This is a genomic window from Pseudorhodoplanes sp. (genome assembly GCA_032027085.1).
In the GTDB taxonomy this organism is placed as follows: Bacteria; Pseudomonadota; Alphaproteobacteria; order Rhizobiales; family Xanthobacteraceae; genus Pseudorhodoplanes.
In genome coordinates, this window is the sequence record JAVSMS010000001.1 from 2,007,711 (window position 1) to 2,065,381 (window position 57,671).

A 57,671-nucleotide genomic window follows, 5' to 3' on the forward strand; every position below is an offset into this window, starting at 1 on the left:
TGATTCTGGGGCGGTTATTTACTCGGCTGTTCGAGCGCGGCGTCGTAGTGGTGGCGACATCGAATGTGGCGCCGCAGGATTTGTACAAGAACGGGCTGAACCGTTCTCTGTTTCTGCCTTTCATCGCGGGGCTTGAGGCGCATATGGACGTGTTGGCCCTCGATGCGCGCACGGATTACCGGCTGGAAAAGCTGGTGCGCGGCAAAGTCTGGCACGTGCCGGCTGACAAGGAGGCCGATGCCGCGCTCGACGCCGCCTGGTCGCGGATCACGCTGGGCCATGACGGCGCGCCGCTCGATCTGACAGTGAAGGGACACAGGGTCCATATTCCGCGTGCCGCGCACGGCGCCGCACGCTTCTCGTTTCAGGAACTATGCGGGCAGCCGCTTGGTGCGGCGGATTATCTGCGGATCGCCCATGAATTTCATACGCTGGTCATCGACCATGTCCCGATCATGGATTTCGCCCGGCGCAACGAGGCCAAGCGTTTCATCACGCTGATCGATACGCTCTACGACAACGCGGTGAAGCTGATCGCCTCAGCGAAGGCGCCGCCGCACAAGCTTTACATCGCCGACGAAGGGGTGGAGGCGATGGAATTCGAGCGCACCGCTTCGCGCCTGATCGAGATGGGCTCGCAAAGTTATCTTGCGCTCCCGCACGGCAAGCTCGACGGCGAGGAAGCGGCCGCCCGCATCGTCCAGACGTAAGTTTTTTGAGGGGGCCTGGCGAACAGCAGCCGGATGCACCCACCAGTTCTCGTCCGTCAAAATTGTCTTCGCTCTCGGCAAAAGGGTCTTGGCAAGAAGCGAGGGCGCTGGAATAATGTATTCCAAGGGAGCGAGAACGCGGCCGCAGAAATCAGCCAAAGGCCTTCTTGTCGATAGCCGCGCGAAGGGCTAACCACCGCGCGGCCGCGATTTTGCGGCAGTTCCATTCGAGGGTTTCTTCCACATGGCGCGTCCCAAGATTGCATTGATCGGCTCCGGCCAGATCGGCGGCACGCTCGCTCATCTCATCGGACTGAAAGAACTCGGCGACGTCGTCATGTTCGACATTGCCGAAGGCATCCCGCAGGGCAAATCGCTCGATCTGGCGCAGTCGTCGCCGGTCGACGGCTTCGATTCCCGGCTGTCCGGCACGAATTCCTATGACGCCATCGAGGGGGCCTCGGTCTGCATCGTCACCGCCGGCGTACCGCGCAAGCCGGGGATGAGCCGGGACGACCTTCTGGGCATCAATCTCAAGGTGATGGAGCAGGTTGGCGCCGGCATCAAGAAATACGCCCCCAACGCCTTCGTGATCTGCATCACCAACCCGCTCGACGCCATGGTCTGGGCGCTGCAGAAATATTGCGGGCTGCCCAAGAACATGGTCGTGGGCATGGCCGGCGTGCTCGATTCCGCGCGCTTCCGCTATTTCCTCGCCGACGAATTCAACGTCTCGGTCGAGGATGTCACCGCTTTCGTGCTCGGCGGCCACGGCGACACTATGGTGCCGCTGGTGCGCTACTCGACCGTTGCCGGCATTCCGCTGCCGGACCTCGTGAAAATGGGCTGGACCACCGAGAAGCGCCTTGACGAGATCGTCACGCGCACCCGCAATGGCGGCGCCGAGATCGTCAACCTGCTGAAGACCGGTTCGGCTTTCTACGCGCCAGCGACCTCGGCGATCGCGATGGCGGAAAGCTATCTCAAGGACAAGAAGCGCGTGCTGCCTTGCGCGGCCTATATCAACGGCGATTACGGCGTGAAGGATCTGTATGTCGGCGTACCGGTGGTGATTGGCGCCAAGGGCGTAGAGCGTGTGGTCGAGATCGAACTGACCTCGTCCGAGCGCGACATGTTCAACAAGTCGGCGGAATCGGTGCAGACGCTGGTCGAGGCCTGCAAGAAAATCGCGCCGGATCTCGGAAAGTAGACGAAGCGTGTGTGTGACGCGGCCGGCTACCGCCGGCCGCCGGAGGGGACGGAATGAATATTCACGAGTATCAAGCCAAGACAGTCTTGCGGGATTTCGGCGTGCCGGTCCCGCGCGGAATTCCGGCCTTTTCGGTCGATGAGGCGGTGAAAGCCGCGCAGGAAATGGGCGGCCCGGTCTGGGTGGTGAAGGCCCAGATTCACGCCGGCGGCCGCGGCAAGGCGGGCGGCGTCAAAGTGGTGAAATCCATCGATGACGTGAAGAAGGAATCCCAGCGCATCCTCGGCTCGACGCTGGTGACGCACCAGACCGGCCCGCAGGGCAAGCAGGTCAACCGCCTCTACATCGAGGAAGGTTCGGCCATCGATAAGGAATTCTACCTGTCGATGCTGGTCGATCGTGAATCCTCGCGCGTCGCGATCGTGGTCTCCACTGAAGGCGGCATGAATATCGAAGAAGTCGCGCACGACACGCCGGAAAAGATTACGACCATCACCGTCGATCCGGTCACCGGCATCATGCCGCACCACGTCCGTGCGGTGTCGCAGGCGCTGAAGCTCGACGCCGAGCTGCAGAAGCAGATGAGCCCGCTTCTGACCAACCTTTGCAAGGCTTTTGTCGACACCGACATGAGCCTCCTGGAGATCAATCCGCTGGTCGTCACCAAGGACAAGAAGCTGATCTGCCTCGACGCCAAGGTTGGCTTCGACAGCAACGCGCTGTTCCGCCACCCCAAGATCGCAGAGTTGCGCGACGAGACGGAGGAAGACGAGAAGGAGATCGAGGCCTCCAAGTTCGATCTCAATTACATCGCGCTCGACGGCTCGATCGGCTGCATGGTGAACGGCGCCGGCCTCGCCATGGCGACCATGGACATCATCAAGCTCTATGGCGCCTCGCCCGCCAACTTTCTCGACGTCGGCGGCGGCGCCTCCAAGGAGAAGGTGGCAGCCGCGTTCAAGATCATCACCTCCGATCCCAAGGTAAAAGGCATCCTGGTCAACATTTTCGGCGGCATCATGCGCTGCGACGTGATCGCGGAAGGCGTAGTAGCGGCGGTGAAGGAAGTCGGTCTGAAGGTGCCGCTGGTCGTGCGACTTGAAGGCACCAATGTCGATCTCGGCAAGAAGATCATCAGGGAATCGGGCCTGAACGTTCTCCCCGCCGATGATCTCGACGATGCCGCGCAAAAAGTGGTCAAGGCCGTGAAGGAAGCCGCGTAATGTCCATCCTCATCGACAAGAACACCAAGGTCATCTGCCAGGGCTTCACCGGCAAGAACGGCACCTTCCATTCCGAACAGGCGATTGCCTATGGCACCAAGATGGTCGGCGGCACCTCGCCCGGCAAAGGCGGCACCACGCATCTCAACCTGCCGGTGTTCGATACCGTGCGCGAAGCTCGCGAAAAGACCGGCGCCGATGCTTCCGTGATCTATGTTCCGCCGGCGGGAGCCGCCGACGCGATCTGTGAAGCGATCGACGCGGAAGTGCCGCTCATCGTCTGTATCACCGAAGGCATTCCGGTCGCGGACATGATCAAGGTGAAGCGTTCGCTGTGCGGATCGAAGTCGCGCCTGATCGGGCCGAATTGTCCGGGCGTGATGACGGCGGGCGAATGCAAGATCGGCATCATGCCCGGCAACATCTTCAAGCCGGGCAAGGTCGGCATCGTGTCGCGCTCGGGCACGCTGACCTATGAGGCGGTGTTCCAGACCACGGCGGAAGGCCTCGGCCAGACCACGGCGGTGGGCATCGGCGGCGACCCGGTCAAAGGCACGGAATTCATCGACACGCTGGAAATGTTCCTGGCCGACCCGAAGACCGAAGCCATCATCATGATCGGTGAAATCGGCGGCTCGGCGGAAGAAGACGCGGCGCAATTCCTCAAGGACGAGGCTAAGCGTGGGCGCAAGAAGCCGATGGCAGGCTTCATTGCTGGCCGCACCGCGCCTCCGGGACGCCGCATGGGCCATGCCGGCGCGATCATTTCCGGCGGAAAAGGCGATGCGGAATCGAAAATTGCGGCGATGGAATCGGCCGGGATCAAGGTGTCGCCCTCACCCGCGCGGATCGGCAAAACGTTGGTGGACGTCCTGAAGGGATAAGCTTTTGACGTTGCAGCAGAAGCTGCAATGTTTCACGTGAAAAAATTCCTAGCGCGTATCTGCGACGGCAAAGCCCGCTTTTCGAAAAAACCCCGGAAAGCGGGCTTTGTCATGCTCATAGAAACCCAGTTCCTCGGACACGAGCACGCGTTGATCATGCGTGAGGACGCGTTCCTCGGGCGTTCCTCGCTGAGAGCAATGAAGCCCCCAACCGGGGACACGGGCACGCGGTAAATCATGCGCGAGGACCGCTCCTCGGGCATTGCTCGCTGAGCAATGGAAGCCCTCCTCCAGGGACACGAGCAGGCGCCTGGTCATGCGCGAGGCCCCGTTCTTTGGGGGGCCCCCGCTGAGCGATGGACGCCCTCATCCGGGGCCACGAGCACACGCTCATGCGTAAGCTGCCGGTCCTCATTCGCTGAGCAGTGGAAGAACTCAGCCGGCGGCTCCCGAAAGTCGGGCGCCCCTCTTGGATTTCGTGCCGGTGAAGTTGAAGGGTGATCCCGTGCTGTTGGACGGCTGTGAGCTCGTGTTGTTGGAGGGGTGTGTCCCCTGCCGTTGGAGGCTGCCGTTGGAGGGCCAGGATTCTCGTTCTGTTGGAGGGCTGGATCTGCCGTTGGAAGGGTGTGATTCCGTGTCGGAGGGCTGTGATCTCGTACTTTTGGAGGGTTGGGATCTTGTGCCGTTGGAGGACCGTGCATTTGCAGCCAAAAGCAGGCCAAGAAACGAATATCAATTCATTCCTTCGTCATCTAACGATAGCCCTATTAACCTCTTATCTGTAGAAGAGCCCAGCTAGGGATGATTTTGGGCCGCAAATGAGCCCATTTGCCGCCGCCGGGCGGCAAACAGACCATGATTCAGGACGCCAGATGTCACGCCAGGACGCGAACGCCGCCTTCGCTCTCACCTCGTTTCTTTACGGCGGAAACGCCGCCTATATCGAAGACCTCTACGGCCGCTATGAAAAGGACCCCTCCTCGGTCGATGCCGAATGGCAGAGCTTTTTCCAGAGCCTGAAGGACGACCCCGCCAGCGTTGCCAAAAATGCCCGCGGCGCCTCCTGGAAAAAGCCGAACTGGCCGTTGCGCGCCAACGGCGATCTGGTCGCCGCGCTGGACGGCAACTGGGCGGACACCGAAAAGGCGCTCGGCGACAAGATCAAGGCTAAGGCGCAGGTGCGCGGCGTCGATCTCTCCACCGCCGATGTGCAGCAGGCAACGCGCGATTCCATCCACGCGCTCATGCTGATCCGCGCCTACCGCGCGCGCGGCCATTTCCACGCCAAGCTCGATCCGCTCGGCCTCGAGCCGGAGAAGAACGAGGAAGAACTCGATCCGCGCACCTACGGCTTCGAGGAAGCCGACATGGATCGCAAGATCTTCCTCGACAAGGTGCTCGGCCTCGAATTCGCGACCATGCGCGAGATCATCGCCATCGTCCGCCGCACCTATTGCCAGACGCTCGGCGTCGAATTCATGCACATCTCCGATCCAGCGCAGAAGGCCTGGATCCAGGAGCGCATTGAAGGCAAGGACAAGGAGATCACTTTCACGCGCGAAGGCAAGCGCGCGATCCTGAACAAGCTCGTCGAGGCGGAAGGCTTCGAGAAATTCATCGATGTCAAATATACCGGCACCAAGCGCTTCGGCCTCGACGGCGGCGAATCGCTCATCCCGGCGCTGGAACAGATCATCAAGCGCGGCGGCCAGCTCGGCGTCAAAGACATCGTGTTCGGCATGGCGCATCGCGGCCGCCTGAACACGCTGACGCAGGTGATGGGCAAGCCGCACCGCGTGCTGTTCCATGAATTCAAGGGCGGCTCGGCGACGCCGGACGAAGTCGAAGGCTCCGGCGACGTGAAGTATCACCTTGGCGCGTCGTCCGACCGCGAGTTCGACGGCAACAAGGTGCATCTGTCGCTGGCGCCGAACCCCTCGCATCTCGAAATCGTCGATCCCGTCGTGCTCGGAAAGGTGCGCGCGAAACAGGATCAGCTTGGCGCCACGCCGGAAGACCGTTCAATGGCGCTGCCGCTGCTCATCCATGGCGATGCGGCGTTTGCGGGCCAGGGCGTTGTCGCCGAGTGCTTCGGTCTCTCCGAGCTGAAGGGCTATCGCACCGGCGGCTCGCTGCATTTCATCGTCAACAACCAGATCGGCTTTACGACGTATCCGCGCTATTCGCGCTCCTCGCCTTATCCTTCGGATGTGGCGAAGATGATCGAGGCGCCGATTTTGCATGTGAACGGCGATGATCCGGAAGCGGTGGTGTTCGCAGCCAAAGTCGCGATTGAATACCGGCAGAAATTCGCCAAGCCCGTCGTCATCGACATGTTCTGCTATCGCCGCTTTGGTCACAACGAAGGCGACGAGCCGGCTTTCACCCAACCGTTAATGTACAAGAAGATCAGGTCGCATCCTTCGACTCTTGATCTCTATGCCAGGAAGCTGATCGGAGAAGGCGTCGTCACCGAAGGCGAAGTCGACAAGATGAAGGCCGACTGGCGTGCGCGGCTGGAAGCCGAGCACGAAGCCGGCCAGGGCTACAAGCCGAACAAGGCCGACTGGCTTGACGGCCGCTGGGCCGGATTGAAGGCGGGCGGCGAGATCGACGAGCCGCGCCGCGGCAATACCGGCGTCGAGATCGATGCGCTGAAGGAGATCGGCCGCAAGATCACCGCGCTCCCGAAGGATTTCCACGCACACCGCACCATCCAGCGTTTTCTCGACAATCGCCGCAAGACGATCGAGAGCGGCGAGGGCATCGACTGGGCCACCGCGGAAGCGCTCGCCTTCTGCACCCTGCTGGAAGAAGGTCATCCGGTGCGCCTCTCGGGACAGGATTGCGAACGCGGCACGTTCTCGCAACGGCATTCGGTCTTGTTCGACCAGGAAACCGAGGCGCGCTACACGCCGTTCAATCATCTGAGCGACAAGCAGGCGCGCTACGAAGTGCTCAATTCCATGCTCTCGGAAGAAGCCGTGCTTGGTTACGAATATGGCTATTCGACCACCGAGCCGAATGCTTTGACCTTGTGGGAAGCGCAGTTCGGCGACTTCGCCAACGGCGCGCAGGTGGTGTTCGACCAGTTCATCTCCTCCGCCGAGCGCAAATGGCTGCGCATGTCCGGCCTCGTCTGCCTGTTGCCGCATGGCTATGAAGGGCAGGGGCCGGAACATTCCTCGGCGCGACTCGAGCGCTTCCTGCAGATGTGCGCGGAAGACAACATGCAGGTGGCCAACTGCACGACGCCGGCCAACTACTTCCACATCCTGCGCCGACAATTGAAGCGTGAAATCCGCAAGCCCTTGATCCTGATGACGCCGAAGTCGTTGCTGCGCCACAAGCGCGCCACCTCGCGGCTTGAGGAAATGGGCGCCGGGGCCACCTTCCACCGGGTGCTGTTCGACGACGCGGAAATTCTCAAGGGCGAGACCATCAAGCTCGCCGCCGACAGCAAGATCCGCCGCGTGGTTCTGTGCTCCGGCAAGGTCTATTACGATCTCTACGAGGAGCGCGAGAAGCGCGGCATCGACGACGTCTATCTGATGCGCGTCGAGCAGCTTTATCCGTTCCCGACCAAGGCGCTGGTGCATGATCTGGCGCGCTTCAAGCACGCCGAAATCGTCTGGTGCCAGGAAGAGCCGCGCAACATGGGATCGTGGTTCTTCGTCGACACCTTCCTGCGCTGGGTGCTGGAGCAGATCGGCGCCAAGCACAAGACGGTGCGCTATGCCGGCCGCCCGGCTGCGGCGGCGACGGCGACTGGTTTGATGTCAAAGCACCTGGCACAGCTCAAGCAATTGCTCGACGAGGCGCTGGGGTAATCCTTCATCCGTCATCCTGAGGCGGCCGCGAAGCGGCCCTCGAAGGATGACGGCCACCGACCGGGCCGTTCATCCTTCGAGGCTCGCCCCTTCGGGCTCGCACCTCACGATCGCGGTTCAAGAGAACAGGCAGACTGAGACACAGGCAGACTGACACAATGACCGACATCCGCGTTCCCACTCTCGGCGAATCCGTCACCGAGGCCACCATCGGCAAATGGTTCAAGAAGGCCGGCGACGCCGTCGCGGTTGACGAGCCGCTGGTCGAGCTCGAGACGGACAAGGTGACCATCGAGGTGCCGGCGCCTGCCGCCGGCGTACTCGCAGAGATCGCGGTGAAGGACGGCGAGACCGTCGCGGTCGGCGCGCTGCTCGGCTCGATCAAGGAAGGCGCGGGCGCGGCGCCGAGCAAGACGACGCCGGCGCCGACCGGCCAGCCTGAGCAGAAGACCGCGACCACGGCGCCGATCGGCGCCGGCGCCGAGCAGACCAAGCCGCGCGCGGATGCCAAGCCTGCGGACGCGACGCTGGCGCCGTCGGTGCGGCGGCTGGAGGCGGAAAGCGGCGTCGATGCCTCAACCGTGCCGGGCTCCGGCAAGGATGGCCGCGTGACCAAGGGCGATATGCTGGCCGCGATCGAACGCGCCGCTTCCGCGCCGATGCCGGTCGGCCAGCCGGCGGCGAGCGTGCAGGTGCGCGCGCCCTCCATCCCCGACGACGCTGCGCGCGAAGAACGCGTGAAGATGACGCGGCTGCGCCAGACCATCGCGCGCCGCCTGAAGGATGCGCAGAACACCGCAGCCATGCTGACGACCTTCAACGAGGTCGACATGAAGCCGGTGATGGATCTGCGCGCGCAATACAAGGAGCTGTTCGAGAAGAAGCACGGCGTGAAGCTCGGCTTCATGGGTTTCTTCGTGCGCGCCTGCGTGCAGGCGCTGAAGGAGATCCCGGCGGTGAATGCCGAGATCGACGGCGCCGACATCATCTACAAGAATTATTATCACATCGGAATCGCGGTCGGCACCGAGAAGGGTCTCGTCGTGCCGGTGGTGCGCGACTGCGATCACAAGTCGCTGGCCGAGATCGAGAAGAGCATCAGCGATTTCGGCCGACGCGCGCGCGACGGCAATCTCAAGATCGAGGAGATGCAGGGCGGCACCTTCACCATCACCAATGGCGGCATCTATGGCTCGCTGATGTCGACGCCAATCCTGAATGCGCCGCAATCCGGCATCCTGGGCATGCACAAGATCCAGGAGCGGCCGGTGGCGATCGGCGGCAAGATCGAAGTGCGGCCGATGATGTATCTCGCGCTCTCCTACGACCATCGCATCGTCGACGGCCGCGAGGCGGTGACGTTCCTGGTGCGGGTGAAGGAGAATCTGGAAGACCCGGCAAGGATTGTGCTGGATCTGTAATCTGTTGTTCGTCATTGCCGGGCCGCCGCGCAGCGGCGTGACCCGGCAATCCATCTTTTGAAGGATGGATGCCCGGGTCAAGCCCGGGCATGACAGAGAAACGAAGGCGTCATTTCATGTCCTACGATCTCATCGTCATCGGCACCGGCCCCGGCGGCTATGTCTGCGCCATTCGCGCGGCGCAGCTCGGGATGAAAGTCGCCGTGGTGGAGAAGCGCGCGACGCATGGCGGCACCTGCCTGAATGTCGGCTGCATTCCCTCCAAGGCTTTGCTGCATGCCTCGGAATTGTTTGAGGAAGCAGGCCACGCTTTCGCGAAAATGGGCATTGGTGTGAGCAAGCCCAAACTCGACCTGAAGCAGATGCTGACTTTCAAGGACGAGGCGGTCGACGGCAACGTCAAGGGCGTGGAATTCCTGCTGAAGAAGAACAAGATCGACGCCTTCCATGGCGCGGGCCGCATCGCAGCGCCGGGCAAGGTTGAGGTAAAGGGCAGCGACGGCAAGACGCAGGCGCTGGAGACCAAGAACATCGTGATCGCCACCGGCTCCGACGTGGCGCAGCTCAAGGGAATGACGATCGACGAGAAGCGCATCGTGTCGTCGACCGGCGCGCTCGCGCTGGAAAAGGTGCCGGAGAAGATGCTGGTGATCGGCGCCGGCGTGATCGGACTGGAGCTCGGCTCGGTGTGGCGGCGGTTGGGCTCGGAGGTGGTCATTGTTGAATTCCTCGACGTCGTGCTGCCGGGCATGGATTCGGAAGTGCGCAAGCAGGCACAGCGCCTGTTCGAAAAGCAGGGCATGACGTTCAAGCTCAATTCCAAGGTCACGGCCGTCGACAGTTCCGGCAAGAAGCTGAAGGCGACGGTCGAGCCGGCGAAGGGCGGCGCGGCAGAGACGATCGAAGCCGATGTAGTACTCGTGTCGATCGGCCGCGTGCCTTACACCGAAGGGCTCGGCCTGAAGGAGGCGGGCGTCGCGCTGGACGAGCGCGGGCGGGTGAAGACGGACGCGCATTTCGCGACCAATGTGAAGGGCATCTACGCCATCGGTGACGTGATCACCGGGCCAATGCTGGCGCACAAGGCGGAAGACGAAGGCATTGCCGTCGCCGAACTGATCGCCGGCAAGGCGGGGCACGTGAATTACGACGTGATCCCGAACGTGGTCTATACCTATCCGGAGATCGCGACCGTCGGAAAATCGGAAGACGAATTGAAAGCGGCGGGCACTGCCTACAATGCCGGAAAGTTTCCGTTCACCGCGAATGGCCGCGCCAAGGCGAACCAGAAGACCGAAGGCTTTGTGAAAATTCTGGCGGATGCCAAGACCGACCGCGTGCTCGGCGTGCATATCGTCGGCGCCGATGCCGGCAATATGATCGCGGAAGCGGCGGTGGCGATGGAGTTCGGCGCCTCATCCGAAGACATCGCGCGCACTTGCCACGCGCATCCGACGCTGCCCGAGGCAGTCAAGGAAGCCGCGCTCGCGGTGGAGAAGCGGGCGATCCATATGTGATTGATCCCTCTCCCCGCAAGCGGGGAGAAGTGAAAGCTAGGCGCGCGGATGCGCCGCTTTATACGCATCCAGCAGCCGCTCGGTATCCACCGCCGTGTAAATCTGTGTCGTCGACAGCGACGCGTGGCCCAAAAGTTCCTGGATTGCGCGCAGGTCGCCGCCGCGCGACAACAGATGCGTTGCGAAGGAGTGCCGCAACGCGTGCGGGGTTGCGGAGTCGGGCAGCCCGAGCGCGCCGCGCAGACGCTCCATTGTCAGTTGAATAATGCGCGGGGACAGCGGCCCGCCCTTGGCGCCGACGAAGAGCGGCGCGTCGTCAGGCAGATCGTAGGGGCATTGCGCAATATAGTCGGCGATGAGTTGCAGCACGGGACGCAGCACCGGCACCATGCGCGTCTTGTTGCCCTTGCCGGTGACGGTGATGACATCGCCGGCACCCGGCGCGGGCACGTCCTTGCGCGCGAGGCCGAGAGCTTCGGCGATGCGCAGGCCGGAGCCATAGAGCAATGCGAGCACCGCGGCGTCGCGGGTGAAGATCCAGGGCTCGCGCTCTTCGCCGGCGCGCAGGTCAGTGTCAGAGATGCGTTTTGCCGACGGAACGGTGAGCGGCTTCGGCAAGGTTTTCGGCACCTTCGGCGCGCGCACCGCATTGAGCGCGGCGACCTTGCCCTTGCCGTCGCGCTCCAGAAAGCGGGCGAAAGAGCGCGCGCCGGCCAGTTCGCGCATGAGAGAGCGAGCACTGAGGCCGTCGCCGCGGCGCGCTGCCATGAAGGCGCGTATGTCCTGCGGAGCGAGCGCGGCGAGATCTTTCAGGCGCGGTGCTTGCCCGAGATGTTCGGCCAGGAAGGAGATGAACCGGCCGATGTCGCGGGAATACGCCTCAAGTGTTTTCGGCGACATACGTCGCTCGGCCGACAGATGCTGCAGCCAGCGTCTGATCTCGGTGGCGGTGTCGGAGGACGCGGGCCATTTGTTTGGGGCAGCAGTCATAAGCGCCTACATAATCCCGGTTATTCCGGGCAAGCGGCCGCAGGCCGCGAGACCCGAAACCCATAACCACCGGCTTTTCCGAATCCCGAAGACAGTGGTTATGGGTCCCCGCTTTCGCGGGGACGACAATGAGAGGTTTTTCTTCACCCTTCCTTAAATCCCCGGAATCGGGCGAGTGTCACTGCATGGCGGCCAAGATCGTCGATGTTCTGGTGCCGATCGCGCTCGATCAGGCCTATTCCTACCGCGTGCCGGCGGGCCTGACGCTTGCGGCCGGCGACGTGGTGGCCGTGCCGTTCGGCGCCAGGGATTATGCCGGCGTGGTGTGGGGCGAGGGCCATCCGCGGCCGGGCCTGCACAACAAGCTGAAGGAGGTCACCGACAAGCTCGACGTGCCGCCGCTGAAGCCGGAATTGCGCAGTTTCATCGACTGGGTCGCAGGCTATACGCTCGGCGCGCGCGGCATGGTGCTGCGCATGGCTTTGCGCATGGGCGAGAATCTCAGCCCCGCGCGCGAGAAGGTCGGGGTGCGGCTCGCGGGCCCCGCACCGCAACACATGACCAAGGCGCGGGCGCGGGTGATGCAAACACTCAGCGACGGCCTGTTGCGGGGGAAGAGCGAAGCCGCGCAGGAGGCCGGCGTCTCGGTCGGCGTGATCGACGGGCTGATTGACGAAGGCACGCTGGAGACGCTGGTGCTGCCGCCGGAGCCGGTGGCGCAGGCGCCCGATGCGGATTTCCTGCAGCCGGAATTGACGCAGGCGCAGGCCGCAGCCGCCGACACCTTGCGCGAGATGGTGGCGCGGGGCGGCTTTGCCGCGAGCCTGATCGATGGCGTCACCGGCTCGGGCAAGACCGAAGTCTATTTCGAGGCGGTGGCGGAGAACATCCGGCGCGGCAAACAGACGCTGATCCTGATGCCGGAGATCGCGCTGACCACGCAATTCCTCGACCGCTTTTCCGTGCGTTTCGGCGTGCGCCCGGCGGAATGGCATTCGCAGCTTGGCGCGCGCAAGCGCGCGCGCACCTGGGCGGCGGTGTCGGAGGGTGAAGTCAGCGTGATCGTCGGCGCGCGCTCGGCATTGTTCCTGCCCTATGCCGATCTCGGGCTGATCATCGTCGATGAGGAGCACGACCAGGCCTACAAGCAGGAAGACGGCATTCATTATCACGCGCGCGACATGGCGGTGGTGCGCGCGCACGAGGCGCAGATTCCCGTCATCCTCTCGTCGGCGACGCCGGCGGTGGAGACCGAAGTAAACGCGCGCCGCGGGCGCTACATACGACTCTCCTTGCCGCAGCGTTTCGGCGGGCAACACATGCCGCATATCGAAGCCATCGACATGACGCGCGAAGGCCCGCCGCGCGGGCGCTTCATCGCGCCGCGGCTGGTCGAGGCGGTGAAGATCGCGATGGAACGCGGTGAACAGGCGCTGCTATTCCTCAACCGGCGTGGCTATGCGCCGCTCACGCTGTGCCGCTCATGCGGGCACCGGCTCGATTGCCCGAATTGCGATGCGTGGCTCGTAGACCATCGATTCAAGCGGCGGCTGGTCTGCCATCATTGTGGCTTCTCCAAGCCGTTGCCGCAGACGTGTCCGAAATGCGAGGCGACGGAATCGTTTGCGCCGATCGGGCCAGGCGTGGAGCGCCTGCAGGAGGAAGTGGCGACGCTGTTTCCGCAGGCGCGCACCATCATTCTTTCCAGCGATCTCGTGGAATCGGTCGAGCGCCTGCGGCAGGAGCTCGACGACGTGGCTGAAGGCCGTTTCGACATCATCATCGGCACGCAGCTTGTGGCGAAGGGGCATCATTTTCCCAAGCTCAATCTCGTCGGCATTGTCGACGCCGATCTTGGGCTTGCGAACGGCGATCCGCGCGCGGCCGAGCGCTCGTTCCAGTTGCTGCATCAGGTGGTGGGCCGCGCCGGGCGCGAGGCCGGGCAGGGCGTTGGATATTTGCAGACGCATCAGCCGGAACATCCGGTGATGCGCGCGCTGATCGCGGCGGACCGCGACGCCTTCTACGACACCGAAATCGCAGCGCGCGAGAAGACCGCTTATCCACCGTTCGGGCGGCTGGCCAGTCTTATCGTATCAGGCGGCGACAAGTACGAGACGGAAGCCTTTGCGCGCAAGATCGCAAGCAGCGCACCGCTCGACGAAAGCGTGCGTGTGCTGGGCCCGGCGGAAGCGCCGCTCGCGGTGGTGCGCGGCCGGCATCGCCAGCGGCTCTTGATCAAATCGCCGAAGGCGTTCGACCTCTCCGGCTACATGCGCGGCTGGCTCAGCCACGCGCCGAAGACGCGCGGCACGCTGAAGCTGGAAGTCGATATCGATCCGCAGAGTTTTTATTAGACATGCGAGACTGAGAAGGTAATCGCTTGCCGTAGCAGTCGTGATAAGCAAATATCCTTATTGAGGGCGGACACCCAGCTTGCATCGGGTTGCCGGCTGACGAGCAGGGGGGCAACATGCGCGGGTTCATTGCTTACGCCAAAGCCGTACCTTTACTCAGAATCTTCGGCCTGATTGCGTGCACCGCTGTCCTAACTCAAGGATCGTTCGCATTCGCCGACGGCTCATCTCTTCCCTATGGCGGCGGCGGCCGCATCAAGCCTGGAGAGATTATCAAAAAATATAACCAGTCGGGCGAGCTGTTCCGCATAGAAGGCAGTTGCCAATCATCGTGCACTATGCTGCTCGCAATCAAGAATGTCTGCGTCGATCCCAACGCCAGACTTCTATTCCATGCGGCGCTCTTTCCGAACGAGAAAGGTCAGAAGCCGCCGCCGGCAAGGCAGGCAGCCATGCTGAATTCGTACAATGCGAAGCTGCGCAACTATCTCGTTGCGAACCATTATGTCGATACGTTCGAATTCCACGCCATCTCGGGTCGCGACATCATTCAGAAATTCGGCTATCGGGCGTGTCCGGGCAAATAGAAGCGCGGATGCCTTGGTGAAGTTGCCGAAACAAACAGCGCGCCCGACAGATGCGGCGAGGTGCCGACGCCCGGGCTGCCATAAGTGACCTGATCGCGCGTCTTCGCCCACGCGATAAAGTCCTGCGGCGTTTTTGAGGGCACGTGCTGGCTCGCCACCAGCGCGACATTCGGCAATTCGTAAGTCAGCGAAGCGGGAACGATGTCGCGCTCCGGGTCGAACGGCATCTTGGCATAGAGGAACTGGTTGATCGCAAAATGCCCGATGGTCGCCGCACCCAGCTATAGCCATCCGGCGCCATCTTCGCCACCGCGTCGATGCCGGTATTGCCGCCCGCGCCCGGGCGGTTCTCGATGACGAAGGGCCGGCCGAACCGGCTCTGCAACTGCTCCGCATAGAGGCGGGCGAGCACGTCGGCCAATCCTCCGGCCGGATACGGCACGATGATACGTACCGGTTCTGTTCGGCCAGGTGCCGGCATCAGCGTTTTGCGCGAAGGTCGGTGTCGCCGCGAGAGCAGCCAAGGCATTGCCGAGCAGGGCGCGGCGCGTGATCGACCGGCGCAGGGTCATGGGCGTTTTCCCCGGCAGGAAGACAAGGCAATCCTGTGCAAACGCGTGCAGGCCATCAGATCATGTTCGGGGCCACTTATCTTGTCGCCCTGATAGCGGCGGTCTGCTTCGGCGACCGGTATCGCCTCACCACTGAACGCAATCGTCGCGCCGATCGCCGTGCACTAGTGCTGCGCGGGGGTCTGCGCCGGTTCCCCGTTCGATGCGCTTGCCCGCAATGCCCGTTCCACGCTGGCGACGTAATGAACGGCGCGGCCGCGCAGGCCCGGCAACCCGAAGGAGCGCCGCACATGCGGACGCACGCCGGCGAAATAGACCTTGCTGCCGGCCTTATGCAGGCGGTGCACGAAACGCTCCAGCGCCGCGGCGGCGGTGATGTCGATGAAGGGCACGTCGGAGAAATCCAGGATGAAGACGCGTGGTGGCTTCACCACACGATCGAGAATGAGGTTCACGCGTGCGGTCGCGCCGAAGAAGAAGGCGCCGCTGATGCGATAGGTCATCACGTTGCCATTGCGCAGTCCCTGATAGGGCGGGCGGCCATCGGCGCGGTCGGAGGTGTCTTCACGCACGAATTGCGGATCGCCTTCCACCTCGATGGTCTCGGCCATGCGATGCAGGAACAGGAAGGAGCCGAGCACGACGCCGACACCGATACCGGTGAGCAGATCGTAGAAAATCGTCAGCAGGAAAGTGGCCAGCAAAATCAGCGCGTCGGCGCGCGAGGAGCGCAGCAGGACCGCGAACTCGGCTTTGTCCGCCATCGACCATGCGACCACGACAAGCACGCCGGCGAGCGCGGCGAGCGGGATATAGGCGACCAGCGGCATCGCAAACAGAACGAAGAGCAGCAGATACAGCGAATGAAACATGCCGGCGACGGGCCCGCGCGCGCCGGCGCGGATATTGGTCGCGGTGCGGGCGATGGTGCCGGTGACGGGGACGCCGCCGCAGGCCGCGGCTGCGAAATTGCCGACGCCCTGCGCCACCAATTCGCAGTTGGAGCGATGCCGGCGCCCGGTCATGCCGTCAGCCACCACGGCTGACAACAGGGATTCGATGGCGCCGAGCAATGCGATGGCAACGGCGTCAGGAAAAACGGCGCGCAGCTTTTCAACGCTGAAAGTCGGGATGGACGGCGCCGGCAGGCCCGAGGCGATGGCGCCGAAGCGGGTGCCGATGGTTTCGACGTTGAGCTGCAATCCGGCCGTCATGATCGCGGCGAGCACGACCGCGATCAGCAGCGACGGCCAGTTCGGCCGGTAACGCCGCACAAGCAGGATCGTTGCGATGGAGAAGACCGACAGCGCAACCGTGACCGGGCTGATGGTGCCGATCGCGTTCCATAACGCCGCGACTTTCGGCAAAAATTCCGCCGGCTCTTTGTCCAGATTCAGACCGAGAAGGTCGCGCAATTGCGTGACCATGATGATGGTGGCGATGCCGGCGGTGAAGCCGACCGTCACCGGATAGGGGATGTATTTGACGTAGGTGCCGAGCTGCAGAAAGCCGATCACGAGCAGGATCAGGCCGGCGATCATGGTGGCCAGAACCAGGCCGTCATAGCCGTGCCGCGACACCACCAGCGCGACCAGACTGATGAAGGCCGCCGCCGGGCCGCCGATCTGGAAACGGCTGCCGCCGATAAGCGAAATCAAGAAACCGCCGACGATGGCGGTGTAGAGGCCGCGCTCCGGACTGACGCCGGCGCCGATGGCGATGGCCATGGAGAGCGGCAGCGCGACAATGGCGACGGTCAGACCGGCAAGGGCGTCGGCGCGCAGGCCGGCCACACCGTAGCCTTCCCGCAATATTGTGACCAGCTTGGGGGTGAAGAGATCGGCAAAAGCCGGTTCACGGCGGCCATGTGCCGCCGGCAAAGGAGCGTGCATTCCTGATCCTCAAGGAAGGGCAGGCGAGGGGGAACACGTCCCTTAGCGCATTTCCCGGTGATTTGGTGGCTCGGGCGAAATTTATTTCTGTTTTGAGGAGCTTCGCACTCAGGTGACGAGCTTCAAACCAATGATGCCCCCCAAGATCAGGCCCACGCAGCCGAGCCGCAGGACGGTGGCCGGCTCGGCGAACAGCACGATGCCGAGAATCACAGTGCCGACGGCGCCGATCCCGGTCCAGACCGCATAGGCGGTGCCGACCGGCAGGGTTTTCAGGGCCAGGCCGAGGAAGGCGAGGCTCAGGATCATGGCCAGAATGGTGCCGACGGACGGCCAGAGGCGCGAGAAGCCGTCAGTGTATTTGAGGCCGATGGCCCAGCCGATCTCGAACAGGCCGGCGATCACCAGATAGGTCCATGCCATGACGAAGCTCCTTCGTGAGCGCGCCGGCGCGGCGCGCTGGCAGGGCCGTCCCTACCGGTGCCGGGGAACTTTGCGAGGCCGCCCTCGCCGCTCGAAGATAGAGCCGGCAGGCCGCCTTTCAATCGGCGGCGCGGGCATGTGCGACCTGCAACCAGAGACACACAAGCTGCTCAAATCCCGCCATTCCGGCCCTTCACATTGTTGCACCGCATGGCGTGGCGTGTTAGCACCGCCTCGATTTTGCAGGGACTCCGGGGCGTTCCGTGATGTCCAGCAAACATCGGAATTCCCTCTTGGATTCCAATGGTTTACGCCGCCGCTCCGGCGACGGCGTCAGGCCTGCGGATTGACCATTTCAGACGAGTTGCAATGGCAGGCGAACAACCGATCGTATCCGGCATGGCAGGCCGCTACGCGACCGCCCTATTTGAGTTGGCGCTGGAGGAAAAGGCGCTCGACAAGGTCCGCAAGGATCTCGACAGCTTCAATGCGCTGCTCGGCGAAAGTCCCGATCTGACGCGCCTGGTGCGCAGCCCGGTCTTCGGCGCCGACGAACAGGCCAAGGCACTGGCCGAAATCCTTAAGAGAGCGAAAGTCGAAGGCCTCGCGGCGAATTTCCTGAACGTGGTAGCGAAGAACCGCCGCCTGTTCGCGGTGCCGCAGATGATCGCCGCCTTCCGCAAGCTGGTCGCCCAGCATAACGGCGAAGTCTCCGCCGACGTCACGGTCGCCGAGCCGCTTAGCGATACGCATCTCACCGCGCTGAAGGGCGCGCTCAATTCCATGACCGGCAAGGATGTCGATCTGAACGTGAAGGTCGATCCCGCCATTATCGGCGGCCTTGTGGTCAAGCTCGGCAGCCGCATGGTCGACAGCTCGCTGCGCACCAAACTCAATTCGATCAAATACGCGATGAAAGAGGCACGCTGATGGATATCCGCGCCGCAGAAATCTCCGCGATCCTGAAGGATCAGATCAAGAATTTCGGTCAGGAGGCGGAAGTCTCCGAAGTCGGCCAAGTGCTGTCGGTCGGCGACGGTATCGCCCGCGTCTACGGCCTCGACAATGTGCAGGCCGGCGAGATGGTCGAGTTCGAAAGCGGCGTGCGCGGCATGGCGCTGAACCTCGAAAGCGACAATGTCGGTATCGTTATTTTCGGCTCCGACCGCGAGATCAAGGAAGGCCAGACCGTCAAGCGCACGCGCTCGATCGTGGACGTGCCGGTCGGCAAGGGCCTGCTCGGTCGCGTGGTCGACGCACTCGGCAATCCGATCGACGGCAAGGGCCCGATCAAGGCCGACAAGCGCGAACGCGTGGACGTGAAGGCGCCCGGCATCATTCCGAGAAAGTCGGTGCATGAGCCGATGGCGACCGGCCTCAAGGCCGTGGACGCGCTGATCCCGATCGGCCGCGGCCAGCGCGAGCTGATCATCGGCGACCGCCAGACCGGCAAGACCGCGATCGCGCTCGACACCATCCTGAACCAGAAGCCGCTCAACGCCACCGGCGACGAGAAGATCAAGCTGTATTGCGTCTACGTCGCGGTCGGCCAGAAGCGTTCGACCGTCGCGCAATTCGTGAAGGTGCTGGAAGAGCAGGGCGCGCTCGAATACTCCATCATCGTCGCCGCCACCGCCTCCGACCCGGCGCCGATGCAGTTCCTGGCGCCGTTCGCCGGCTGCACCATGGGCGAGTATTTCCGCGACAACGGCATGCACGCCGTGATCATCTATGACGACCTGTCCAAGCAGGCCGTCGCCTACCGCCAGATGTCGCTTCTGCTGCGGCGTCCGCCCGGCCGCGAAGCCTATCCGGGCGACGTGTTCTATCTGCACTCGCGCCTGCTCGAGCGCGCGGCGAAGATGAACGACGACAACGGCGCCGGCTCTCTGACGGCGCTGCCGGTCATCGAGACGCAGGCGAACGACGTGTCGGCCTACATCCCGACCAACGTGATCTCGATCACCGACGGCCAGATCTTCCTGGAGACCGATCTGTTCTATCAGGGCATCCGTCCGGCGGTGAACGTCGGCCTCTCAGTGTCGCGCGTGGGTTCGTCGGCACAGACCAAGGCGATGAAGAAGGTCGCCGGCAAGATCAAGGGTGAGCTCGCGCAATACCGCGAAATGGCGGCCTTTGCGCAGTTCGGCTCCGACCTCGACGCCACCACCCAGCGCCTGCTCAACCGCGGCGCCCGCCTGACCGAGCTTCTGAAACAGCCGCAATTCTCGCCGCTGAAGATGGAAGAGCAGGTCTGCGTGATCTGGGCCGGCACCAACGGCTATCTCGACCCGCTGCCGGTCAACAAGGTGCGCGATTTCGAGACCGGTCTGCTGACGCTTCTGCGCACCAAGCACAACGACATCCTGGAGGCGATCCGGACCTCGCGCGATCTCGATGACGCGACCGCCGGCAAGCTGAAGGCTGCCGTCGACGGCTACGCGAAGACGTTTGCGTGATGAACGGCATGTGGGCCAACGCCTCTTTCACCCTCCCCCTTGCGGGGAGGGTCGGCGCGCGTAAGCGCGCCGGGGTGGGGGTCTACGCGATGTTCACCGCAGTTACCCCCCTCCCCAGCCCTCCCCCACAGGGGGGGAGGGAGCGGGCTGGAGCAAGTGGATAAGACATGGCTTCTCTCAAGGACATGCGTGTCCGCATCGCCGCGACCAAGGCGACGCAGAAGATCACCAAGGCGATGCAGATGGTCGCAGCGTCCAAACTGCGGCGCGCGCAGGCGGCGGCGGAAGCCGCGCGACCTTTCGCCCAGCGCATGGACCGGGTTCTGGGCAACATCGCCGCGACCGTCACGGACTTCGAATCGGCGCCGAAACTGCTCGGCGGCACCGGCAGCGACCGCGTGCATCTCCTGATTGTCTGCACCGGCGAACGCGGACTGTGCGGCGCCTTCAATTCGGCGATTGGGCGTCTGGCCCGCGAGAAAGCGAATGCGCTGCTGAGCGAAGGCAAAGAGGTCAAGATCTTTTGCGTTGGCCGCAAGGGCTACGAGCTTCTTCGCCGCTCTTTCGAAAAGAACATCATCGACCATATCGACCTGCGCAGCGTGCGCAATCTGCAATTCGAGCATGCCAACGGCATCGCCGAAAAGATCATCGCGCTCTATGAGCAAGGCGGTTTTGACGTCGCGACCCTGTTCTACTCGCAGTTCAAATCCGTGATCGCGCAGATCCCAACTGCCCAGCAGGTCATTCCGCCGGTGTTTCCGGAGGCGGAAAACGGCGCGGCGAAGGGTCCGGACGTGTCCTATGAATACGAGCCGGATGAACTCGACATTCTCGGCGAACTCTTGCCGCGCAATCTCGCCGTGCAGATTTTCCGTGCGCTGCTTGAGAACAACGCCTCCTTCTATGGCGCGCAGATGACCGCGATGGACAACGCCACGCGCAACGCCGGCGACATGATCCGCAAGCAGACCATCACCTATAACCGCACCCGCCAAGCCATGATCACGAAGGAACTGATCGAGATCATCTCCGGCGCGGAAGCGCTCTAAAGACACGATTTGTAGCGAGGACGAGCAATGGCCAAAGCCGCAGCCGCAGGCAAACCCAACAAGACCGGACGCATCACCCAAGTGATCGGCGCCGTGGTCGACGTGCAGTTCGACGATCATCTGCCGGCAATTTTGAACGCACTGGAGACCGATAACGGCGGCAACCGCCTGGTGCTCGAGGTTGCGCAGCATCTCGGCGAAAACACCGTGCGCACCGTCGCAATGGACGTGTCCGAAGGTCTCGTCCGCGGACAGGAAGTGGCGGATACTGGCCAACCGATCTCTGTGCCGGTCGGTGAAGGCACGCTCGGCCGCATCATGAACGTCGTCGGCGAGCCGGTGGACGAAGCCGGCCCGATCAAGGCGGAAGCCAAGCGCGCCATCCACCAGGACGCGCCGGCCTACACCGATCAGTCGACGGAAGCTGAAATCCTTGTCACCGGCATCAAGGTCGTGGACCTGCTTGCGCCATATGCGAAAGGCGGCAAGATCGGCCTGTTCGGCGGCGCCGGCGTCGGCAAGACCGTGCTGATTCAGGAACTGATCAACAATGTCGCGAAAGCCCACGGTGGTTATTCGGTGTTCGCCGGCGTCGGCGAGCGCACCCGCGAAGGCAACGACCTCTATCACGAGTTCATCGAATCCGGCGTGAACAAGAAGGGCGGCGGCCAGGGCTCCAAATGCGCCCTGGTGTACGGCCAGATGAACGAGCCGCCCGGCGCCCGCGCCCGCGTCGGCCTCACCGGCCTCACGGTCGCGGAGCACTTCCGCGATCAGGGCCAGGACGTGCTGTTCTTCGTCGACAACATCTTCCGCTTCACGCAGGCGGGTTCGGAAGTGTCGGCGCTGCTCGGCCGTATTCCTTCGGCGGTGGGTTATCAGCCCACCCTCGCGACCGACATGGGCGCGCTGCAGGAACGCATCACCACGACGCAAAAGGGTTCGGTCACCTCGGTGCAGGCGATTTACGTGCCGGCCGACGACTTGACCGACCCGGCGCCTGCAACGTCGTTCGCGCACCTGGACGCGACCACCGTGCTGTCGCGCTCGATCGCTGAAAAGGGCATCTATCCGGCGGTGGACCCGCTCGACTCGACCTCGCGCATGCTGTCGCCGCTGGTTGTCGGTGAGGAGCATTACGCCGTGTCGCGTCAGGTGCAGCAGATCCTGCAGCGTTACAAGGCGCTGCAGGACATCATCGCCATTCTCGGCATGGACGAGCTGTCAGAAGAGGACAAGCTGACGGTGGCGCGCGCCCGCAAGATCGAGCGCTTCCTGTCGCAGCCGTTCCACGTCGCAGAAGTGTTTACCGGCTCGCCCGGCAAGTTCGTCGAGCTCGCCGACACCATCAAGGGCTTCAAGGGACTGTGCGAAGGCAAGTACGACTATCTGCCGGAAGCGGCCTTCTACATGGTCGGCACGATCGAAGAAGCCGTCGAGAAGGGCAAGAAGCTCGCGGCGGAAGCAGCGTAACTACTCCAATGTCGTCCCCGCGAAAGCGGGGACCCATGGCCACCGGGTCCCAATTGAATTCAGTGGCTATGGATTCCGGCTCTCGCGCTGCGCGCTCGGCCGGAACGACGAAAATCGAGGTTTGTCATGGCCACCTTCCACTTCGATCTCGTTTCGCCGGAGCGTCTGCTGTTCTCGGGTGAAGTCGAGCAGGTCGATGTTCCCGGTTCCGAAGGCGATTTCGGAGTGCTCGCCGATCATGCGCCGATGGTTACCATTGTGCGGCCGGGCATCCTGACGATCTACAGCAACGGCAAAGAAGAGAAAGTCGTGGTACTCGGCGGATTCGCTGAAGTCGGTCCTACCGGCCTGACTGTACTCGCCGACGTGGCCGACACTGTCGAGGACATGGATCGTGCCGTGATCGCCAAGCAGATCAAGGAAACCGAGAAGCGCATGGCGGAGCTGGAGCAGGGGACGCCACTCGACAAGGAAGTCGCGCGGCTCGATCACCTCAAGGCGCTGGATTATCACCTGCACGGCACCGCGATGCATTGAGCGGCGAGAGCCGGAGACCTGAGAAAAGGCCGGGCGATGCCCGGCTTTTTTTTTTACGTTGCGCGCTTCATTTGTCATGCCCGGCCTTGTGCCGGTCATCCGTGTCTTAAGACATGACAGCCAGGAAAGACGTGGATGGCCGGGACAAGCCCGGCCGTAACGAGATGGTTACCCCGCAAAAGCCGGCGTTGTTGAAGGAGTCGTCGCGCCCTCGACGGTTGCATGCAGATGCTTCACCAGCGCGTCGTCAAGATTGAGCCGCGCCGCCAGAAGACCGAGATAGGCGCGCTCCGACGCGTTATCGACATCGATCGCCAGCAGCGAGGCGGCGTAGATGCTGGCCGCCTCCTCCGGCGTTGCCGCCGCGCGCGCCACCGCGTCCACATCGAGCGGCTTGCGCAACTCATCCATCACAAAGGCCTTGTCGTCGGTGGACAAAGGCAGCTTGTCCATCTCGGCGAAGATCGCGGCCTGTTCCTTGGCGTCGATATGGCCGTCAGATTTCGCCGCGGAGATCATCGCGCGCAGCAAATGGCGGCTCAGCGACTGCTGCTGCTCGGCCTGTACCGGCGCGAAAGGCGTATCCTTCGGTGGCGGCAACAGTCCGGCCGGGGCGCTCTCGACGGTCGATTGCGCGACCGTCTTGCCCGATTGCCAGTTCTGATAGGCCTTGTAGGCAAGCGCCCCGACCACGGCCATGCCGCCGAGCTGCAAGGCTGTGGCAGACATCTTGCGGCCCTGCTTGGAACCGAGCAGCAGGGCGACGAGACCGCCGGCGACTGCGCCGCCGCCAATGCCGCCCAGATTGTTGCCGACGGCATTTCCCAGACCGCCAGCGACGCCGCCAAGGCTGCTGCGAGGCTGCAGGTTGGGCTGATTGTTGGCCGGCGTTCCGAGAAATTGATCGAGCAGGTTCTTGGCATCGAACATCGTGGTGGGACCTCCCGTAAATGACAGCTTCACCTAGGGAGTGCCGTCGGCCGCTTCACGGCAGGCGCATGCGGCCAAACGTCTCGGGTGTATTCCCGCTCAGACAAGGTGCGCGAAGCTTTGCGCGACCTGGTCGTAAACCGGCCGCTTGAAGGGAATGATCAGGCCGGGAAGATTCTCAAGTTTCTCCCAGCGCCAGTCGATGAATTCAGGTTTGTGCGCGCCGCCAGCCGGGTGCGCGATGTCGATCTCGCTCTCGTCGCCGGTGAAGCGCAGGGCATACCATTTCTGTTTCTGGCCGCGATATTTGCCCTTCCAGGCCTGGCCGACGATCTCGCGTGGGATGTCGTAGAACAGCCAGTCCGCGATCTCGCCGATTTTTTCGACTGAGCGGATATTGGTTTCCTCATAGAGTTCGCGGAGCGCCGCGGGCCACGGGTCTTCGCCATCGTCGATGCCGCCCTGCGGCATTTGCCAGGCGTGGGTCTCGTCGACATGCTCCGGGCCTTCGCTGCGGCGGCCGATGAACACAAGCCCATCGCGGTTCAGAACGGCGACCCCGACGCAGGGGCGATAGGGAAGATCTTCGAAGCGGGGCATTGCAATGTCACCTGTCGTCCCGGCCAAGCGAGTGCAAGCCTGACTTGCACTTTGGTGCGTTAAATCCGCCTCGTCCTGAGGGTGCAGCGGAGCTGCGCGTCTCGAAGGTTGGGGCCAATTGAGGCTTCGCGGTTCTATTGCAGTTGGAAGGTTACGTCGACGATTTCGTCTTCACCGCCGCTGCGCTGACCGGCGCGAGAATGATGCCCCGGCCCTGCGCTGCCTTGGCCCAGGCCACGAAACGCTCGATCGTGACGGGCAACGCGCTTCCGTAACCCACCGCAATGCCACGGTCGCGCGCCAGGGCTTCGAGCCGCGCCAAAGCCTTGTCGATCTCCGCAGGCGAAGACACCGAATCGATGACCACATCAGCCTTTGCGAAAGGAAGATTGTTGGCGCCGGCAATCTGGTTCGCCACACTGCGCGGCGAGGAACCGTCGTCGACATAGATCAGGCCGCGCCTCGCCACCTCGCGCAGCACGGGCGCCATCGCCTGTTCCGATGCGGTGAAACGCGCGCCCATGTAATTGGTGACGCCGACATAACCCTGAAAGCGACTGAACAGCCAGTGCAGGCGGTCGACATTCTGTTCGCCCGCGAGCGTGCTAAGCAATGTCTGCGGACCGGGATCGTTGTCGGGATAATCGAACGGCTCCATCGGTACCTGCAGCAGCACCTCGTGATTATCGCTGCGCGCGCGCGCGACGAATTTGTCGATGTCGTTGCCATAAGGCGTGAAAGCCAGCGTGACCTGCGCCGGCAATTTGGTGATCGCGTCCAGGGTGTTGCCGACGCCGATGCCAAGCCCGCCGATCACGAGCACAACGCGCGGTCCCTCGGGCATCCCGCCATGTGCGGTCTTGAGCGGGCGGGCATAGCTGTCGGCGGGGCGCGTTCCGTCCTGCGCGACTCTCGGGATGGGTCCGTGGCGCGAGGTCTCCAGAAGCTTTGGCTCGACCGGCGCGCGCTTGGCGTCGGCGGGTCCGGGAATGATCACGTCCTGCCGCTTGCCGCTGGTGCCGTCGATGATGGTGACGGTGCGTGTGCCGGAGGCCGATGGTGCGGGCGCGGGCGGGACCGGCTCCGCATCCGCGGCGGCGCCGGGGGCGGGGCCGTCATAGCGGTTCGGACCGACCTGGCCAGCTTCGCCGCCCTGCCCGGCGGCCTTCTTGCCGTCCGGCAGGTTGATCGCCATGGTCGTGATCGGCTCGCCGCCCATGGGATCATGCGCAATCGCGGCCCAGAGAATGAAAACCAGGATGAACAGGCCAAGCGCGCCGGCCAGCGCCTGCGGCAGCATGGCGGTCGCCGCAAGCGGCTTTTTCTTTTTTGGCTGCATGCCGAGAGGCGCGGTGAGGTCGTCTTCCGGCAGCTTCGAACCGTCGCGAATCATGCGCAAGTTTACCACGAGGGTCGACTGGCCCTCTCCCGCTTCGGGATTGGGCGACGCATATGGATCCGCGGTGCGGCACGCCGCTTACCTCCCCTTCAGGGGATAAGCAGTACTCGTGGCGAGGGTTGCCAAAACGAACGGGGCGGCCCAAAGGCCGCCCCGTGCAAGTTCCGTCTGCCGGTGTCCTTACTGCGGCAATGCGGCCCGCTTGCCGCTCGGCGGGAAGGCCGAGTTGGTGACCGTGCCGCGCAGCAGATCGGTCGCCATCTTCAGCGCCTTGTCGTTCTTCGGATCCGGCGGGATGTAGGACTGCGAGCCGGTCTGCTCTTCGCCGTCGGCCTTGAGATGGCCGCGCAGCGAGGATTCGCCCTTGGAATCCGCACGCGCCTTCAGCTCTTCCGGCACATCCTGCAGCACCTCGATGTCGGGCGAGATGCCCTTGGCCTGGATCGACTTGCCGGACGGCGTGTAATAGCGCGCCGTGGTCAGCCGCAGCGCGCCGTTGCCGGCGCCGAGCGGAATGATGGTCTGCACCGAGCCCTTGCCGAAGGAGCGGCTGCCGAGCACAGTCGCCCGCTTGTGGTCCTGCAACGCGCCGGCCACGATTTCCGAAGCCGAAGCCGAGCCGCCATTGATCAGCACGATGACCGGCTTGCCCTTGGTCAGATCGCCGGCGCGGGCGTTGAAGCGCTGGGTCTCTTCCGCATTGCGGCCGCGGGTCGAGACGATCTCGCCTTTCTCAAGGAACACGTCCGATACCGATATCGCCTGATCGAGCAGGCCGCCCGGATTGTTGCGCATGTCGACGATGTAGCCCTTCAGCTTGTTCGCCGGAATTTGCGCCTCGAAATCGGCAATCGCCTTTTTCAGATTGTCGGTGGTCTGTTCGTTGAACTGGGTAACACGGATATAGCCGACGTCGTCGCCTTCGGTGCGCGCACGCACCGCACGCACGCGGATGATGTCGCGGGTGATCGTGACTTCAATCGGCTTGTCCGCGCCCTTGCGCATGATCTTGAGGCGGATCTTGGTGTTGACCGGTCCGCGCATCTTCTCGACCGCCTGGTTCAGCGTGAGTCCTTGAACCGGTTCGTCCTCGAGATGGGTGATGATGTCATTGGCCATGATGCCGGCTTTCGCCGCAGGCGTGTCGTCGATCGGCGCCACGACCTTGACAAGGCCGTCTTCCATCGTGACCTCGATGCCGAGGCCTCCGAACTCGCCGCGAGTCTGCACCTGCATGTCGCGGAAGCTCTTGGCGTCCATGAAGCTGGAATGCGGGTCGAGTCCCGCCAGCATGCCGTTGATCGCCGTCTCGACGAGCTTCGCATCGTCCGGCTTCTCGACATAGTCGGCGCGCACGCGCTCGAACACATCGCCGAACAAATTGAGGTTGCGGTAGGTGTCCGACGAGGAGGCCGCATTTGCGCTCATGCCGGTGAATATGACGCGCGGCTGAACCGCGAACAGCGTGAGCGCCGCGCCCGCTGCCGCACCGAGGAGTACCAGGAGAGTTTTGCGCATCATCCGCGAACCTTCTCACTTTCGCTTTTGGCCCACCATGGGCCGGGATCGACGGGAGTCCCGTCTTTGCGGAATTCAACATAGAGAACCGGTTGGCTGGTTCCGACGGGAACCGCCGCCGCCACCTGCGCCGCCCCACTGCCCATGACGGCCACCGGCTCGCCGGTCAGGACAAACTGGCCGATATCGACGGAAATCCGTTCCATTCCCGCAAGAACGATATGATACCCGCCGCCGGCATTCAGGATCAAGAGTTGGCCATAGGAGCGGAACGGGCCGGCATAGACGACCCAGCCGTCGCCGGGAGACGTTACCTGGGCACCGGCCCGGGTGGCGATCGAAATGCCCCGTTCGGTGGAACCGAAACGGTCGGTGGCGCCGAAATTACGTATTTTCACGCCGTTCACCGGCATTGGCAGCATGCCGCGCGCTGACGCGAAAGCAATCGCCGGAGTCAGACGGCCGGGATCCTTGAGCGCGACGAAATCAGGCCGGCTCTCGCCTTTTTGATCTTCGGTCGCCTTCTCGGCGGCGCGCGCGGCGCGATTCGCGCTTTCCACGCCCTGTTCCAGCCGCGCAACCAAGTCTTTGAGATTGTCGATCTGGCGCGCCATGTCGATCGCAGTCTGGCGTTCCTGCACCAATGATTTTTCGGCCTCGGCCTGCGATTTCTGGCGCTCGTCAACCAGCGCGGCCATGCGCTGGCGCTCGGCAGCCATTGCGGCAACCTCTGCCGTCAGGCGCTTTCTTTCGTTGGCGATGTTCGTGCGCAGCCGCGCGAGCTCGGACAATTCGCCGGCGAGCTGTTCCGCCCTGTCGCGCATCTCCGGCAGGATCGCGCCGAGCACAATGGCGCTGCGTACAGACTTCACGGCGTCTTCCGGGCTGACCAGAATCGCGGGCGGCGGTCGACGCCCGGCGCGCTGCAAGGCGGCGAGCACTTCGGCGATCTCGTCGCGCCGGTTGGCGAGAGACTGACGCAGATCGCGTTCGCGTGTCTCCAACGGCTCGATGCGGCCTTCCATCGTGCTCAGCCGGTTTTCGGCGTCGCGAATCTTGGCCGCGGTCTCGATCAGCGCCGCGCTCAGCTTGCGGCGGTCGGCGCCGAGCGCCTCGATTTCCAGGCGCAGCTTTTTCTCGGCTTCGGCGGCGCGCTGCTGCTCGGCGCGCGCCCGCTCGAGCTCACTCGCGCGTGCCTTGAGAATGTTCTCTTCCGTGGTCGAGCCGCGCAGTTGCGGTATCGCCGGCTGCTCCTGAGCGGCGCCAGATCCGGGCCAGGCCGCCAAAGGCCACGCAACTGCCAGCGCTGCAATCGCGGCGCGGGGTGAGGCGAGAAGATGGCAGGAACGATGCATCCGGCTCCAATTTGCCCGGCAATCGCGGCCAATCTTATTCCTCGCGGTGGCGGGATTAAGACTTAGCCCCGGAAACAAGCATTAAGTCTCTGTAACGCACGTGGTCGGCAACCGGGAGTTCCATCTTGCCAACCCCGCTAAGCCCGATGATATGGGTGCCCTGCAAGGATTGTGACAGCCCTGTAAATCTGTTCCAGAAGCATGATCCGCACGAGTTGATGCGGCCAGGTCGCGGCCCCGAAAGCCACCGTCATCTTCGCCTGGTCCCGCAGGGTTCTTGCCAGTCCGTCCGGACCTCCGATCATAAACACCAGAGCAGGCCGCCCTTCGTCGCGCCAGAGCCGGATTTTTTCCGCCAGTCCGGCGCTGCCCAGATTTTCGCCGGTTTCCGACAGCAGCACGACGACAGCACCCTCGGGAACGACATTGGCAAGCGCGATGGCTTCCTCGATCTGGCGTTTTTCGGCGTTGTCGGCGCGGCTCTCGCGAATCTCGACAAGCTCAATGTCACGGAACCCGAGCTGACGGCCGGCCTGCGCCGCGCGCTTGCGATAGCGCTCGCAGAGTTCCGTCTCCGGACCCGCCTTCAGACGGCCGATCGCGAGCACGATCACCCGCATCGCCGCCTCCTGTTCAAACCTCAGCTTGCGCGTTTGCTCGAGCGATGGTCGCCCGACCACATCTTCTCGATGTTGTAGAACTCGCGCACCTCCGGACGGAAGACATGCACGATGACGTCGCCGGCATCGAGCAGCACCCAGTCGCAATGCGGCTGGCCCTCGGTCCGGATGTCTTTCAATCCGGCCTTGTGCAGGGCTTCAACGACATTGTCCGCAATGGAGCCGACATGGCGGTTGGAGCGGCCGGAGGCCACCACCATGCTGTCAGCGATTGCGGTTTTGCCGGTGAGGTCGATGGTGACGATGTCCTCGGCTTTCATCTCATCGAGGTGCTCAAGGACGATGCGCAAGGTCTCCGCAGCGTCAGGACGCGATCTGGAGACTGAGCGGGGCGCCGTAGCGCTGGTCCGCTGAAGTGTCTGGGTTCTCAGTGTCCCTTTCCTTTCAGTTGCGACCGGCATTTCCGCCGGGACTCAACACAACAAATGTAAGCCTGCTTCCTTAACGGTTTCAATATCAAAGCTGTTCCTTTTTGGCGGCACGCAAGGCCGTGGACGACAGCGTCGATTTGATCCCGTGCAGATAAACCCAGGCCGGCGGCTCCCGATCCGCCAAAGTCATGGCCTGGTTTTCGGGAATGCGGGCGCGGGCGAAATGAATGGCGGCCGGCCCCGATGTGGCCTGCAGGCTGATGCCGCCGCGATCCACGATCGCGATCGGAATCATGCCGAATATTCCGCGCCAGTTCTTCCAGCGGTGAAACCCTTTCAGGTTATCGGCACCCATGATCCAGACAAAGCGCACGCCCGGACATTCTTTCAAAAGATAGGTGATGGTATCGCAGGAATATTTCAAGCCGATGACGGATTCAAAACCGGTTGCCTCGATGCGCGGATGATCGGCGAGCTTCTGCGCCGCGGCCACGCGCTCCTCGACCGGTGGCAGGCCTTTGGTGTCCTTCAAGGGATTGCCCGGCGTCACCAGCCACCACAGCCGGTCCAGACCAAGGCGTTTCATCGCCAAAAGGCTGACCTCGCGATGCGCTGCATGCGGCGGATTGAAGGAGCCGCCGAACAAACCGATGCGAAGGCCAGGCGCGTGGCTGGGGAGCGTGACGCGGGGCTTGGTGATGCTTTTTACGAGCGTGCGCATTCGCTCACCGGTCGTCCCCGCGAAAGCGGGGACCCATAAACACAAACAGAGCAATTCGGAGAAGGGAGTGGCTATGGGTCCCGGCTCGCGCTCGCTTCGCTCGCTTGGCCGGGACGACGAAGAAATTTGTCACGGTCGCGTCTGTCCGCTGCCGCGCACACGATATTTGAACGAGGTGAGCTGCTCGACGCCGACCGGACCACGCGCATGCATGCGGCCGGTGGCGATGCCGATCTCGGCGCCGAAGCCGAACTCGCCGCCGTCGGCGAATTGCGTCGAGGCATTGTGCAGCACGATCGCTGAATCTACCTCCTTGAGAAATTTCTCCGCGGCGGCCTTGTCGGCGGTGACGATCGCGTCGGTGTGGTGCGAGCCATAAGTCTCGATGTGATCGATGGCGCCGTCGACTCCATTCACCAGTTTTGCGGCGATGATGGCGTCGAGATATTCCGTGCTCCAGTCCTGCTCGCTCGCCGCCTTCGCGCGCTTGTCCGCCTTCTGCACCGCGCCGTCGCCGCGCACTTCGCAGCCCGCGTCGATCAGCATCCCGACCAGCGGCTTCAGCAATGTGTCGGCGCCGGCCTTGTCGACCAGCAATGTTTCCGCCGCACCGCAGACGCCGGTGCGCCGCATCTTGGCGTTCAGCACGATCTTCTTCGCCATCTCCAGATCGGCGGCCTTGTCGATATAAACATGATTGACGCCTTCCAGATGCGCGAAGACCGGCACCCGCGCTTCCTCCTGCACGCGCGCGACAAGGCTCTTGCCGCCGCGCGGCACGATCACGTCGATGCAGCCATTCAGCCCGCGCAACATGGCGCCGACCGCGGCGCGATCGCGCGTGGGCACGAGCTGGATCGAATCTTCCGGCAGTCCCGCTTCGCGCAAGCCGGCGGCGAGGGCGGCATGAATGGCGCGCGAAGAGCGGTGCGAATCCGAGCCGCCGCGCAGGATCGCGGCATTGCCCGCCTTCAGGCAGAGCGCGCCGGCATCCGCGGTGACATTCGGGCGGCTTTCATAGATCACGCCGATGACGCCGAGCGGCGTGCGCACCCGTTCGATGGTCATGCGGTTGGGGCGCTTCCAGCTCTTCAGCACCACGCCGACCGGATCGGCGATGCTGCGGATCACATCGAGGCCGTCGGCCATGGCGATGATGCGATTCTCATTCAGCTCCAGCCGGTCGAGGAAGGAGCCGGTGACGCCGGCTTTCCTCGCGTCCGCCAGGTCGTCACGGTTGGCGGCGAGGATTTCGGCCTTGGCGATCCGGAGCGCCTGCGCCTGCGCCTTCAGCGCGGCATTCTTTTGCTCGGTCGAAGCCAAAGCCAGCTTGCGCGCGGCCGCCCGCGCGGCACGGCCGATCTCCCCCATCAGGGCATCGAGATCATCGGGTGTGGATATCGGCTTCAGCGGCGCGGTCATGGTCGATACGGGCTCAAAGTCGTTGCTGGCTTCTAGCATGTCGGGCGAGACGGGGCGAGTTGCCCGGAAAGCCGGTTCTTTTCCCGGCATCGAGAGGCAATTTTATGCTTCCCCGATCTGCGGGCCGGTATAACGGACACGCGCCGGATGCGTGCCCCGGGGGGAGGCCAAATCCATGCTTCGTATCAGCCGCCTCGGTATCGCCGCCCTGATCGCGGCCTCCATGCCCGCGCAGGCCATGTCCCCGCATCCCGCTTTCGTCGACGTCTCAGGTGTCGTTCCCGGGCTTGTCGTCGACCTGCGCTATCTCGGCACCAACAATTTCGTCGGTGTCAGAATCGATGGCTACGAGAAGCCGGTCTGTTACCTGACCCGGCCGGCGGCCGAGGCGCTTGCCAATGTGCAGCGAGATCTGGCTGCGAAGGGACTGGGCCTGAAGGTGTTCGATTGCTACCGGCCGGCGCGCGCGGTTGCGCATTTTGCGCGCTGGGCGAGAGCGATCAATGACGTGACGATGAAGCCGCGATTTTATCCCGGCGAGGACAAGCGGCATCTGTTCAGCCGCGGCTATCTCGCCTCACGCTCGGGCCATTCGCGCGGCTCGACCGTTGATCTCACGCTGGTCACGCTTGCCGACAGGACCGAGCTTGATATGGGCACGCCCTTTGATTTCTTTTCGGTGCGGTCCTCGCCGGGCGACAGAAGCGTCAGTGTCGACGCGCAGCGCAATCGCAGGATGCTGGGCGACGCCATGCGCCTGCGTGGCTTTCTTCCGCACAGCAAGGAATGGTGGCACTTCACGCTGCGGCGCGAGCCGTTCCCCGATACCTATTTTGATTTTGCGGTGCGGTGATCGCGTCATCCTGAGGTGCGAGCGAAACGAGCCTCGAAGGAATGACTTGCAACATCGGCCGTCGCCCTTCGAGGCCGGCGGAGTTTGCCATCGGGCCGCGCTTGCGCGGACCCGTTGGCCGGGCGCCTCGGGGCGACGGTGACAGGCAGGGGTTACGCCGCCTGATCCTCGTGCCGCTCGGCTTCCGCCGGAAACACCACCAGCGTTTCGAATTCGTAGCTGCAAGACGAGCACTGCCACAGATGCCGGACCTGGCGGTCGCCGAGATATTCCGACCATTCCGGTCCGAACAGCATCGTGCCGCATTGCGCGCAGGGCGCGGCAGGGCGCGAACGAATATAGTTTGCGTATTTGAGGGATCGCACCTGCATGACATCCTCCTCATTGCTGTCCGCTGCTTCCGGTGCGCGGACATGCAAGCTTGCGTGATGTGCGTATGTAGGGAGGAAGGTTACCGGTTGACTTTGTCGGGACGATGACAGTGGCTGAGGGGCTGCCTGCCGGCGTCCCGGCAAACAGCCTTTGCGATTTTCGTCAAATTTGTGATTGGCTCAGGGCTCGATGACCCGCACCACGCGGCGGGTGCTGGGCTCCACGAAGACGACGCGGTTGCCGTGGATCACGTAACGATATTGCCGTGCCGGAGCATAGGTGACCCCCGCCGGCACCTCGTACAGGTCGATTTCCGCGGGTATGACCGCGCCGACGCTGACGTCATATTCCCGCACCGGCGCCGCGCCGACCGTGCCGCGATCCCTGTAGATGGTGGTGTAGACGCTGCGCTCTTGCTCGGGCGTGATTTCCCAAGTGACGACCTGGGCTTGCGCGACGCCCGCCACCGTCAGCGCCGCAATGCCGAAGGCGCTGCCCAAAACTACCTTTCGCATGGAACTCTCCTGTTTGTCCCTCGCACCGGGGTCAAGCCGCGACGGGCGAGGAGCGTTCCTTGGAGTGTTCCCTGATAGCCTTCCCAGAAGGCGGCGGTGGCGTACCGGACAAGAGATCAACACGCGCCAGCGTTGGACTTGCAGGACGAGACCGAGAGGGAATTCGGTGGCCCGCGCGCAATGTCCGATTGTCCGCCTTACAACTACGCAACACTTACTCCGGTCGGTGGGCGACCGGCATTCCAACGACCCCCATACGCCACCCCACCGCCGGCAAGCATACGCAGACGGTCGGCGGGATGGCGGTATCATGGAATCCTACGTCAATTGTTTTTGCTCGCGGCGATTTCAAAACGCCGCGGAATTGCCACATTGCATTTGACCGCTTGGCGACATCGCGAAACCTGCTGCAATTGGCGTGTTGATAATGAGCTGTGCGCGATGAGATGTGGCGACTTTGTGGCTATCCACCGCCCATCACCAGATCGTCCCTGTGGACAATTTCGGCGCGACCTTCGAAGCCGAGAATGTTTTTCACATCCGCCGTCGAGAGGCCGATGACCTTGGCGGCATCGACGGCGTCATACGCGACCAGGCCGCGGCCGATCTCGCCGCCGTCGAGATCGCGGATGATCACGGCGTCGCCGCGATCGAAGGTACCGTCGACGCGCTTGACGCCGGCCGGCAGGAGACTGGCGCCGCGCCGGAGCGCCGCGACGGCGCCGGCATCGATATGCAGTGTGCCCTTGGGCTCGAGCGACCCCGCGATCCATTTCTTGCGTGCGGTGACCGGATTGGCGGGCGTGAGAAACCACGTGCAACGTCCGCCCTCGATGATCGCGCGCAGGGGATGCTCGGCCTTGCCCGACGCGATTACCATATGCGTGCCGGCAGTGGTCGCGATCTTGCCCGCCTCGATCTTGGTCTGCATGCCGCCGCGCGACAATTCGGAGCCCGAACTGCCGGCGACCGCTTCAATCTGCGGCGTGATGCGCTCGACCAGCGGAATAAGGTTGACCTTTCGTCCCTCGCCGGGCGGCGCGTCATAAAGGCCGTCGATGTCTGAGAGCAGCACCAGGAGATCGGCGCTCATCATGGTGGCGACGCGGGCGCCGAGACGGTCATTGTCGCCGTAACGGATTTCGGTGGTGGCGACGGTGTCGTTTTCGTTGATCACCGGCACGCTGCGCCATTCCAGCAATTTGTCGATGGTCTCGCGCGCGTTCAGATAGCGGCGGCGTTCCTCGGTGTCGCCGAGCGTTACCAGAATCTGTCCGGCGGTGATGCCGTGACGGCCAAGCATCTCCGCCCAGATGCGGGCGAGCGCGATCTGGCCGACGGCGGCCGCGGCTTGCGATTCTTCGAGCTTCAACGGGCCGCGCGGCAATTTCAGCACCGAGCGCCCGAGCGCGATGGCGCCTGATGACACAACAAGGATGTCGCGCCTGTCCTTGTGCAGGGCGGCGATGTCCTCGCACAAGGCCGCAAGCCAGGAGTCGCGCAGCCGACCGGCGCCGGAATCAACCAGCAGCGAGGAGCCGACCTTCACCACGATGCGGCGGAAATCGGTGAGGGCAGGGATCTGGCGGGACATGACGCGAGCCGGCTTGGGGTTGGCGGCGAACCGTTTCGCGCCGCGCGCGTTGTCTAGCAGGCTCGCGGGAGCAACGCCAAGTCGGATCGATGAGCAGGGTTTATATCGGCACATCGGGCTGGCACTATGCGTCCTGGCGCGGGCAGTTCTTTCCGCGCGAGCTGATGGTGAAGCATCAGCTTCAGTATTATGCCACCCAGTTCGAGACCACCGAGCTGAACGGCGTCTTCTACCGGACGCCGACATTGAAGGCGGTGCGTGACTGGCGCCGCCAGACGCCTGACGGCTTTCTTTTTGCGTGGAAAGCGTCGAAATACATCACTCACTGGAAAAGGCTGGGCGCCACATCGCGAAAATCCATTGCGCTGATGGAGACGCGATTGCGCGCACTCGGAGACAAGGCCGGGCCGGTCCTGTTTCAGTTGCCGCCGCAATTCTCAGCCGACCGGCAACGACTCGCGGATTTCCTGAAGCTGCTCAGGAAAACGCGACCCTACGTCTTCGAATTCCGTCACAAGAGCTGGTACGACGACAGCATTCTGGAGCTTCTGCAAAAGCACGACATCGCCTTGTGCCTGTCCGATCATCATGACGCGCCCTCTCCCTGGGAGGTGACGGCGCGGCATGTTTATGTGCGCGGGCATGGCCCCAGCGGGCGTTATCGCGGACACTACTCAGACAAGACGCTGGGTGAATGGGCCGACAATATTCGAAAATGGAAACGGCAGCGTCGCGACGTCTATGTCTATTTCGACAACGACCAGAAGAGTGCGGCGCCGAAAGATGCGATGCGGCTCAGGGAATTTTTGACCTAGAATGTCATGCCCGCGATGCATCCAACAATCGAAATCGCTGCGTTTACTGGATCGCCCGATCAAGGCCGGTTTGTGCACTTAAAAAACCGATTCTCTCGTAAGCCCGAGATCGGGCGCGGGCGATGACCGCAACACGCGCTAAGGCTGCCATGCCTGCGCCTTCTGCTTTGGCTCGTCACCGCTCTTGCGACGCGCATCGTCGATCACTTCGAGCAGCGCGCGCAGAACTTCGGTCACGCCCTGCTTCGCCTGCGCCGACAGCACCAGGGGTGTTTTCTTCGATGCTTTCTTCAGTCGCCGGATCTGCTTCTTGATCTGTTCGTCGGTCGCGGCGTCCGCCTTCGACAGGGCGACGATTTCCGGCTTGCTTGTGAGATCGTGGCCATAGGCTTCGAGCTCGCCACGCACAATTCTGTATGCTTCGCCGGCGTTCTCGCTAGTCGCGTCGACCAGATGCAGCAACACGCGGCATCGTTCGAGATGGCCAAGAAAACGGTCACCCAGGCCCGCACCTTCATGCGCGCCTTCGATCAAGCCCGGAATGTCGGCGAGCACGAATTCGCGGCTATCGACGCCAACCACGCCGAGCTGCGGATGCAGCGTGGTGAACGGATAATCGGCAATCTTCGGCTTGGCCGCACTCACCGCCGCGAGGAAGGTCGATTTGCCCGCATTCGGCAGACCGACAAGACCAGCATCGGCAATGAGTTTCAGCCGCAGGCGGATGGTACGCTCTTCGCCCGGCTGACCGGGATTGGCATGCCGCGGCGCGCGATTGGTCGAGGTCTTGAAATGCGCGTTGCCAAAGCCGCCATTGCCGCCGCGCGCCAGCACCACTTTGTCGCCGAGCGTGTCGAGATCGGCGAGCAGCGTCTCGCCGTCTTCCTCGTAAATCTGGGTGCCGACCGGCACTTTCAAGACGATGTCGGCGCCGTTGGCGCCATGGCGATCCTTGCCCATACCATTGCCGCCGCGCTTCGCCTTGAAGTGCTGCTGGTAGCGGTAATCGATGAGCGTGTTCAATCCTTCGACGGCTTCTGCAATGACATCGCCGCCGCGTCCGCCGTCGCCGCCATTCGGTCCGCCAAACTCGATGAATTTCTCGCGCCGGAACGACACGCAGCCGTTTCCGCCGGCGCCCGACTGGATATAGACCTTGGCTTCGTCGAGAAATTTCATGGCACCGCGTAGCTTCAGATCATGGGAGCCGCTTACTCAGCATTGTCGCCGCGAAGGGCGGCGGCCCGGCCGATCATCGGTCGAGGCCCACACTGCGCGCGGGCACCTCAGGATGACGGAGAACAGGAGAATAGTGCGAATGGTTGCTTTCGGCTAAGTGAAAAGCCCGGCACGCCGGCCGGGCTTTGCAATGAATAGAATGCTGAAACAACCACGTTGCCAAGGGCCGGGCCCGAGATCAGCGTAACCGGATCGCGTCAATTATTTGACTCTGAGATTCTCGGCCGATTCCCTGCCACGATTGGCAACGATTTCATATTCGATCTGCTGGCCTTCATTCAATCCGGTCAGTCCGGCGCGCTGCACAGCCGAGATGTGCACGAACACATCCTTGCCGCCGCCCTGCGGCTGGATAAAGCCATAACCTTTGGTCGCGTTGAACCACTTCACAGTCCCAGTAGCCACATCAGTCTCCAAGCTTCATTTAGACGTCCCCCGACATACGAGCGTCAGGCTGACATCCCGTCGAGGCAGGCCGTGCATACCCTGAAAACGGATTTTTTTCCAGCCGTCGTGGTCACATTCCGGCGAGGACTGTCCGGCGAGGCCGCAGAAAACGGCCTCACCGGTACGATTCAGGCAACCCTTTTGACGTCGCGCCAGCTTCGCAACGAGGTCCACAAACCCCGATCAAGCCGGAAGCGGTCAATTGGTGCCGAGCTCGAGAGCGCCCGGATGCGACACAGCCCGACGCCGGTCCACTGAAAACCGCATTTTTCCAAAATACGGCGCGAGGCCGGATTGGTCACGCGCGCGCCAGCTTGCAGCGCATCGTGGTCGCGTTCGGTAAAAGCGTAGTCAATCAGGGCGCGCACCGCCTCGGTGGCGTAGCCCCGACCCCAATGCTTCACGCCGAGCCAGTATCCGATCTCGGGGACGGCATCGTCTTGTGCTGCAATGCCGCAAGCGCCGACGATGACATCGTCATGGCGCGTGATCAGAAACGCGATCTCCCCGGCATCGAGCGAAGAAATGAAATCCTCAGCGTCGCTGCGCGTATAAGGGTGCGGCAAGCGGCGCGTATTCTCGGCAATACGTTTGTCGTTCGCGAGCGCCGCTACCTGCTTGGCGTCCTCGAGCCGCGGCGCACGCAGAAAAAGCCGCTCAGTCTCGAGGACGGGGATACTTCCTTCCCGGAGTAATCCGGTGGTCAGGCTCAGGGGTGTCATGGCAGGGCTCCTTGGTTAAAAAACTTCGAGGGGGAGCCGGTTCACCCGTCTCCCCCTCGAAGTCTGAGCCCACCAAGGGCCGCCGGGTTTGACATGGGAACCGGCGGACCTCGTTTTTGTGAGATCGCCGTCTATTCGGCCGCAGCCTCCGTCATCGGAAGTACCGATACGAATGTGCGGCCTTTGGCTTTAGTATTGAACTGAACGCGTCCATCGATGAGTGCGAAAAGCGTGTGGTCCTTGCCCATGCCGACATTGCGGCCGGGATGCCACGTGGTGCCACGCTGACGACAAATGATATTGCCGGCGGTCACGGCTTCGCCGCCGAACGCCTTCACGCCAAGGCGGCGGCCCGCTGTGTCGCGGCCGTTACGGGATGATCCGCCTGCTTTCTTGTGTGCCATCGCACCTAAATCCTTCGTCTCGAACTCTGTACCCTGATTCCGCTATGGAATCATCTCAATTCACGTGTCAGACCGGCTCCGCCCATAGGCGACAGCCGGAATCCGTTGACACTGTGTTGCGACCGCCACGTCTGTGGCGATTGCGTTACTTTTTCGCCTTCGGCTTCGCCGCTGATTTGGCCTTTGAAGCCGGCTTTTTCGCGGCCGTCTTCGGCTTTGCGGCGGCCTTGGCTTTCGCCTTTGGCTTTGCCTCTCCGGTCTCGCCTTCCGGCTTCTCGGCTTTCGGCGCAGGCTTGCCCTTGGCCTTCTTGGTCGGCGCCTTGCCGTCGGTCAGGATCTCGCTGACCCGCACGACCGTGTATTCCGGCCGGAAGCCGCGCTTGCGGCGCGAATTCTTGCGGCGGCGCTTCTTGAAGGCGATGACCTTGCGGCCGCGGCTCTGCTGCACGATCTCGACCGCCACCGAGGCGCCAGACACTGTCGGCGCGCCGAGTTGCGGGTTGTCGCCGCCCAGCATCAGCACATTGCCAAGCTGAACGATCTCGCCCGGGTCGCCGGCAATGCGGCCGATCCGGACCACTTGGTCTTCAGCGACCCGGTATTGCAGGCCGCCGGTCTTGATGACTGCGAACATCATTTTTCCTCGTGTGTTCGTCGCTCCGGTTCTCGGCCAAGCCGGACCGGCTTTTTCCAGTCTCGATTAGGGTGTCCAGCGAACGCGCCCAAAAGCACGAAAAGGGGCCCCAAAAAGGCCCCGCTGTTGGGGCGGTTTATGGCGCCGCATGGCTCCCAAGTCAAGGAAATGGGTGCTTTTTCTGTGCCGGCTCGGTTAAGCCAGCGCGTCAAATCTCAGGGCTGCACCAGAAAAAGCCCCGAAAAAACAGGCCTTCCGAGCCGCGGAAGGCATCAGGGAGGCGCCATGACCGTCATCGACGTCCATACTCATATGCTGACGCGCGACTACCTGGAACTTCTGCGCGCGCATGGCTCAGGCAAATACACCCTGAAAAAGACCCCGGCCGGGCAGGATGCGGTCCACCTCTATGACGCACCCTTCATGACCCTGTTTGCGGGCATGTGGGACTATGACCTGCGCATCAGGAAGATGGACGAGGCCAAGGTCGACCTCGCGATCGTCTCTTTGACCTGTCCGAATGCCTATTGGGGCGGCCGCGAGGTGGCGCTGAAGGCCGCGCAGATGGTCAACGACTCGATGGCGGAGCAGCAGCGCGCCAGACCCGACCGCATCCGCTGGCTAGCGTCGCTGCCTTTTCAATATGCCGGAGATGCAAAGGCTGAACTCGCGCGCTGTGTGAGACTTGGCGCCGTGGGCGTGATGGTGATCGCCAATATCGATGGCGAGGATCTGACCAATCCGAAATTTGCAGCCGTGTGGGCCGAAATCGACAAACTCGGCTGGCCGGTGCTGGTGCATCCCGGCGCGCCGCAAGGCGTGCGTGAGCAGCATATGGACGAGTTCAACATGATCCCGCCGGTCGGCTTCATGGCCGACACCACGCTCGCCTTCACGCGGATGATCTATTCGGGATTTTTGGACAAGTACCCGAACGTGAAATTCATCGCCGCGCATGGCGGCGCCACCTTGCCCTATCTCGCCGGCCGGCTCGATCGCTGCTGGGAAATGATCCCGGGCTGCGCGGCGGTGATCAAAGACAAGCCGTCGGATTATCTGCAGCGCATCTGGTACGACACTGTCGTGTACGACGAGCGGGCGCTGGAGCTTTGCATCTCGGTCGCCGGCTCGCCCGACCGCGTGCTCTACGGCTCCGACTATCCGCACAATATCGGCGATATGATCGGCTGCCTGGCGCGGGTGAATGCGTTGCCCGCCGATCAGGCGGCGCGCGTCGCCGGCAAGAATGCGGAAAAGCTATTCAGGCTGTAAGGGGGAATTCCGGCCTTGTTTGGCTGGCAAGGCTTGGCTAAGTAACGGCCGCCGGGGCCGATGGGCCCTATCGGCGCCACGGAGAGGTGGCAGAGTGGTTGAATGCACCGCACTCGAAATGCGGCATACGGGCAACCGTATCGGGGGTTCGAATCCCTCCCTCTCCGCCAGAGCTCCCTGAAATAGTTGCTGAACTAGATATTTTTCAGCGGCGACCCCGGAAGAACACCCGGATTGGATCGCGGTTCGTTCGCGGCTCTTTCCGGCCCGCAACGCGCGCGAGTAACCCGCAGGCCGTGGTGAGGCGTGTGATAAGCTGCGAAAATGTTCGCCAAATTGACCATCAACGTTACTCTCGATCGGCTTCGAATGCGCCTCGATCAGCTGGTGGGCGCCGCTCAGCAAACGGTCAAGAAAAAAAGCTGAGCATTCAACGAAAGGGCTTTACCGGTCAGGTACGACGATCAAACGCATACTAGCGGAAACGCAGAGTCAGTTATTGGAGGCCAAGTTAGCGTTGATGACGGTCTCTCCGATATCTTCCGCAACTGTCAACGCAGGCCATTGCGCCATCATCTTCGCTTGGCTTTCGCGTTTCGCTTCCTTCATTTTTCGTGCGGACGTGGTTCCATTGACTGCCCCGTTTGACCCAAGACGAGCGCCAACCTCCTGTTGAAGGAAGAGCAGTCGCGGCAAATCAAGCTTCCAAACCTTAAGCTTTCAGAAGCTCCTGTTTCTTTGTCATGCATTCTACCCAGTTCAGACCCGACGTCCTTTGATAAGGGGTAACTTCGAGGCATGGCAGTACGGCCTAGTACATCGCGAGGCTTACGAATCGTTCAAGCGACTTGGAGCAAAGGCCATCACCGAGGATGCAGACAAGTTTGACCCGGTCACCGGCATGCATCACAGCTTTTGTCGCTCGAATGTCTCTTTGGCGCAAAGCAACATTGTTGCGATGTCCGTCCGAAGCGGACAGCATTAGTTCCTCTTCGGCCCGCAACGGATTCTTCTTCGCCCTTCCGGACCGGGAACCACCGTGTTCACATGGCCATGACAATGGTCTAGGAGTTAAACTGAGGGTGGTGCAGACAGTAGGGAGTCATTGCCATGAAGGGAACTCTCAGGGCCCGCATTGCTCTCCTCTCGCTTTTGATGGCGGTTGCAATCGGCTCTAGCCTTGTCTGGTGGCTGCACAATCATCCCGAATTGACCCAGACATCGCCGGTCCAGTCGAATCCGCCAGCCGAAGCGAAGCGCGATGCACCGGCCACTTCAGCCGAGAAACCGGCCTCGAAATCAATCACTGCAACGACCGAAGCACTTAAGGATCTCGGTGCCCAGCTAGGCACGTTGAAACCTGCACCATCGGAGCCGGATCCCCAATTCGACGCCGTGCGTATCGATCCGAATGGTGATTCCGTCATCGCTGGCCGTGCGACACCAAATGCCACGGTAGAGCTTCTGCGGGACGGCGAGGTTCACGACAGAACTGTCGCGGATTCGACCGGGGCGTTCGTTTTCGTTCCGAAGCCACTCCCGCCCGGAAAGTTCGAGCTGAAATTGCGCGCGACTGAGCCGGGCGGCAAGCAGATGGTATCGAAGAATTCGGTCGCCGTTGAATTGGGCTCACCAGCACAAGAAAAGGCGGCCGCGGCGCTGGCGCAGAAGGCGCCGGCAGTCGTGCCGCCGCAGAAGCCGGCTGTCGCGCCCGAGGAGCCGGCGGCCGAGCTTCCAAAACCTGAGCCGCAAGCTGAAGCGAACACTCGTATCGACCTCGTCGAAGCGCAGGGCGGGGGCAAACTTTACGTGTCCGGCCGATCTGCGCCGGGCTCGACGGTTCGCTTTTATTTGAACGACGTGTATATCGCGACCGGTACAGCTTCGCCGGAAGGGCAAGTCAGCTTTTACATCGGTGGGGGCGTAAAGCCCGGCGAGTACCGGATCCGGTTGGACCAACTCGCCGCATCAGACAAGGTGCTGTCTCGTGCGGAGGTGCCTTTCAGCGCGCCTGCAACAGTGGTGACGAGCGCTCCCGCGAGGCCGGTGGCGCCGAGTACTTCGACATCTGAAACATCCGTCGCTGCGACACAGCCTCAACAAACGACGTCGGCGCCTGCAGCGACAGCGCCGGTGAAAGCTTCGCCGAAGACTCAGGCCGAGCTTCCTGCGTCGCCGCCGGTGGTTGCGGAGGTGACGCCGCGCGAAATTGCGAGCGCGGCGACCAGTCCTTCGTCGTCCACGCAACCGCCCGCCTCAAGCGAATCTCCCGCTAAAGATAGCCAATCGGTGCTCTCGAAGGCGGCCCAACCGGATGCGGCGAAGGCAAACCGGCCGGAACTCACTACAGGGAAATCGGGAACGGCAACACCGCCAAAGTCGGCCGCTGCAAGCGATCGAAGCGACGCCGTCGTTGTGCCGAGCATCGATACGAAAGTGGTGGTCCGCGGTGACAATCTGTGGCGGATCAGCCAGACGACATACGGCCATGGCATTCGCTACAGCGTGATCTACAGCGCTAACCGCGCTCAGATCCGCGATCCCGACCTTATTTATCCGGGACAGGTCTTTGTCTTGCCGAAGACGCAGCCGTAAGGTCCATTTAGGAGCAGCCGAGCATCGTTCGTCCGGATTCGAGCCCTCGCTTTAGAAGCTTGAATCACGGTGCGCGAGCAGCTTGAGCCTCTCGCGAATCGGCCGCTCAAGCTTGTGCGCCATACGCATTCGACCACCTTCCATCACAACGGAGCGCACCCACACCTCCCGGTTTGGACATCCACTCATAGGCCAGCATTTCTTCAAGATCATCCAAATAGGATTGATGAGGTGCGCACCTTCGCCTCCCCACAGCTCTTTCAGTTGAGCGTCGGTCAGAACGGCCGCGTCGAACACAAGAGATTCGGCCAAATCCAAAAGCGCCTGGCCTCGCGGCCTGCGGTTCGGCATCTGAGGCTCGAGCAGAATAGCTTGCCGGCAACACCGGGCCAGGCCTCCGCGGCAGCCTCTCGGGAGGGTCCGACGGCCTCCGCGGCTTCAGGATTCCGCCGGTCCGCCCTCAACGGGTGATTCCGGACGTTAGACGCTCATCCCTCAGCATGCGCCCGAAAAATCCGGCGCCCCTTCGGCGCTGGGTTTTCATTGACGAAGCCTAGAGCCCAAGCCCGATCGCCGGATCATGGAAACGCCCGGCTATTTTCTTCCATTGAGTTTCGCGCTTCGCGATGAACGCCCGAACGCCTTCCTTTGACCTTCATCGAAAACAGAGCGCCGTAGAGTTCTCGAAGTGCAGTCCTCGCTGAGCGGTTTGTCGGGCGCGCCGTTGACGGGGCATTTCGCCGCGATGACTGAAGGAAGCGCTTGCACGAATCCGCGCAATTGCTCTACGGCCCCCGGACTGTGCATTATTCTTGCACGCTTCTGCATTTCTGGCGAAAATGTCGTTGGTGCAAACAAGAGCAGTAGCATGCATGCGCTTACTGACGACTTCCGAAGCAGCTGAATATCTCCGCCTGAAGGAACGAAAGCTTTATGAGCTGATAAGCGAAGGGCAGGTTCCTTGCACGAAGGTGACGGGGAAATGGTTGTTTCCGAAGGACGAGCTGGATCTTTGGCTGGCTTCGAGCTTGATTCGGCCGGAAGGCATGCCAGCGACGGAGCCGATGCCGATCGTCGGCGGGAGCCACGATCCTTTGCTGGAATGGTCTTTGCGCGAAAGCGGTTGCGCGCTTGCGACTTTGCCCGAGGGAAGTGAGGCGGGGTTGCAGCGTTTTGCTCGCGGCGAACTGGTTGCCACAGCAATCCACTTACATGACCTGGAGAGCCAAAAGGTCGATGCCAACATTATAGCCATGCGCAGCCGCGCAAGGTTTCATGATGCCGCTCTGCTGGCATTTGCTCGTCGTGAGCAAGGCATCCTTGTCCCACTCGGAAATTCAAAGAATCTCACATGCATGCGCGATATAATACAAACGCGAGCGCGCGTCGCCCAGCGGCCGGCCGGCGCCGGCGCACAATTGCTACTGGAATCACTCCTGCATCGCGAGGATGCGGGGCTAGACCAGCTCAACATTGTCTTGCCGGCTTCGCCAACGGGATCAGACTTGGCGCAGGCGATTCGCGCCGGCCGGGCCGATTGCGGAATTGCAACACGTTCCGCCGCGACAGCCGCCGGGCTCGATTTCATTCCAATTGTTTGGGAGCATTTCGATATCGTTGTGCGGCAGCGCGATTATTTCCGGAAGCCCATACAATCGTTCCTGGCTTTCTTGCGAAGGTCCGATTTTGCACATCGAGCTGCTGAGATGGGCGGCTATGATGTCAGTGAGGCCGGCAACGTTCGTTATGCCCCTTGACCGATCAGGCTGCCGTGGTGGCCGGCTTCGCGCCCGTCATCAGTCGCCAGGCCGAAGCAAGTGCCGCGGCCGCATCATCGACATCCTGCTCGCTGGTGTAACGTCCGACTGACAGCCGTACGGCTCCCAAAGCTTCATCCGACGATATACCCATGGCTAGCAGGATGGTGGAGGGATCTTCTCTATCCGCATGACAGGCGGAACCAGTCGACGCAAAGACGCGTGGACAATTTTCGAGGAGCTTGCGGCCCGACACCTGGGGAAAGAGTACGTTAAGGGTGTTAGGGAGACGTTCGACGGAATGACCGACATGTTTCAGGTTCGGAATTTCGCGAACGAGCGCATGAAGCAGGCGGTCTCGCAGCATTGTCAATCGCTCCAGGTCGCGCTGCAGCCTTTCCGCCGCAATCGCGCACGCGCGACCAAGGGCAACAATGCCGGCCACGTTCTCCGTACCCGGCCGGCGGCCCTGTTCCTGGCCAGCTCCAACCAAAACAGGATCGAACCTGACGCCACGCCGAACGTAGAGCGCCCCGACGCCTTTCGGTGCGTACAGCTTGTGGCCTGCAATGGTGACAAAATCGACACCAATCCGTCGTACATCCAATGCGATTTTTCCGGCCGATTGCGCAGCGTCGATGTGAACGAGCACGTTCTTCCGCCGGGAAGCATGCGCGACCTCTTCGACCGGCTGCAGAACGCCGGTTTCGTTCTGAGCGTGAATCATCGTCACGAGCCCAGTTGCGTCATCAATCGCATCGATCATGGCCGCTGCCGGAACCTGTCCATTGGCGTCGGGAGCTATCCGGCGAACGTCGTGTCCGCGTCGCGCGAGCAACGCGCAGACGGATTCTGTCGCCGGGTGCTCGATCGCAGTCGTGACCACGGCCCGCTTTTCGGGCGCGCGCCGTGAGGTGCCTGCGATTGCAATATTGCTTGATTCGGTGCCGCCACTGGTGAAGACGATTTCATCCGCGCCAGCGCCGATCAAAGACGCGACATCGGCACGTGCCGATTCCACCGCATCGCGCGCATAACGTCCCAGAGCATAGGCCGATGAAGGGTTGCCGAACTGGCCGCGCAAATAAGGCAGCATCGCTTGCAACACATCGGGATCGACGGGTGTGGTCGCGTTATGATCGAGATATATCGGAGTCATCGTCATGTCTGGCAGGCATACGGGTCTTTATATCTCGACGCGGATCGATGGCGGGCCGGCTTCGATCCGGCCAACGATGCGCGCGAATGGATAGCCGTCGGCGACAATGCGCTCGACGTGTCCCGCGGCGCTGTCGGCTTTGCAGGAAATCAGAAGTCCACCCGATGTCTGAGGATCGGTCAGAAGGTGACGCTGCCAGTCCGGGCAATCGACCGGCAGTGTCACGCTTTCCCCGTAGCTCGCCCAGTTGCGATGCGAGGCGCCGGTGACGCATCCTTGTTGCGCCAGCATCGCGGCTTCGCTCAAAAATGGAACGCTCGTCAGATCGATTACGAATGTGGCGTTCGATGCGCGCGCCATTTCCAGACCGTGGCCGAGGAGGCCGAAGCCGGTGACGTCGGTCATTGCATGAACCGACGGCTCAGCCGCGAGCCCGGCGCCGACCCTGTTCAGCAGAGTGGTGGTGGCGACCATGTCGGCATAGCCGGCAGGCGGCAGCATTGCTTTCTTGATGGCGGCCGAATAGATACCGACGCCGAGTGGCTTGGTCAGGATGACCGCATCGCCCGGTTTGGCACCGGCGTTGCGGCGGACGTGTTCCGCCCGGCAGGTGCCGATGACGGCCAAGCCGTAGACCGGCTCCGGACAATCGATGGAGTGGCCGCCTGCGACCGGAATACCGGCCGATTTACAGACGGCAGTGCCACCTTCCAGAATCAGGCGCACCGTCTCGGCCGGAATCTTGTCCACCGGCATGCCGAGGATGGCCAGCGCCATGATGGGAGTGCCGCCCATCGCGTAGACGTCCGAAATCGCGTTCGTGGCGGCGATGCGACCGAAATCATACGGATCATCCACCATCGGCATGAAGAAATCGGTCGTCGCGATGACGCAGGTGCCGTCATCCAGCTTCCAGACCGCAGCGTCGTCGCCAGTTTCGACTCCGACCAGCAACTGCGGATAAATCGTGTTGCCAGGATGCCCGGACAGCAATTGCTGCAGAACGGAAGGTGCCAGCTTGCAGCCACATCCGCCACTGTGGGCGAGGCTGGTCAGGCGGATTTGCGGAACATTCATCATCGCGTCCTTTGGAGCAATCGTACCGTGCGTTTGTTGCGGCTTCCTCGAGACAAGTCAGTGCCGTTTTACGAGCTTGAAGATGAACAGTTCATCGTTGCGGGCCTGCTCGGCCAGCTCATGACCGGTTTGGCGAACAAAATGCGGCACGTCTATCACGGTCAGCGGGTCGGTGCATTCCAGAACAAGAATGCCACCGACCGGCAGCGCGACGAGAGCCTTCTTCGCGCGCAAAACCGGCTGCGGACAACGCAGACCGCGCAAGTCGAGGACCGTTTCGTGCATCGTTGACCGCAAGGCCCTTAATGATAGCGAAGGCAGCATTGCCACGCCGCCTTCGCCGATTCATCATCGCTCGGGTGGCTTCAGGCCGACAACTCCCGTGATGTGATGGTATATCTGAAGCCGTCCGGATCCAGACAATCGAGCCGCTCCGCCACCGTTTCCGCCTGCGGATACATCAGGAATTCCAGCATTTTGCCCGATGCGCCCGGCAAATTGATGTCATGCGCAAAATTATAGGCGAGCCAGTTGCCTTCCCACGAACCGAAAAGAGCGGCGCGCGCGGCAACCACTTTCGGATCGTTCAGGGCGAGATTGGCCGGCGGCTCCTCAAGCACGACTTTGCGGACATCGGCCGGATCGACAGCGATCCAGCCATGACCGGCGAGATAAACTTCGGCGCGGCAATGTTGCGCCTTGGTGACATTGTTCGAGCCGGCCCCCAAACTTTTGTAACCGAACTTGGACGGCGCGACGCGAAGGCCATAGACATCGCGCGCGGGCAGGCCGGCCGCGCGCGCGAGGCCAACATAGAGCGCGTTCAGGTCGGCACATTTCCCGGTCAGATCGCCGGATTTCAGCATCGCTGCGACGTCGCCGATGCCGCAGCCTCGGGTCTTTGGATTGCGTGAGCTGTTTTCGACCACCCAGTCATAGATCTTCCGCGCCTTTTCCAGGTCGGTCGTAGCGCCGACGGTGATCTTGTCGGCAAACTGCCTAACGATTCCATCAGTGGGAATCAGCGCTGTCGACTCTGTGTAAAGCTTGCGCTCGGCCTGCGAGAGCGGAGCTGCCTTGCCCGGCTTTGACAGATCGACGGCGCGATCTTGCGCTGAGAAGCGGCTGGTCACTTCCAGCACAGGCGCCTTCTCGCTTGCGTCCCATTCGGCATGCACGAACGCGGCCTGGTATTTGGGATCCTTCTTCAGCGAAACGGCTTTCGCGTTTGTCGTCCACTTGCTCTCGCCCGATTTGAACCAGTCGCCTTGATTCACTGAAGGCACCGGCACCCATACCTGCACTTTGCCCTGCGGTTTTGCGATTTCGACCTTGGTGAGAATTTCAAAATTGCGCCAGCCGGACGGCTTCGGCGCGAATGCCGCTTGCGCCTGCCCCATCCGGGGCAGCGCGGCGACGGCGGAAATGGCTATGCCGGCCTTCAGCAAATCACGTCTGTCGATTCTCATCTGGTCCTCCGTTACCTAGTTTGTTTGCAGATTTTTAGGGCCGGGCTGTTTTTCTCCGCACGGCTACCGGCAGCGCCTTCAGAATGTCGGTGATATCGAGACGATCCCATTCGATCTCGCGTTCCGCATAGACCCGGGCAACGAGATCGGAATCAAGCAGGAAGCTCGTCGGAAGAACATTTACGTCCCACGCCTTGGCGATTTGCCGGTCTTCATCAAGCACGACCGGAAAGCTCACGGGGGTCTTCTCGAAAAAGCGCCTGACACGTGAGCTAGGCTCGTTGACGGAAACCGAGATAATTCGCAGCGATCCCGCTTTCGGATTCTGGGCCAGACGTTCGAGTGCCTGCATTTCCGGCCGGCATGGTTCGCACCAGGTGGCAAAGAAGTGCACAAGCACGGGCTGGCCCGAATAATCGGATAATCTCCAAACCTTGCCTCCGATATCTCTCAGGGCGAATATCGGTTGAATTGATCCCGACCAGGGCTGAAGCCTTGACTGACTCCCTTGTTTATCGGCCGCAGGAGCATCGCCTGCGGTGATCCAAGAGAGGACAACGGCGAATGCCAGCATGGGCAAGCGGCGACGGAGATTCGTACCGCAGGACATGTCGCCAGAAAGAAAGCCCCGATCCTCGGGAGCGGTCCCGGTCACCACGTTGCAAGCATGGCTAACACGCTGACGTCTGGTCAACTCCTATTTTTGGTCTCGTAGCAGGAACATATTAAAACATATTCTTACAGAGTGAGTCCGAATTATAGCCAGCGCCTATCCGAATTTTTGAGGGGTGACTTCGAAAATCGTGCATTCAAATGCGTGGCCGATACTTTGGGCGCATGCATATGGATGCGTGTTTGACTTTGGAATTATACAAAGTAACGTTGCATTGACGAACTTCGGGTTCGGGACCGTCCCCCGGCGGGGGCCAATCTGCGAGGAAACGTCGATGAATATGGAGCTCTCGCGGCGCTCATTTATGAAGGGCGCGAGTGCGGGATTGGCAGGCACAACAATCGGCGCGCTTGGATTTGGTGAAATCGAAGCTGCGCATGCCGCAATGATCCGGCCATTCAAGCTCGCGCAAACCAAGGAAGCCCGCAGCTCTTGCCCTTACTGTGCAGTCTGCTGCGGCATGATGATCTTCTCGGCCGAGAGCAAGACCGAGAAAGGCAAGATGGAAGTTACCCATATCGAGGGTGACGTCGACCACCCGGTGAACCGCGGCACCCTGTGCCCGAAGGGCGCGGGCGCCCTCGACTACATCAGGGCGAAGACCCGGGTTAAACACCCGATGTATCGCAAGCCCGGCAGCAACAAGTTCGAGCGCGTCTCCTGGGACTTCGCGATGGATCGCATCGCGAAGCTGATGAAGGAAGATCGCGACGCTAACTTCGTCGAAAAGAACAGGGACGGCGTGACAGTCAATCGCTGGCCCACCATGGCATTTCTGTCGGGCAGCTCCTGCACCAACGAAACCGGCTGGCTCACATACAAGGTCGCTCGCGGCCTTGGGATGTTACAGATCGAAAACCAAGCAAGGATATGACACGGACCGACGGTGTCCAGTTTGGGCCCAACATTCGGTCGCGGTGCAATGACGAACAGCTGGACGGACATCGGTAACGCCGATCTCGTCTGGATCATGGGTGGAAACGCCGCAGAGGCTCATCCCTGCGGATTCAAATGGGTCACGGAAGCCAAGCACAATCGTGGCGCCAAACTTATGGTTGTCGATCCGCGCTTCAATCGATCGGCGGCCATGGCGGATCATTACGCGCCGATTCGTCCGGGGTCGGACATCGCGTTCCTGTCGGGCGTGGTGAATTACCTGCTGACGAACGACAAGATCCACAAGGAGTACGTGCGCCACTACACCAACGCGGCCTATGTCGTGAAGGAGGGCTATGCCTTCAACGAAGGCTTATTCTCCGGATATGACGAGGAGAAGCGCACCTACAACCGCAGCTCCTGGGAATACGAGATTGGCCCGGACGGGTTTGCCGTGCGTGACATGACTCTCGAAAACCCGCGCTGCGTATTCCAGCTGATGAAGAAGCATTTCGAGCGGTACACGCCCGAACTGGTCGAGCGCGTCAGCGGCACACCCAAGGACAAGTTCCTGAAGGTTGCCGAATGGGTCAGCTCGACTGCTAACGGCGAGCGTGCCATGACGATCATGTACGCGCTCGGCTGGACGCAGCATTCGCACGGTGCGCAAAATATCCGCACCGCCGCGATGATCCAGTTGTTGTGCGGCAATATTGGTGTTCCCGGCGGCGGCGTAAACGCATTGCGCGGTCACTCCAACGTTCAGGGCATCACCGATGTCGGCACACTGACGGCGGCAGTTCCGGGCTATCTGGCATTGCCGACCGAAAGCGAGCCGACGCTTGAATCGCATCTCGGCAAGCGGACCTTCAAGCCGCTGCAGGCCAACCAGACGAGCTATTGGCAGAACTACAGGAAGTTCTATGTCAGCTTCCTGAAGTCCTACTTTGGTGCCAAGGCGACTCCGGAAAACGAGTTCGGCTACCAATGGCTGCCGAAGCTCGACGTCGCCTATGATGCGCTTCGCATGTTCGATGTCATGCATCAGGGCAAGACCACCGGCCTGCTTTGCCAGGGGTTCAATCCGTTGATGTCGATCGCCTATGCAAACAAGACCAGAGCGGCTCTTTCGAAGCTGAAATTCCTGGTCAGCATGGATCCGATCGAGACGGATACGGCTCGGTTCTGGGAAAATCACGGCGAGTTCAACGATGTTGATCCCGCCAAGATCCAGACCGAAGTGTTCATGCTCCCGGTGACATCGTTTGTCGAGGAAGAGGGTAGCTTCACCAACTCCAGCCGGCTCATCCAGTGGAAGTGGCGGGCCGCGGATCCGTATTTCGAGTCCAGAAAGGACGTTGAAATCCTCTCGGATCTGTTCTCCCGCATCCGCAAGATGTACGAGAAGGACGGTGGCAAGGCGGCCGAACCTCTCCTTGCGATCAACTGGCCCTATAAAGACCCGAGTCACCCGTCTGCCGATGAGCTGCTCAAGGAGCTCAATGGCAAGGCGCTGGTGGATCTCAAGGACGCAGACGGCAAGGTCGTTCGCGCCGCCGGACAGCAGCTCGCCAGCTTCGGCGAAATGCGGGACGACGGTTCGACCGACGGCTCGATGTGGATCTACACCGGGGTCTACGGTCCGGCGGGCAACTTCGCCCAGCGCCGCGACAACAGCGATCCGTCAGGTCTCGGAGTCTACGGAAACTGGGGCTTCTCCTGGCCGGCCAATCGCCGCATCCAGTACAATCGCGCATCTGCGGATCCGCAAGGCAACCCATGGAGCGATAAGAAGAAGTACATGTTCTGGAACGGTTCACGCTGGACCGGACCGGACGTGCCGGATTACGTGCCGACCATTCCGCCGGAACGGGCCACCGGTCCGTTCATCATGAACCCGGAAGGTGTGTCGCGCCTGTGGGTTCGCGGCTTGATGGCCGACGGACCATTTCCGGTCCACATGGAGCCGTTCGAGTCGCCGCTGCCAAACAACCCAGTATTCCCGAAAATACGCGGCAATCCGGCGGCCCGGGTGTTCAAGGGCGATATGGAAGTCTTTGGCAATGCCAAGGAATTTCCGATCGTCGCGACCACCTATCGTTTGGTGGAGCACTTCCACTTCTGGACCAAGGGCGTCCACGCGAACGCGGTCATGCAGCCGGAGTTCTTCGTGGAGATGTCGGAGCAACTCGCCAAGGAGAAAGGAATCAAGCTCGGCCAGATGGTCCGCGTCTGGTCCAACCGCGGCGAGGTCAAGGGCAAGGCCGTTGTTACCAAGCGGCTCAAGCCGCTGCAGATTGACGGCCGGACGGTTCATACCGTGGGCTTGCCGCTCAACTTCGGCTTTATCGGCGAAACGAAGAAAGCATCGCCGATCAACTCGCTGACGCCGGCGGTGGGCGATGCAAACGCTCAGACACCGGAGTTCAAGGCGTTCCTGGTCAATATCGAGCCCATTGCCGGGCCGGTGGCATAGAGGGGAGGGCAAGAACATGTTTCCACCTATTGCAAACCCCACGACGCAACCGACGGCTCCGAAGTTCGGTGAGCAGGATCTGATCCGCCGCTCGGCCTCCAACATCACGCCTGCCGCGAAGCGGCAGACCGAGGTGGCGAAGCTGATTGACGTGTCCAAGTGCATCGGTTGCAAGGCATGCCAGGTGGCATGTCTTGAATGGAACGATCTCGTAGAGGAGGTCGGTGTCAATGTGGGCGTCTATGACAACCCGCACGATTTGACACCGAACACCTGGACGCTGATGCGTTACACCGAGTACGAGAATCCGGAATCCGGCAATCTTGAGTGGCTGATCCGAAAGGACGGCTGCATGCATTGCGAGGACCCGGGTTGCCTCAAGGCGTGCCCGGCACCAGGCGCGATCGTGCAGTACTCCAACGGAATCGTCGATTTCGTGAAGGAGAATTGCATCGGTTGCGGTTATTGTGTGAAGGGCTGCCCGTTCAACATCCCGCGTATCTCCAAGGTCGATCACAAGGCTTACAAGTGCACGCTCTGCTCCGATCGGGTTGCGGTCGGCCAGGGGCCGGCATGCCAGAAGGCATGTCCGACACAGGCCATTGTGTTTGGCACCAAGGACGAGATGAAGAAGTGGGCCGACGATCGCATCAAGGATCTGAAGTCGCGCGGGTTCAAGAATGCCGGCCTCTATGATCCGCCGGGTGTGAGCGGAACGCACGTCATGTACGTGTTGCAGCACGCGGACAAGCCGCAGATTTATGCCAACCTTCCCAACAATCCGTCGATCAGCCCGATCGTCGAAGCGTGGAAAGGCATGACGAAGTACGCAGGCTTGGCGGCAATCGGCGCGTTTGCCGCGTTCGGATTCCTCCATCACGTCGTATCGGGTCCCAACAGGGTATCCGAGGAGGATGAGAAGAACGCCAAACGTCTGACGGAGGAACAATCGCGATGAGCAGTTACGAAGTTGCTCCCGGCGACAGCGTTCACGCCGGCAATCCTGTCAGGGTGGATCGCTACACGACCGGCGCACGGATCAACCACTGGATCACGGCCGCAAGCCTTGTTCTGCTGGCGCTTTCCGGCTTGGCGTTGTTTCATCCCAGCCTTTACTTCCTCACCGGCCTGTTCGGTGGCGGAGGCCTGACTCGCGTGATCCATCCGTGGATCGGGGTCGTGTTGTTCTTCAGCTTCCTGGGTCTGTTCTTCCGCTTCTGGAAACTCAATCTCTGGGAGCGGACAGACAGTGTGTGGATGTCGAAATTGCGCGATGTACTCGCCGCTCACGACGAGAATCTGCCTGAAGTCGGAAAATACAACGCCGGCCAGAAGATGGTGTTCTGGTCAATGTCGCTTCTGATCATCGTGTTGATCACCAGCGGCGTGGTCATCTGGGACCAGTATTTCGGCGAGTATTTCACAATCACGCAGAAGCGTATCGCGGTTCTGATTCATGCTATTGCCGCGGTTACCGCGATCTGCGTCTGGATCGTTCACGTTTATGCAGCGATCTGGGTGCGGGGCACGATCAGCGCCATGACCCGCGGGCAGGTGACCGGCGGGTGGGCTTGGCGTCACCATCGCAAATGGCTGAAGGAACTGGTTACGGGTAAATCCTGAACCGCAGCATATATGGCGCCGGCATATAATTGCCGGCGCCGGCAAGGAAGACCGCGTGACCCGTGAGGTTCGTGAGGAAGAGTGATGTCGCGAGTCGAAACGCCAGAAGCTGATCCATCCGCTGTCGGTACGATCCCAAAGCCTCCTTTTGTACGGCTTTCCGACCCTGTCGAGCTCTTTGCTGCCCGCGCTGGGCGCTTCCGCGCGCTCGCGGAAGGCCATGATCTTGCACCCTATCTGCACTTTCTTGCAGAACTGTGCGAGGCGCAAGCGACGATGCAGGATGGGCTGGCCGAACCAGAAGCGATCGACGCCGAAGTTCTTGCGCGCGCGCATGAGCATGCCATGCCGCCGCTTGATCGCGGCAGGTTTGCGGTGGACACGGTCTTTGCGGCCACCTTCGACCGTCTGTTAGCGGCCGCGGAGCAAATGAACATGCCGCCGCAGGCCGCGGCGGCACGCGATCGCGTGAAGTTGATGGACGCGGCGCTGCGCGAGGAAATGGTGCACAACGTCCTTGCCGAATCCATTCCGGTCGAGACGCTGGCCGAGCATATCTTTGTCGCCGCCGCCCTGCAGGTGCATTTTGCCCGTCTGGCCGCGCGCCTCGATCCCAAAACTCTTGTATCTGTTGGCGATAGCCTTTGCCCGTCCTGCGGCGGTGCGCCGTCATCAACCGTGATCGTCCGATGGTCGGTCCCGGAGGGCGCGCGTTATTGCTCATGCTCTCTGTGCGGAACACTCTGGAATCACTTGCGGTCGAAATGCACGTTGTGCGGGGCCACCAAGCAAATCCTTTTCCAGGAAATCGAGGGAAGCGGCGGCACCGTCAAAGCCGAGACCTGCGACGATTGCCGCGGTTACATGAAGGTCCTGTATCAGACCAAAAACGATGCGCTCGATCCGGTCGCCGACGACGTAGCGACGCTTGGCCTCGATCTGCTTGTGCGTGAGCTTGGTTTCCGCCGCGGAGGCGTCAATCCGTTTCTGATCGGTTATTGACGGAGGCCAGATGTGCACAAGGACGCCACTCGCCTCAGACGCATTCCGTCGGTTGACGAAATACTGAAAACCGCAGTGGCGGTGGAAGCCATTGACCGCTTTGGCCGTCCACTGGTTGTGGCTGCCATTCGCGGCGAAATCGACGAGGCGCGCAAGGCACTTGGCGCCGGCCAGAATGCTCCAATCGGCGCTCATGACATCGCTACATCCGCGCTAACGGAACTTGAAGTCGAATCCCGCCCGAATGTTCGTCCGGTGTTCAATCTCACGGGCACGGTGCTTCATACCAATCTCGGCCGTGCGATCTTGGCGGAAGCCGCAATCGAAGCCGCCACTGTCGCCATGCGTGAGGCGCTTGCACTTGAATTCGACCTCAAGGAAGGAAAGCGCGGTGAGCGTGACTCTCTGATTCGCGAGCTTTTGTGTGAATTGACCGGCGCCGAAGACGCGACGGTTGTCAACAACAATGCCGCCGCCGTCCTTTTGGCGCTCAACACGCTTGCAAAGGGCAAGGAGGCCATCGTATCGCGCGGTGAACTGATCGAAATCGGCGGCGCCTTCCGTATGCCGGAAATCATGTCGCGCGCTGGAGCAAGATTGGTCGAGGTCGGCACCACCAACCGCACACATGAAAAGGACTATGTCGGCGCGATCGGACCGAAAACCGGGCTTATCCTGAAGGTGCATACCTCGAATTACCGGATTTCCGGCTTCACAAAGGAAGTGCCGGCAAAAAAACTGTCCGAGATTGCCCGCAAAGGCAACGTGCCGCTGGTGAACGATCTTGGCTCCGGTACGCTGATTGATCTCGCGCGTTATGGTCTTGCACATGAGCCGACGGTCGCTGAGGCGGTCAGCGAGGGCGCCGATCTGGTGACGTTTTCCGGCGACAAGCTGCTGGGCGGGCCGCAGGCCGGATTCATTGTCGGCCGGAAGGAGCAGATCGAACGAATCAACAAGAATCCGATCAAACGCGCGCTGCGTATGGACAAAATTCGACTGGCCGCGATCGAAGCGACATTGCGACTCTATCGCGATCCTGATCGGTTGGCCGAAAAGCTGCCGACGGTCCGGCTACTGGCCAGGACAAAAGCCGATATCGAGGCGTCGGCAAAGCGTTTGGTTCCCGTGATCGGCCGTGCCGTTGGTCCGGCCTTTGCAGTGAATGTGATTGATTGTGCAAGCCAGATCGGCTCCGGCGCAATGCCCGAGGAAGCCATCGCGAGCGCCGGTATTGCCATTCGGCCGAAGGCGGGAAAAGGCAGCGGCCGCGCGCTTGCGACACTTTCCTCGGCGTTCCGCTCGTTACCGGTGCCGGTGCTTGGCCGTATCGACAATCAGACTTTCATTCTGGATCTGCGTTGCCTGGAAGAGGATGGAAGCTTCATCCGCAATCTTGTGTCGTTCAAACACAAAGGTAGCCAGTGATGCGCTGGCTCACTCGTATCTCGGCGCGCAAATCCAGGCCTGCCCAGGAGCAATCCGTGGCCGATACGATGGCGGCCGCATTCGACGCCGCGCAGCGCAACGATTATGAGACTGCTCTTTCAATCTGGGGGACACTTGCCCAGCAGGGCGTTGCGCGTGCGCAGAACAACGTCGGCGCCTGTTTTGCCGAGGGCATGGGTGTAGAGCGCGATCATACGCTCGCGTTCAAATGGCTTACGCTGTCTGCGCAAGCTGGCGATCCCGTTGGCCAGCGCAATCTCGCGGCGCTTTACTTCAAAGGGGAGGGCGTCGAATCTGATCCGGCACGAGCGGCAGAGCTTTATCGCAGCGCGGCGGAATCCGGCGATGCGCCGGCCCAGGACATGCTGAGTTGGATGCTGCTTGAAGGAGACCTGATCGCGCCTGACCATGTGGAGTCGCGACGCTGGGCGGAAGCTGCAGCAGCCCAAGGTGTTGCTGCGTCGATGACCAGGATCGGCATGATCTACCACAACGCGCTTGGTGTAGAACGAGAT

53 protein-coding genes and 1 tRNA gene (2 of these 54 cut by a window edge) are annotated in these 57,671 nt (G+C 62.0%); 26 read left to right on the top strand and 28 right to left on the bottom strand.

What is annotated here, in order from left to right:
- From zapE to lpdA, 7 genes are all read left to right on the top strand, one after another.
- Positions 1-710, top strand: the 3' portion of a protein-coding gene (gene zapE / locus RO009_09815) for a cell division protein ZapE (GenBank protein MDT3685325.1). It extends 460 nt beyond the left edge of the window; the window shows 710 of its 1,170 coding nt (coding positions 461-1,170); its start codon lies beyond the left edge, outside the window; its stop codon occupies positions 708-710.
- Positions 711-954: 244 nt separating this feature from the next.
- Positions 955-1,920 (top strand): malate dehydrogenase, encoded by a 966-nt coding sequence (mdh, locus tag RO009_09820; GenBank protein ID MDT3685326.1) that lies wholly within the window; start codon positions 955-957, stop codon positions 1,918-1,920.
- A gap of 53 nt (positions 1,921-1,973) precedes the next feature.
- Positions 1,974-3,143, top strand: coding sequence for an ADP-forming succinate--CoA ligase subunit beta (sucC, locus tag RO009_09825; GenBank protein MDT3685327.1), 1,170 nt, complete (start codon positions 1,974-1,976; stop codon positions 3,141-3,143).
- Positions 3,143-4,027 (top strand): succinate--CoA ligase subunit alpha, encoded by an 885-nt coding sequence (sucD, locus tag RO009_09830; GenBank protein MDT3685328.1) that lies wholly within the window; start codon positions 3,143-3,145, stop codon positions 4,025-4,027. The genes sucC and sucD overlap by 1 nt, the downstream gene beginning before the upstream one ends.
- Before the next feature lie 872 nt (positions 4,028-4,899).
- Positions 4,900-7,857, top strand: coding sequence for a 2-oxoglutarate dehydrogenase E1 component (locus RO009_09835; GenBank protein ID MDT3685329.1), 2,958 nt, complete (start codon positions 4,900-4,902; stop codon positions 7,855-7,857).
- Positions 7,858-8,015: 158 nt separating this feature from the next.
- Positions 8,016-9,278, top strand: coding sequence for a 2-oxoglutarate dehydrogenase complex dihydrolipoyllysine-residue succinyltransferase (gene odhB, locus RO009_09840; GenBank protein ID MDT3685330.1), 1,263 nt, complete (start codon positions 8,016-8,018; stop codon positions 9,276-9,278).
- Positions 9,279-9,394: 116 nt separating this feature from the next.
- The gene (gene lpdA, locus RO009_09845) at positions 9,395-10,795 is read left to right on the top strand and encodes a dihydrolipoyl dehydrogenase (GenBank protein ID MDT3685331.1); all 1,401 of its coding nucleotides are present in this window, start codon (positions 9,395-9,397) and stop codon (positions 10,793-10,795) included.
- A gap of 36 nt (positions 10,796-10,831) precedes the next feature.
- Here lpdA and RO009_09850 read toward each other — a convergent pair whose 3' ends face one another.
- Positions 10,832-11,785 carry a tyrosine recombinase XerC gene (locus tag RO009_09850; protein ID MDT3685332.1) on the bottom strand — a complete coding sequence of 318 codons (954 nt, stop codon included), beginning with the start codon at positions 11,783-11,785 and terminating at the stop codon, positions 10,832-10,834.
- 185 nt (positions 11,786-11,970) lie between these two features.
- Here RO009_09850 and RO009_09855 point away from each other — a divergent pair, with 185 nt between their 5' ends.
- Positions 11,971-14,142: a primosomal protein N' gene (locus RO009_09855; protein ID MDT3685333.1), complete on the top strand. Its 2,172-nt coding sequence runs from the start codon at positions 11,971-11,973 to the stop codon at positions 14,140-14,142.
- A 116-nt stretch (positions 14,143-14,258) separates the two neighbouring features.
- Positions 14,259-14,729 (top strand): hypothetical protein, encoded by a 471-nt coding sequence (locus tag RO009_09860; protein MDT3685334.1) that lies wholly within the window; start codon positions 14,259-14,261, stop codon positions 14,727-14,729.
- Here RO009_09860 and RO009_09865 read toward each other — a convergent pair.
- From RO009_09865 to sugE, 4 genes are all read right to left on the bottom strand, one after another.
- Complete coding sequence (locus RO009_09865; protein MDT3685335.1) at positions 14,705-14,956, bottom strand: tripartite tricarboxylate transporter substrate-binding protein; 252 nt, start codon at positions 14,954-14,956, stop codon at positions 14,705-14,707. The genes RO009_09860 and RO009_09865 overlap by 25 nt on opposite strands.
- Positions 14,914-15,141: a tripartite tricarboxylate transporter substrate-binding protein gene (locus tag RO009_09870; GenBank protein ID MDT3685336.1), complete on the bottom strand. Its 228-nt coding sequence runs from the start codon at positions 15,139-15,141 to the stop codon at positions 14,914-14,916. Before RO009_09870 ends, RO009_09865 begins: the two co-directional genes overlap by 43 nt.
- Positions 15,142-15,465: 324 nt before the next feature.
- Positions 15,466-17,193 (bottom strand): SulP family inorganic anion transporter, encoded by a 1,728-nt coding sequence (locus RO009_09875; protein MDT3685337.1) that lies wholly within the window; start codon positions 17,191-17,193, stop codon positions 15,466-15,468.
- 108 nt (positions 17,194-17,301) lie between these two features.
- Positions 17,302-17,616: a quaternary ammonium compound efflux SMR transporter SugE gene (gene sugE / locus RO009_09880; GenBank protein MDT3685338.1), complete on the bottom strand. Its 315-nt coding sequence runs from the start codon at positions 17,614-17,616 to the stop codon at positions 17,302-17,304.
- 369 nt (positions 17,617-17,985) lie between these two features.
- Between sugE and RO009_09885 the strand changes: the two genes are divergently transcribed.
- From RO009_09885 to RO009_09905, 5 genes are all read left to right on the top strand, one after another.
- Positions 17,986-18,546: a F0F1 ATP synthase subunit delta gene (locus tag RO009_09885; GenBank protein ID MDT3685339.1), complete on the top strand. Its 561-nt coding sequence runs from the start codon at positions 17,986-17,988 to the stop codon at positions 18,544-18,546.
- On the top strand, positions 18,546-20,075 hold the full coding sequence (gene atpA, locus RO009_09890; protein ID MDT3685340.1) for a F0F1 ATP synthase subunit alpha: 1,530 nt from the start codon (positions 18,546-18,548) through the stop codon (positions 20,073-20,075). The genes RO009_09885 and atpA overlap by 1 nt, the downstream gene beginning before the upstream one ends.
- A 167-nt stretch (positions 20,076-20,242) precedes the next feature.
- Positions 20,243-21,127 carry a F0F1 ATP synthase subunit gamma gene (locus RO009_09895; protein MDT3685341.1) on the top strand — a complete coding sequence of 295 codons (885 nt, stop codon included), beginning with the start codon at positions 20,243-20,245 and terminating at the stop codon, positions 21,125-21,127.
- Between the two features lie 27 nt (positions 21,128-21,154).
- The gene (atpD, locus tag RO009_09900; GenBank protein MDT3685342.1) at positions 21,155-22,600 is read left to right on the top strand and encodes a F0F1 ATP synthase subunit beta; all 1,446 of its coding nucleotides are present in this window, start codon (positions 21,155-21,157) and stop codon (positions 22,598-22,600) included.
- Between the two features lie 126 nt (positions 22,601-22,726).
- On the top strand, positions 22,727-23,137 hold the full coding sequence (locus tag RO009_09905; GenBank protein MDT3685343.1) for a F0F1 ATP synthase subunit epsilon: 411 nt from the start codon (positions 22,727-22,729) through the stop codon (positions 23,135-23,137).
- Between the two features lie 168 nt (positions 23,138-23,305).
- Here the strand turns inward: RO009_09905 and RO009_09910 are convergent, their stop codons facing one another.
- The 9 genes from RO009_09910 to RO009_09950 all read right to left on the bottom strand — a co-directional run bounded on the left by RO009_09910 (position 23,306) and on the right by RO009_09950 (position 32,133).
- Entirely contained in the window at positions 23,306-24,067 is a 762-nt protein-coding gene (locus RO009_09910) for a tellurite resistance TerB family protein (protein MDT3685344.1), read from the bottom strand.
- Between the two features lie 99 nt (positions 24,068-24,166).
- Complete coding sequence (locus RO009_09915; GenBank protein MDT3685345.1) at positions 24,167-24,667, bottom strand: RNA pyrophosphohydrolase; 501 nt, start codon at positions 24,665-24,667, stop codon at positions 24,167-24,169.
- A gap of 151 nt (positions 24,668-24,818) precedes the next feature.
- Complete coding sequence (locus RO009_09920) at positions 24,819-26,060, bottom strand: divergent polysaccharide deacetylase family protein (GenBank protein ID MDT3685346.1); 1,242 nt, start codon at positions 26,058-26,060, stop codon at positions 24,819-24,821.
- Positions 26,061-26,246: 186 nt separating this feature from the next.
- Positions 26,247-27,587, bottom strand: coding sequence for a S41 family peptidase (locus RO009_09925; GenBank protein MDT3685347.1), 1,341 nt, complete (start codon positions 27,585-27,587; stop codon positions 26,247-26,249).
- Complete coding sequence (locus RO009_09930; protein MDT3685348.1) at positions 27,584-28,939, bottom strand: peptidoglycan DD-metalloendopeptidase family protein; 1,356 nt, start codon at positions 28,937-28,939, stop codon at positions 27,584-27,586. The genes RO009_09925 and RO009_09930 overlap by 4 nt, the downstream gene beginning before the upstream one ends.
- 137 nt (positions 28,940-29,076) lie before the next feature.
- Positions 29,077-29,559 (bottom strand): 23S rRNA (pseudouridine(1915)-N(3))-methyltransferase RlmH, encoded by a 483-nt coding sequence (gene rlmH, locus RO009_09935; GenBank protein ID MDT3685349.1) that lies wholly within the window; start codon positions 29,557-29,559, stop codon positions 29,077-29,079.
- 20 nt (positions 29,560-29,579) lie between these two features.
- Positions 29,580-30,020 carry a ribosome silencing factor gene (gene rsfS, locus RO009_09940; GenBank protein ID MDT3685350.1) on the bottom strand — a complete coding sequence of 147 codons (441 nt, stop codon included), beginning with the start codon at positions 30,018-30,020 and terminating at the stop codon, positions 29,580-29,582.
- Between the two features lie 55 nt (positions 30,021-30,075).
- Positions 30,076-30,711: a nicotinate-nucleotide adenylyltransferase gene (locus RO009_09945; protein ID MDT3685351.1), complete on the bottom strand. Its 636-nt coding sequence runs from the start codon at positions 30,709-30,711 to the stop codon at positions 30,076-30,078.
- A gap of 129 nt (positions 30,712-30,840) precedes the next feature.
- Complete coding sequence (locus RO009_09950; GenBank protein MDT3685352.1) at positions 30,841-32,133, bottom strand: glutamate-5-semialdehyde dehydrogenase; 1,293 nt, start codon at positions 32,131-32,133, stop codon at positions 30,841-30,843.
- Between the two features lie 175 nt (positions 32,134-32,308).
- Here RO009_09950 and RO009_09955 point away from each other — a divergent pair, with 175 nt between their 5' ends.
- Complete coding sequence (locus tag RO009_09955; GenBank protein ID MDT3685353.1) at positions 32,309-32,986, top strand: M15 family metallopeptidase; 678 nt, start codon at positions 32,309-32,311, stop codon at positions 32,984-32,986.
- Between the two features lie 152 nt (positions 32,987-33,138).
- Here RO009_09955 and RO009_09960 read toward each other — a convergent pair whose 3' ends face one another.
- The 3 genes from RO009_09960 to proB all read right to left on the bottom strand — a co-directional run bounded on the left by RO009_09960 (position 33,139) and on the right by proB (position 35,467).
- Positions 33,139-33,357 carry a hypothetical protein gene (locus RO009_09960; GenBank protein MDT3685354.1) on the bottom strand — a complete coding sequence of 73 codons (219 nt, stop codon included), beginning with the start codon at positions 33,355-33,357 and terminating at the stop codon, positions 33,139-33,141.
- A gap of 180 nt (positions 33,358-33,537) precedes the next feature.
- Positions 33,538-33,873, bottom strand: a complete 336-nt coding sequence (locus RO009_09965; protein ID MDT3685355.1) for a DUF1236 domain-containing protein — start codon at positions 33,871-33,873, stop codon at positions 33,538-33,540.
- Positions 33,874-34,336: 463 nt separating this feature from the next.
- Entirely contained in the window at positions 34,337-35,467 is a 1,131-nt protein-coding gene (gene proB / locus RO009_09970; protein ID MDT3685356.1) for a glutamate 5-kinase, read from the bottom strand.
- Positions 35,468-35,556: 89 nt separating this feature from the next.
- Here proB and RO009_09975 point away from each other — a divergent pair, with 89 nt between their 5' ends.
- Positions 35,557-36,282 (top strand): DUF72 domain-containing protein, encoded by a 726-nt coding sequence (locus tag RO009_09975; protein MDT3685357.1) that lies wholly within the window; start codon positions 35,557-35,559, stop codon positions 36,280-36,282.
- 138 nt (positions 36,283-36,420) lie between these two features.
- Here the strand turns inward: RO009_09975 and obgE are convergent, their stop codons facing one another.
- The 5 genes from obgE to rplU all read right to left on the bottom strand — a co-directional run bounded on the left by obgE (position 36,421) and on the right by rplU (position 39,728).
- On the bottom strand, positions 36,421-37,461 hold the full coding sequence (gene obgE, locus RO009_09980; protein ID MDT3685358.1) for a GTPase ObgE: 1,041 nt from the start codon (positions 37,459-37,461) through the stop codon (positions 36,421-36,423).
- Between the two features lie 261 nt (positions 37,462-37,722).
- A complete protein-coding gene (locus RO009_09985; GenBank protein ID MDT3685359.1) occupies positions 37,723-37,926 on the bottom strand; it encodes a cold-shock protein in 204 nt (67 codons plus the stop codon).
- 170 nt (positions 37,927-38,096) lie between these two features.
- A complete protein-coding gene (locus RO009_09990; GenBank protein ID MDT3685360.1) occupies positions 38,097-38,690 on the bottom strand; it encodes a GNAT family N-acetyltransferase in 594 nt (197 codons plus the stop codon).
- Between the two features lie 131 nt (positions 38,691-38,821).
- On the bottom strand, positions 38,822-39,094 hold the full coding sequence (rpmA, locus tag RO009_09995) for a 50S ribosomal protein L27 (GenBank protein MDT3685361.1): 273 nt from the start codon (positions 39,092-39,094) through the stop codon (positions 38,822-38,824).
- A 145-nt stretch (positions 39,095-39,239) separates the two neighbouring features.
- Complete coding sequence (rplU, locus tag RO009_10000; GenBank protein MDT3685362.1) at positions 39,240-39,728, bottom strand: 50S ribosomal protein L21; 489 nt, start codon at positions 39,726-39,728, stop codon at positions 39,240-39,242.
- A gap of 285 nt (positions 39,729-40,013) precedes the next feature.
- On the opposite strand from rplU, the gene RO009_10005 reads away from it, so the two are divergent.
- From RO009_10005 to RO009_10015, 3 genes are all read left to right on the top strand, one after another.
- Positions 40,014-41,000, top strand: a complete 987-nt coding sequence (locus RO009_10005; GenBank protein MDT3685363.1) for an amidohydrolase family protein — start codon at positions 40,014-40,016, stop codon at positions 40,998-41,000.
- An 80-nt stretch (positions 41,001-41,080) separates the two neighbouring features.
- Positions 41,081-41,170: transfer RNA gene (locus RO009_10010), tRNA-Ser, on the top strand.
- Between the two features lie 940 nt (positions 41,171-42,110).
- Positions 42,111-43,595 carry a LysM peptidoglycan-binding domain-containing protein gene (locus tag RO009_10015; GenBank protein ID MDT3685364.1) on the top strand — a complete coding sequence of 495 codons (1,485 nt, stop codon included), beginning with the start codon at positions 42,111-42,113 and terminating at the stop codon, positions 43,593-43,595.
- Between the two features lie 51 nt (positions 43,596-43,646).
- Here the strand turns inward: RO009_10015 and RO009_10020 are convergent, their stop codons facing one another.
- Entirely contained in the window at positions 43,647-43,946 is a 300-nt protein-coding gene (locus RO009_10020; protein MDT3685365.1) for a hypothetical protein, read from the bottom strand.
- 521 nt (positions 43,947-44,467) lie between these two features.
- Here RO009_10020 and RO009_10025 point away from each other — a divergent pair.
- Positions 44,468-45,352, top strand: a complete 885-nt coding sequence (locus RO009_10025) for a helix-turn-helix transcriptional regulator (GenBank protein MDT3685366.1) — start codon at positions 44,468-44,470, stop codon at positions 45,350-45,352.
- Between the two features lie 4 nt (positions 45,353-45,356).
- On the opposite strand, the gene RO009_10030 is transcribed toward RO009_10025, so the two are convergent.
- Genes RO009_10030 through RO009_10050 form a run of 5 tightly spaced genes read right to left on the bottom strand, consistent with a single transcriptional unit; the run spans position 45,357 to position 49,631 of the window.
- Positions 45,357-46,517, bottom strand: a complete 1,161-nt coding sequence (locus tag RO009_10030) for a cysteine desulfurase family protein (protein ID MDT3685367.1) — start codon at positions 46,515-46,517, stop codon at positions 45,357-45,359.
- A 21-nt stretch (positions 46,518-46,538) separates the two neighbouring features.
- Complete coding sequence (selD, locus tag RO009_10035) at positions 46,539-47,588, bottom strand: selenide, water dikinase SelD (GenBank protein ID MDT3685368.1); 1,050 nt, start codon at positions 47,586-47,588, stop codon at positions 46,539-46,541.
- Positions 47,589-47,645: 57 nt separating this feature from the next.
- Positions 47,646-47,912: a sulfurtransferase TusA family protein gene (locus tag RO009_10040; protein MDT3685369.1), complete on the bottom strand. Its 267-nt coding sequence runs from the start codon at positions 47,910-47,912 to the stop codon at positions 47,646-47,648.
- A 41-nt stretch (positions 47,913-47,953) separates the two neighbouring features.
- A complete protein-coding gene (locus RO009_10045) occupies positions 47,954-49,057 on the bottom strand; it encodes a transglutaminase-like domain-containing protein (GenBank protein ID MDT3685370.1) in 1,104 nt (367 codons plus the stop codon).
- A 34-nt stretch (positions 49,058-49,091) separates the two neighbouring features.
- Positions 49,092-49,631: a TlpA disulfide reductase family protein gene (locus tag RO009_10050; protein ID MDT3685371.1), complete on the bottom strand. Its 540-nt coding sequence runs from the start codon at positions 49,629-49,631 to the stop codon at positions 49,092-49,094.
- Positions 49,632-50,004: 373 nt separating this feature from the next.
- Between RO009_10050 and fdnG the strand changes: the two genes are divergently transcribed.
- From fdnG to RO009_10080, 6 genes are all read left to right on the top strand, one after another.
- Positions 50,005-53,082: a formate dehydrogenase-N subunit alpha gene (gene fdnG / locus RO009_10055; GenBank protein MDT3685372.1), complete on the top strand. Its 3,078-nt coding sequence runs from the start codon at positions 50,005-50,007 to the stop codon at positions 53,080-53,082.
- 16 nt (positions 53,083-53,098) lie between these two features.
- The gene (gene fdxH / locus RO009_10060; protein ID MDT3685373.1) at positions 53,099-54,040 is read left to right on the top strand and encodes a formate dehydrogenase subunit beta; all 942 of its coding nucleotides are present in this window, start codon (positions 53,099-53,101) and stop codon (positions 54,038-54,040) included.
- Entirely contained in the window at positions 54,037-54,705 is a 669-nt protein-coding gene (locus RO009_10065; protein MDT3685374.1) for a formate dehydrogenase subunit gamma, read from the top strand. The genes fdxH and RO009_10065 overlap by 4 nt, the downstream gene beginning before the upstream one ends.
- An 84-nt stretch (positions 54,706-54,789) precedes the next feature.
- On the top strand, positions 54,790-55,707 hold the full coding sequence (fdhE, locus tag RO009_10070; GenBank protein ID MDT3685375.1) for a formate dehydrogenase accessory protein FdhE: 918 nt from the start codon (positions 54,790-54,792) through the stop codon (positions 55,705-55,707).
- A 12-nt stretch (positions 55,708-55,719) separates the two neighbouring features.
- A complete protein-coding gene (selA, locus tag RO009_10075; protein ID MDT3685376.1) occupies positions 55,720-57,135 on the top strand; it encodes an L-seryl-tRNA(Sec) selenium transferase in 1,416 nt (471 codons plus the stop codon).
- Positions 57,135-57,671, top strand: partial view of a tetratricopeptide repeat protein gene (locus RO009_10080; protein MDT3685377.1) — the 5' portion only. It continues 264 nt past the right edge of the window; the window shows 537 of its 801 coding nt (coding positions 1-537); the start codon lies at positions 57,135-57,137; its stop codon lies off the right edge, out of view. The genes selA and RO009_10080 overlap by 1 nt, the downstream gene beginning before the upstream one ends.

Coding starts and splice junctions, on each gene's coding strand:
- RO009_09910 (MDT3685344.1), bottom strand. CDS start 24,067: ATGTTCGATGCCAAGAACCTGCTCGATCAATTTCTCGGAACGCCGGCC.
- RO009_09860 (MDT3685334.1), top strand. CDS start 14,259: ATGCGCGGGTTCATTGCTTACGCCAAAGCCGTACCTTTACTCAGAATC.
- RO009_09990 (MDT3685360.1), bottom strand. CDS start 38,690: ATGACACCCCTGAGCCTGACCACCGGATTACTCCGGGAAGGAAGTATC.
- RO009_09850 (MDT3685332.1), bottom strand. CDS start 11,785: ATGACTGCTGCCCCAAACAAATGGCCCGCGTCCTCCGACACCGCCACC.
- RO009_09865 (MDT3685335.1), bottom strand. CDS start 14,956: ATGCCGTTCGACCCGGAGCGCGACATCGTTCCCGCTTCGCTGACTTAC.
- RO009_10025 (MDT3685366.1), top strand. CDS start 44,468: ATGCGCTTACTGACGACTTCCGAAGCAGCTGAATATCTCCGCCTGAAG.
- rplU (MDT3685362.1), bottom strand. CDS start 39,728: ATGTTCGCAGTCATCAAGACCGGCGGCCTGCAATACCGGGTCGCTGAA.
- RO009_09975 (MDT3685357.1), top strand. CDS start 35,557: ATGAGCAGGGTTTATATCGGCACATCGGGCTGGCACTATGCGTCCTGG.
- atpA (MDT3685340.1), top strand. CDS start 18,546: ATGGATATCCGCGCCGCAGAAATCTCCGCGATCCTGAAGGATCAGATC.
- proB (MDT3685356.1), bottom strand. CDS start 35,467: ATGTCCCGCCAGATCCCTGCCCTCACCGATTTCCGCCGCATCGTGGTG.
- RO009_10020 (MDT3685365.1), bottom strand. CDS start 43,946: ATGCCGAACCGCAGGCCGCGAGGCCAGGCGCTTTTGGATTTGGCCGAA.
- RO009_09930 (MDT3685348.1), bottom strand. CDS start 28,939: ATGCATCGTTCCTGCCATCTTCTCGCCTCACCCCGCGCCGCGATTGCA.
- RO009_10045 (MDT3685370.1), bottom strand. CDS start 49,057: ATGAGAATCGACAGACGTGATTTGCTGAAGGCCGGCATAGCCATTTCC.
- rsfS (MDT3685350.1), bottom strand. CDS start 30,020: ATGCCGGTCGCAACTGAAAGGAAAGGGACACTGAGAACCCAGACACTT.
- RO009_10015 (MDT3685364.1), top strand. CDS start 42,111: ATGAAGGGAACTCTCAGGGCCCGCATTGCTCTCCTCTCGCTTTTGATG.
- RO009_09920 (MDT3685346.1), bottom strand. CDS start 26,060: ATGATTCGCGACGGTTCGAAGCTGCCGGAAGACGACCTCACCGCGCCT.
- RO009_09905 (MDT3685343.1), top strand. CDS start 22,727: ATGGCCACCTTCCACTTCGATCTCGTTTCGCCGGAGCGTCTGCTGTTC.
- rlmH (MDT3685349.1), bottom strand. CDS start 29,559: ATGCGGGTGATCGTGCTCGCGATCGGCCGTCTGAAGGCGGGTCCGGAG.
- RO009_10040 (MDT3685369.1), bottom strand. CDS start 47,912: ATGCTGCCTTCGCTATCATTAAGGGCCTTGCGGTCAACGATGCACGAA.
- sucC (MDT3685327.1), top strand. CDS start 1,974: ATGAATATTCACGAGTATCAAGCCAAGACAGTCTTGCGGGATTTCGGC.
- RO009_09945 (MDT3685351.1), bottom strand. CDS start 30,711: ATGCGCACGCTCGTAAAAAGCATCACCAAGCCCCGCGTCACGCTCCCC.
- RO009_09955 (MDT3685353.1), top strand. CDS start 32,309: ATGCTTCGTATCAGCCGCCTCGGTATCGCCGCCCTGATCGCGGCCTCC.
- fdxH (MDT3685373.1), top strand. CDS start 53,099: ATGTTTCCACCTATTGCAAACCCCACGACGCAACCGACGGCTCCGAAG.
- fdhE (MDT3685375.1), top strand. CDS start 54,790: ATGTCGCGAGTCGAAACGCCAGAAGCTGATCCATCCGCTGTCGGTACG.
- RO009_09950 (MDT3685352.1), bottom strand. CDS start 32,133: ATGACCGCGCCGCTGAAGCCGATATCCACACCCGATGATCTCGATGCC.
- RO009_09875 (MDT3685337.1), bottom strand. CDS start 17,193: ATGCACGCTCCTTTGCCGGCGGCACATGGCCGCCGTGAACCGGCTTTT.
- RO009_09835 (MDT3685329.1), top strand. CDS start 4,900: ATGTCACGCCAGGACGCGAACGCCGCCTTCGCTCTCACCTCGTTTCTT.
- RO009_09895 (MDT3685341.1), top strand. CDS start 20,243: ATGGCTTCTCTCAAGGACATGCGTGTCCGCATCGCCGCGACCAAGGCG.
- RO009_10030 (MDT3685367.1), bottom strand. CDS start 46,517: ATGACGATGACTCCGATATATCTCGATCATAACGCGACCACACCCGTC.
- sugE (MDT3685338.1), bottom strand. CDS start 17,616: ATGGCATGGACCTATCTGGTGATCGCCGGCCTGTTCGAGATCGGCTGG.
- selD (MDT3685368.1), bottom strand. CDS start 47,588: ATGAATGTTCCGCAAATCCGCCTGACCAGCCTCGCCCACAGTGGCGGA.
- rpmA (MDT3685361.1), bottom strand. CDS start 39,094: ATGGCACACAAGAAAGCAGGCGGATCATCCCGTAACGGCCGCGACACA.
- RO009_09960 (MDT3685354.1), bottom strand. CDS start 33,357: ATGCAGGTGCGATCCCTCAAATACGCAAACTATATTCGTTCGCGCCCT.
- mdh (MDT3685326.1), top strand. CDS start 955: ATGGCGCGTCCCAAGATTGCATTGATCGGCTCCGGCCAGATCGGCGGC.
- lpdA (MDT3685331.1), top strand. CDS start 9,395: ATGTCCTACGATCTCATCGTCATCGGCACCGGCCCCGGCGGCTATGTC.
- RO009_10005 (MDT3685363.1), top strand. CDS start 40,014: ATGACCGTCATCGACGTCCATACTCATATGCTGACGCGCGACTACCTG.
- RO009_09885 (MDT3685339.1), top strand. CDS start 17,986: ATGGCAGGCGAACAACCGATCGTATCCGGCATGGCAGGCCGCTACGCG.
- sucD (MDT3685328.1), top strand. CDS start 3,143: ATGTCCATCCTCATCGACAAGAACACCAAGGTCATCTGCCAGGGCTTC.
- RO009_10050 (MDT3685371.1), bottom strand. CDS start 49,631: ATGCTGGCATTCGCCGTTGTCCTCTCTTGGATCACCGCAGGCGATGCT.
- RO009_10065 (MDT3685374.1), top strand. CDS start 54,037: ATGAGCAGTTACGAAGTTGCTCCCGGCGACAGCGTTCACGCCGGCAAT.
- RO009_09925 (MDT3685347.1), bottom strand. CDS start 27,587: ATGATGCGCAAAACTCTCCTGGTACTCCTCGGTGCGGCAGCGGGCGCG.
- RO009_09965 (MDT3685355.1), bottom strand. CDS start 33,873: ATGCGAAAGGTAGTTTTGGGCAGCGCCTTCGGCATTGCGGCGCTGACG.
- atpD (MDT3685342.1), top strand. CDS start 21,155: ATGGCCAAAGCCGCAGCCGCAGGCAAACCCAACAAGACCGGACGCATC.
- RO009_09915 (MDT3685345.1), bottom strand. CDS start 24,667: ATGCCCCGCTTCGAAGATCTTCCCTATCGCCCCTGCGTCGGGGTCGCC.
- odhB (MDT3685330.1), top strand. CDS start 8,016: ATGACCGACATCCGCGTTCCCACTCTCGGCGAATCCGTCACCGAGGCC.
- RO009_09855 (MDT3685333.1), top strand. CDS start 11,971: ATGGCGGCCAAGATCGTCGATGTTCTGGTGCCGATCGCGCTCGATCAG.
- obgE (MDT3685358.1), bottom strand. CDS start 37,461: ATGAAATTTCTCGACGAAGCCAAGGTCTATATCCAGTCGGGCGCCGGC.